At 65.5% G+C, this 56,873-nt stretch carries 45 protein-coding genes and 3 pseudogenes; 20 read left to right on the top strand and 28 right to left on the bottom strand.

Translation table 11 applies throughout. The features are described from left to right. The first annotated feature begins 572 nt into the window (after positions 1 to 572). The 4 genes from NTV05_16370 (at position 573) to NTV05_16355 (ending at position 3,017) form a co-directional block, all read left to right on the top strand. The gene (locus NTV05_16370) at positions 573 to 1,784 is read left to right on the top strand and encodes a tetratricopeptide repeat protein (GenBank protein MCX6545971.1); all 1,212 of its coding nucleotides are present in this window, start codon (positions 573 to 575) and stop codon (positions 1,782 to 1,784) included. 4 nt (positions 1,785 to 1,788) lie between these two features. Next, on the top strand, positions 1,789 to 2,055 hold the full coding sequence (locus NTV05_16365; protein ID MCX6545970.1) for a hypothetical protein: 267 nt from the start codon (positions 1,789 to 1,791) through the stop codon (positions 2,053 to 2,055). Between the two features lie 246 nt (positions 2,056 to 2,301). Then, positions 2,302 to 2,589, top strand: a complete 288-nt coding sequence (locus NTV05_16360; protein ID MCX6545969.1) for a hypothetical protein — start codon at positions 2,302 to 2,304, stop codon at positions 2,587 to 2,589. A gap of 5 nt (positions 2,590 to 2,594) precedes the next feature. Next, a complete protein-coding gene (locus NTV05_16355) occupies positions 2,595 to 3,017 on the top strand; it encodes a putative toxin-antitoxin system toxin component, PIN family (GenBank protein ID MCX6545968.1) in 423 nt (140 codons plus the stop codon). A 67-nt stretch (positions 3,018 to 3,084) separates the two neighbouring features. Here the strand turns inward: NTV05_16355 and NTV05_16350 are convergent, their stop codons facing one another. Beyond that, complete coding sequence (locus NTV05_16350; protein MCX6545967.1) at positions 3,085 to 3,519, bottom strand: hypothetical protein; 435 nt, start codon at positions 3,517 to 3,519, stop codon at positions 3,085 to 3,087. A 275-nt stretch (positions 3,520 to 3,794) separates the two neighbouring features. Here NTV05_16350 and NTV05_16345 point away from each other — a divergent pair, with 275 nt between their 5' ends. From NTV05_16345 to NTV05_16335, 3 genes and pseudogenes are all read left to right on the top strand, one after another. Then, positions 3,795 to 4,973, top strand: coding sequence for an ATP-binding protein (locus NTV05_16345; protein ID MCX6545966.1), 1,179 nt, complete (start codon positions 3,795 to 3,797; stop codon positions 4,971 to 4,973). Positions 4,974 to 5,036: 63 nt separating this feature from the next. Beyond that, positions 5,037 to 5,189, top strand: a pseudogene (locus NTV05_16340) (serine/threonine protein kinase). Positions 5,190 to 5,527: 338 nt separating this feature from the next. Further along, positions 5,528 to 5,944 (top strand): SgcJ/EcaC family oxidoreductase, encoded by a 417-nt coding sequence (locus NTV05_16335; protein ID MCX6545965.1) that lies wholly within the window; start codon positions 5,528 to 5,530, stop codon positions 5,942 to 5,944. Between the two features lie 26 nt (positions 5,945 to 5,970). Here the strand turns inward: NTV05_16335 and NTV05_16330 are convergent. Continuing rightward, positions 5,971 to 6,588: pseudogene (locus NTV05_16330) on the bottom strand (class I SAM-dependent methyltransferase). 251 nt (positions 6,589 to 6,839) lie between these two features. Between NTV05_16330 and NTV05_16325 the strand changes: the two are divergent. Then, positions 6,840 to 7,337 (top strand): hypothetical protein, encoded by a 498-nt coding sequence (locus tag NTV05_16325; GenBank protein ID MCX6545964.1) that lies wholly within the window; start codon positions 6,840 to 6,842, stop codon positions 7,335 to 7,337. Between the two features lie 118 nt (positions 7,338 to 7,455). On the opposite strand, the gene NTV05_16320 is transcribed toward NTV05_16325, so the two are convergent. The 3 genes from NTV05_16320 to NTV05_16310 all read right to left on the bottom strand — a co-directional run bounded on the left by NTV05_16320 (position 7,456) and on the right by NTV05_16310 (position 10,925). Then, positions 7,456 to 8,514 carry an AI-2E family transporter gene (locus NTV05_16320; protein MCX6545963.1) on the bottom strand — a complete coding sequence of 353 codons (1,059 nt, stop codon included), beginning with the start codon at positions 8,512 to 8,514 and terminating at the stop codon, positions 7,456 to 7,458. Positions 8,515 to 8,526: 12 nt separating this feature from the next. Further along, complete coding sequence (locus NTV05_16315; protein MCX6545962.1) at positions 8,527 to 9,276, bottom strand: thioredoxin domain-containing protein; 750 nt, start codon at positions 9,274 to 9,276, stop codon at positions 8,527 to 8,529. A gap of 281 nt (positions 9,277 to 9,557) precedes the next feature. Next, positions 9,558 to 10,925, bottom strand: coding sequence for a sigma-54 dependent transcriptional regulator (locus NTV05_16310; protein MCX6545961.1), 1,368 nt, complete (start codon positions 10,923 to 10,925; stop codon positions 9,558 to 9,560). Positions 10,926 to 12,746: 1,821 nt separating this feature from the next. On the opposite strand from NTV05_16310, the gene NTV05_16305 reads away from it, so the two are divergent. Further along, positions 12,747 to 13,229: a hypothetical protein gene (locus tag NTV05_16305; protein ID MCX6545960.1), complete on the top strand. Its 483-nt coding sequence runs from the start codon at positions 12,747 to 12,749 to the stop codon at positions 13,227 to 13,229. Between the two features lies 1 nt (position 13,230). On the opposite strand, the gene NTV05_16300 is transcribed toward NTV05_16305, so the two are convergent. Further along, positions 13,231 to 15,000 carry a S8 family serine peptidase gene (locus NTV05_16300; protein ID MCX6545959.1) on the bottom strand — a complete coding sequence of 590 codons (1,770 nt, stop codon included), beginning with the start codon at positions 14,998 to 15,000 and terminating at the stop codon, positions 13,231 to 13,233. Between the two features lie 93 nt (positions 15,001 to 15,093). Continuing rightward, complete coding sequence (locus NTV05_16295; GenBank protein ID MCX6545958.1) at positions 15,094 to 15,303, bottom strand: hypothetical protein; 210 nt, start codon at positions 15,301 to 15,303, stop codon at positions 15,094 to 15,096. Between the two features lie 631 nt (positions 15,304 to 15,934). Here NTV05_16295 and NTV05_16290 point away from each other — a divergent pair. The 4 genes from NTV05_16290 to NTV05_16275 all read left to right on the top strand — a co-directional run bounded on the left by NTV05_16290 (position 15,935) and on the right by NTV05_16275 (position 19,304). Beyond that, a complete protein-coding gene (locus NTV05_16290) occupies positions 15,935 to 16,528 on the top strand; it encodes a hypothetical protein (GenBank protein ID MCX6545957.1) in 594 nt (197 codons plus the stop codon). A 102-nt stretch (positions 16,529 to 16,630) separates the two neighbouring features. Beyond that, positions 16,631 to 17,803 (top strand): L,D-transpeptidase family protein, encoded by a 1,173-nt coding sequence (locus NTV05_16285; GenBank protein ID MCX6545956.1) that lies wholly within the window; start codon positions 16,631 to 16,633, stop codon positions 17,801 to 17,803. Continuing rightward, the gene (locus tag NTV05_16280) at positions 17,742 to 18,536 is read left to right on the top strand and encodes a L,D-transpeptidase family protein (protein ID MCX6545955.1); all 795 of its coding nucleotides are present in this window, start codon (positions 17,742 to 17,744) and stop codon (positions 18,534 to 18,536) included. The genes NTV05_16285 and NTV05_16280 overlap by 62 nt, the downstream gene beginning before the upstream one ends. Before the next feature lie 6 nt (positions 18,537 to 18,542). After that, the gene (locus NTV05_16275; GenBank protein ID MCX6545954.1) at positions 18,543 to 19,304 is read left to right on the top strand and encodes a hypothetical protein; all 762 of its coding nucleotides are present in this window, start codon (positions 18,543 to 18,545) and stop codon (positions 19,302 to 19,304) included. 30 nt (positions 19,305 to 19,334) lie between these two features. Here the strand turns inward: NTV05_16275 and NTV05_16270 are convergent, their stop codons facing one another. Beyond that, positions 19,335 to 20,627: a M20/M25/M40 family metallo-hydrolase gene (locus NTV05_16270; protein MCX6545953.1), complete on the bottom strand. Its 1,293-nt coding sequence runs from the start codon at positions 20,625 to 20,627 to the stop codon at positions 19,335 to 19,337. A gap of 101 nt (positions 20,628 to 20,728) precedes the next feature. On the opposite strand from NTV05_16270, the gene NTV05_16265 reads away from it, so the two are divergent. Further along, positions 20,729 to 20,929, top strand: a complete 201-nt coding sequence (locus NTV05_16265; GenBank protein ID MCX6545952.1) for a hypothetical protein — start codon at positions 20,729 to 20,731, stop codon at positions 20,927 to 20,929. Here NTV05_16265 and NTV05_16260 read toward each other — a convergent pair. The 3 genes from NTV05_16260 to NTV05_16250 all read right to left on the bottom strand — a co-directional run bounded on the left by NTV05_16260 (position 20,919) and on the right by NTV05_16250 (position 25,978). Continuing rightward, positions 20,919 to 22,136 carry an adenosine deaminase family protein gene (locus NTV05_16260; GenBank protein MCX6545951.1) on the bottom strand — a complete coding sequence of 406 codons (1,218 nt, stop codon included), beginning with the start codon at positions 22,134 to 22,136 and terminating at the stop codon, positions 20,919 to 20,921. The two genes, NTV05_16265 and NTV05_16260, sit on opposite strands and share 11 nt — an antisense overlap. A 142-nt stretch (positions 22,137 to 22,278) precedes the next feature. Beyond that, a complete protein-coding gene (locus tag NTV05_16255) occupies positions 22,279 to 25,326 on the bottom strand; it encodes a protein kinase (GenBank protein MCX6545950.1) in 3,048 nt (1,015 codons plus the stop codon). Positions 25,327 to 25,366: 40 nt separating this feature from the next. Continuing rightward, positions 25,367 to 25,978 carry an ECF-type sigma factor gene (locus NTV05_16250; GenBank protein MCX6545949.1) on the bottom strand — a complete coding sequence of 204 codons (612 nt, stop codon included), beginning with the start codon at positions 25,976 to 25,978 and terminating at the stop codon, positions 25,367 to 25,369. Positions 25,979 to 26,125: 147 nt separating this feature from the next. On the opposite strand from NTV05_16250, the gene NTV05_16245 reads away from it, so the two are divergent. The 3 genes from NTV05_16245 (at position 26,126) to NTV05_16235 (ending at position 30,126) form a co-directional block, all read left to right on the top strand. Then, a complete protein-coding gene (locus tag NTV05_16245) occupies positions 26,126 to 27,436 on the top strand; it encodes a hypothetical protein (GenBank protein ID MCX6545948.1) in 1,311 nt (436 codons plus the stop codon). 97 nt (positions 27,437 to 27,533) lie between these two features. Beyond that, positions 27,534 to 28,697 (top strand): hypothetical protein, encoded by a 1,164-nt coding sequence (locus NTV05_16240; protein MCX6545947.1) that lies wholly within the window; start codon positions 27,534 to 27,536, stop codon positions 28,695 to 28,697. A gap of 379 nt (positions 28,698 to 29,076) precedes the next feature. After that, positions 29,077 to 30,126 (top strand): NAD(P)-dependent alcohol dehydrogenase, encoded by a 1,050-nt coding sequence (locus tag NTV05_16235; protein MCX6545946.1) that lies wholly within the window; start codon positions 29,077 to 29,079, stop codon positions 30,124 to 30,126. A 229-nt stretch (positions 30,127 to 30,355) separates the two neighbouring features. Here NTV05_16235 and NTV05_16230 read toward each other — a convergent pair whose 3' ends face one another. Continuing rightward, the gene (locus NTV05_16230; protein ID MCX6545945.1) at positions 30,356 to 31,573 is read right to left on the bottom strand and encodes an adenosine deaminase family protein; all 1,218 of its coding nucleotides are present in this window, start codon (positions 31,571 to 31,573) and stop codon (positions 30,356 to 30,358) included. Positions 31,574 to 31,722: 149 nt separating this feature from the next. Here NTV05_16230 and NTV05_16225 point away from each other — a divergent pair, with 149 nt between their 5' ends. Then, a complete protein-coding gene (locus NTV05_16225; protein ID MCX6545944.1) occupies positions 31,723 to 33,159 on the top strand; it encodes an amidohydrolase in 1,437 nt (478 codons plus the stop codon). A 37-nt stretch (positions 33,160 to 33,196) separates the two neighbouring features. Here the strand turns inward: NTV05_16225 and NTV05_16220 are convergent, their stop codons facing one another. Further along, positions 33,197 to 34,894, bottom strand: coding sequence for an alpha/beta hydrolase-fold protein (locus NTV05_16220; GenBank protein MCX6545943.1), 1,698 nt, complete (start codon positions 34,892 to 34,894; stop codon positions 33,197 to 33,199). Positions 34,895 to 35,027: 133 nt separating this feature from the next. Further along, positions 35,028 to 35,345: a TusE/DsrC/DsvC family sulfur relay protein gene (locus tag NTV05_16215; protein ID MCX6545942.1), complete on the bottom strand. Its 318-nt coding sequence runs from the start codon at positions 35,343 to 35,345 to the stop codon at positions 35,028 to 35,030. Positions 35,346 to 35,559: 214 nt separating this feature from the next. Here NTV05_16215 and NTV05_16210 point away from each other — a divergent pair, with 214 nt between their 5' ends. Further along, positions 35,560 to 36,747, top strand: coding sequence for an aminotransferase class V-fold PLP-dependent enzyme (locus NTV05_16210; GenBank protein ID MCX6545941.1), 1,188 nt, complete (start codon positions 35,560 to 35,562; stop codon positions 36,745 to 36,747). 285 nt (positions 36,748 to 37,032) lie between these two features. Here the strand turns inward: NTV05_16210 and NTV05_16205 are convergent, their stop codons facing one another. From NTV05_16205 to NTV05_16145, 13 genes and pseudogenes are all read right to left on the bottom strand, one after another. Beyond that, entirely contained in the window at positions 37,033 to 37,410 is a 378-nt protein-coding gene (locus NTV05_16205; GenBank protein MCX6545940.1) for a nuclear transport factor 2 family protein, read from the bottom strand. A 161-nt stretch (positions 37,411 to 37,571) separates the two neighbouring features. Next, entirely contained in the window at positions 37,572 to 37,910 is a 339-nt protein-coding gene (locus NTV05_16200) for a type II toxin-antitoxin system PemK/MazF family toxin (protein ID MCX6545939.1), read from the bottom strand. Continuing rightward, positions 37,897 to 38,157 carry a hypothetical protein gene (locus NTV05_16195; protein MCX6545938.1) on the bottom strand — a complete coding sequence of 87 codons (261 nt, stop codon included), beginning with the start codon at positions 38,155 to 38,157 and terminating at the stop codon, positions 37,897 to 37,899. The genes NTV05_16200 and NTV05_16195 overlap by 14 nt, the downstream gene beginning before the upstream one ends. Positions 38,158 to 38,855: 698 nt before the next feature. Beyond that, entirely contained in the window at positions 38,856 to 39,149 is a 294-nt protein-coding gene (locus NTV05_16190; protein MCX6545937.1) for a hypothetical protein, read from the bottom strand. Positions 39,150 to 39,415: 266 nt separating this feature from the next. Next, complete coding sequence (locus NTV05_16185) at positions 39,416 to 40,255, bottom strand: DUF1028 domain-containing protein (protein ID MCX6545936.1); 840 nt, start codon at positions 40,253 to 40,255, stop codon at positions 39,416 to 39,418. Positions 40,256 to 40,351: 96 nt separating this feature from the next. Then, positions 40,352 to 43,162, bottom strand: a complete 2,811-nt coding sequence (locus tag NTV05_16180; GenBank protein ID MCX6545935.1) for a hypothetical protein — start codon at positions 43,160 to 43,162, stop codon at positions 40,352 to 40,354. A 75-nt stretch (positions 43,163 to 43,237) separates the two neighbouring features. Continuing rightward, complete coding sequence (locus NTV05_16175; GenBank protein MCX6545934.1) at positions 43,238 to 44,905, bottom strand: FAD-dependent oxidoreductase; 1,668 nt, start codon at positions 44,903 to 44,905, stop codon at positions 43,238 to 43,240. Between the two features lie 177 nt (positions 44,906 to 45,082). Continuing rightward, positions 45,083 to 45,400, bottom strand: a pseudogene (locus tag NTV05_16170) (hydrogenase iron-sulfur subunit). Positions 45,401 to 45,748: 348 nt separating this feature from the next. Continuing rightward, the gene (locus NTV05_16165; protein MCX6545933.1) at positions 45,749 to 48,805 is read right to left on the bottom strand and encodes a CoB--CoM heterodisulfide reductase iron-sulfur subunit A family protein; all 3,057 of its coding nucleotides are present in this window, start codon (positions 48,803 to 48,805) and stop codon (positions 45,749 to 45,751) included. Further along, positions 48,802 to 49,971 carry a (Fe-S)-binding protein gene (locus NTV05_16160; GenBank protein MCX6545932.1) on the bottom strand — a complete coding sequence of 390 codons (1,170 nt, stop codon included), beginning with the start codon at positions 49,969 to 49,971 and terminating at the stop codon, positions 48,802 to 48,804. The genes NTV05_16165 and NTV05_16160 overlap by 4 nt, the downstream gene beginning before the upstream one ends. Before the next feature lie 118 nt (positions 49,972 to 50,089). Then, positions 50,090 to 50,632, bottom strand: coding sequence for a (4Fe-4S)-binding protein (locus NTV05_16155; protein MCX6545931.1), 543 nt, complete (start codon positions 50,630 to 50,632; stop codon positions 50,090 to 50,092). Beyond that, entirely contained in the window at positions 50,629 to 52,653 is a 2,025-nt protein-coding gene (locus NTV05_16150) for an aldehyde dehydrogenase (GenBank protein ID MCX6545930.1), read from the bottom strand. The genes NTV05_16155 and NTV05_16150 overlap by 4 nt, the downstream gene beginning before the upstream one ends. Further along, entirely contained in the window at positions 52,650 to 53,288 is a 639-nt protein-coding gene (locus NTV05_16145) for a TetR/AcrR family transcriptional regulator (protein MCX6545929.1), read from the bottom strand. The genes NTV05_16150 and NTV05_16145 overlap by 4 nt, the downstream gene beginning before the upstream one ends. Before the next feature lie 240 nt (positions 53,289 to 53,528). Here NTV05_16145 and NTV05_16140 point away from each other — a divergent pair, with 240 nt between their 5' ends. Beyond that, a complete protein-coding gene (locus NTV05_16140) occupies positions 53,529 to 55,439 on the top strand; it encodes a CocE/NonD family hydrolase (GenBank protein MCX6545928.1) in 1,911 nt (636 codons plus the stop codon). 146 nt (positions 55,440 to 55,585) lie between these two features. Here NTV05_16140 and NTV05_16135 read toward each other — a convergent pair. Beyond that, positions 55,586 to 56,873: PEGA domain-containing protein (locus tag NTV05_16135; protein ID MCX6545927.1), on the bottom strand; the 1,288-nt coding region annotated here is incomplete at its 5' end.

The raw sequence follows: 56,873 nt of genomic DNA, 5'->3' as shown, positions 1-56,873 counted from the left end.
TTTCACCGAGCGGCGCAACTGCTCCGCCCGGCTGGCACCGCAGTGCTACGATTAACCGACAATCCCGCGACGCGGACCGCCTTCACTCGAATCGAACAGGCCCTCGCGCGCGCGGCGTAGTTATTGACGCATCAAGGCTAATGCTTGCTATTGTCAAGCCTCGATCGAACCGCGCTGCCGAAGTGCCCCCGACCGAAGAGCAGCGAGGCCCCCTTTTCCCATGATCCGTTGAGCGGGATCCTGGCCAGGAGGCACGGCATGACATGCGTGTTCAAATCCTCGATGCGGTGCGCAGCACTCTCGGCGGCGCTCGTCAGCGCTGGAGGCGGTCCCCGCACCGCCGCGCGGGCCACACCGTCCGCCGCCGCGCACCCTCCACTGGCCCTCGCGCTCCCCCCGCCGCGTCGAATGCCCGCGGCTCTGGTTGGTCAGATTACCCTTTCTGGACGTGGATGGGCTGCCGGACATGGTAGATTCTGCAGCACGTCGATGGCGGCCTCCGCCATTCGGATACGGAGCGATCCGGAGCGTCGGAAGATCAGCCGGTGTCCAATCGTGCGAGGAGGGACCGCATGCGCACTTTCCTTTTCATCGGCATCGTCGTCGGCCTGCTTTGCGCCGCTCCCGCAGCCGCACAACGGCCCGTCACCACCGATGCGGATCGCAAGACCGCACTCGACCTGTTCGACCAGCACAAAGTGATTGAGGCGCTGCCGCTGCTCGAGAAGCTCGCGGCCGATCGGCCCGACGACATCGTTGTCCAGGAACGCCTGGGCGTGTGCTTGGCCGGCCTGATCAGTGGCCTGAAAGATCCCGAAGAGCGAAAACAGGCAGCGTTGCGCGCCCGCGCGGTCCTGCTCCGCGCCAAGGCCCTCGGCGACAACAGCGAACTGCTCCAGACGATCCTCTCATCGATTCCGGAGGACGGCGTGCTGCCTGGCTTCTCGTCGAAGGGCGAGGTGGAGGAGGTGATGACGGCCGCCGAGGCCGATTTCGCGAAGGGCAATCTGGACCGGGCCCGCGAACAGTACGCCAAGGCGCTCCAACTGGACCCCACGCTCTACCACGCGGCGCTCTTCGCCGGCGATGCGTGTTACAAGCAGAACAAGCACGCCGACGCCGGAGCGTGGTTCGCGAAGGCGATTCAAATCGATCCGAACCGGGAAACCGCCTATCGCTACTGGGGAGACTCGCTGATGGCCTCAGGCCAGATGACCGAGGCGCGCGCGAAGTTCATCGAGGCGGTGATCGCTCAACCGTACGACCGCACGGCGCGGACGGGTCTCACCCAGTGGGCCAGCCGCAACCGTGTCCAGTTTCGCGTGGTTCAGCTCAAACAACTCGCGACCGTCAAGACCGAGGGCAACCAGAGCACGATTACGATCGACCCCACCAACCTCGGGAAGCCCGGAATCTCCATCGCGGCGGCCTCCATCGTCTACGGCGGCACGCGCATCGGCTGGCAGCGGGACAAGTTCAAGCAGATGTACCCGGACGAGCCGACGTACCGGCACAGCCTGAAGGAAGAGGCGGAGGCGCTCGACGCGGTGGCGGCGTGGGTGAAGAGCCAGCGCGCGTCGGACAAGACCAGCACCGAGCCGGCGGTGGATCCCGAACTGGCCGAACTCGTGGGCATTCGGGACGCGGGGCTTCTCGAGGCGTACATTTTGCTGTTCCGCCCGACTGCCGGCATTGTGCAGGACTACGCCGCCTATCGCGCCACCAACAGGGAGAAGCTGATCCGCTTCATGGACGAGTTCGTGGTGCCGCGACTCCGACAATAGTCGCATGGAGGAGCACGATTCTGACGCGTACCATGCTAGCGGCACATCGCCGTCGCGCATGGTCCTGATCTCGAATCGTGGTTCCCTATCCAGCTATCTCGTCTCAGCGTCCGCCGTCGTGAGCGTGAACGTCACCGTCACCGCCATCAAGACGGGATACCGCACGCCGCTTGGCGCGGAAGGTTCGGGACCGGTTTCCGCCCTGATCTCGGCCGGTGCAGCGACGGGCGCGGCGGCCGGGTTCTCGACGACGGGAGCAACTGGCTGCTGAACGTCGCTCGCCGGAAGTGGAGGCGGAGGTCGTGGAGCGGGGACCGCCACGACCGGGGTCACAAACGCCAGCATGGCGGGGCGGGGTGGGGAGCACGTCGCCGGCCGTCATGGCTGTGCCCGGGCGAGCGTCTGCCCGGGCGGCGTTTGAGAAAGAACCCGAAGTGCGCGATGTCGAGCGCAGGGTCGACCAATCTGGCACTTGCTGTTCCTGCTAGAGCAACTATAATAGTTGCGAGAGGTGCACATGACGGCCAAGGTTTCTACCATCGACGTGCGGCAGCGGCTTGGCGACATGCTCAATCGGGTGGCGCTGCGGAACGACGAGTTCATCATCGAACGCAAGGGGAAGGCGCTCGCCGCCCTGGTACCGGTCGAGCGATTGGCACAGATGCGACGCTTCGCGCGCCGGCACGCCCTGGACTTCCTCGCGCAGCAGGGCGGCGCACTGACCGACAAGCAGGCGTCCGAGCTGGCCCTGGAGGCGCAGCGCTGGGCCCGCAGGTCTGCCAAACTGCGCGCGAAGTCGGCGTAACGACCGTGTTCCGGGCTGTCCTTGATGCCAACGTGTTCGTGAGCGCGGCTATCCATCCGGACGGACCGCCGGGCCGCATCATCGAACACTTTCTCCGTACAGATGCGTTTACGCTGGTCCTGTCTGAGGCCATCGTCGAGGAGGTGATGCGGGCCCTCGCATACCCCAAAGTCCGCCGGTACGTGCGCCGGGGCCTCGACCCCGGACTCTGGATGGAGGACTTGGTCGTCCTGGCTGATTTCGTTCTGGATCCGGTTCAGGTGCCTGGCGTGAGCAAGGACCCGGATGATGACAAGTATCTGGCCGCAGCCATCGCTGGCCGCGCCCCGCTCGTCGTGACTGGCGATCCTCACCTCTTGACGGTCGGGGAGTACGAAGGTGTCCGCATCGTGACGCCCCGAGCGTTCCTGAACCTCTTGAGCGCGTGAGCACCCGGCGCGGGGAGCCGGAGCCGCGTCCTGCAAGCGACGACCTCTCGGCCAACCGGCCGCGCCGTCAGCGCTTCGCCGTCTCCTCGAACACGTACTCGTGCTGCGCGTCGCGCGTGATCAATCGGCGCTTCCCGTCCTTGTCCGCCACGACGAATTCCATGCCGGCGAGCGTCGGGTCAATGGTGATGAAGGAGATCGTCCCGTCGTCGTTCTTCCGTGAGGCCACGGCGCTCTTCCACTCGCCCGCGTCGAAGAGAATCGCCGCCCCTTCCTTGATCACCGTCACCTCGCCGAGCGCGGCGTTCACGTAGCGCGGGGCCAGCTTCGCGGCGGCGGCCGGGTCGGCCGGGACGACGGAGTAGTTCAGGTCCATCCGCGCGCGGGTCACCTTGCCGTCTACGTCGTCGCCGTGGGGCTGGGCGACGTCCCCCTTCAGGGCCTTGGCGAAGTCGAAGGTGGTCGTCGTCATTCCCAGCGGCTCGAAGACCCTCGTCCGCATCGCGCGTCATTCTACCCGATCAACCGGTCCGCCCGCCTCCGCTCTTCGCGCTCTCCTTACTGCGCCTGAGTGGTGTCCAAGAAACAGGGAGATCACATTTCTCGGACCGCTGTCAGGGGCCAAAGTGGCCGCACTCTGAGGTTGGCTTTCATCAAAGGCTTGAGGCCAGTTCTGCGCCAGGGCGGCGGCGTGTCCGTGCAGCCGTTGGTGACAACTATTTTTGCTAATAAGCAAATAAAGTTGCGACTTTTTGTGCGAGGGAGCATAATCCGCTCATGACCGTCGTGCGATCGCTTCAGCCTGCGGTACTGGCCGATCTGCCCCGGAAGATGGTGTTCGTCGTCGGCCCCCGGCAGGTCGGCAAGACCACGCTGGGACGGCAGTGCCTCGACCTGGTCCCGGGCGTGTATCTGAATTGGGACAACCGTGACGATCGACGCGAACTCCGTGCCCCGCGCTGGCCCGGCGGTCGTGCCCTGGTCGTGCTGGACGAACTGCACAAGTCGCGCAGTTGGAAAAGCTGGCTCAAAGGCGAATACGACACGCACCATCCGCGCCTCCAGTTCCTCGTGACCGGATCGGCCAGGCTCGACACGTACCGGCGCGGGGGCGACTCGCTGCAGGGACGCTACCATGCCTACCGGCTTCATCCGTTCTCCGTGGCCGAATTGGTGTCACCAGGCGTGATCCCGGATGTGGCCCCGGGACGGGAACTGATCCTGCCCCCACCGACGAAGACTGCCGCCGCACACCTGGCCGCGCTCTTCGAATTCGGGGGATTTCCCGAGCCGCTGCTGGCGCAATCGGCGCGGACCCTTCGGCGATGGCAGCGCGATCGGATCGACCGGTTCTTTCGCGAGGATGTGCGAGACCTCGAGTCGATCCGCGACCTGTCACTCGTCGAACAACTCGCAGATGCGATTCCGGAACATGTCGGTTCGCTGCTCTCGTTGAACGCCTTGCGTGAGGATCTGGAAGTGAGCCATCGCGCCGTGACGCACTGGATCGGCGTGCTCGAACGCCTCTACCACGTCGTGCTGCTCCGCCCGTTCGTCAGTCGCCGGATCACGGCCCTCAAGAAGATGCCGAAGGCCTACCTCTGGGATTGGAGTCTGGTCACCGATCCGGCGGGGCGGTTCGAGAACATGCTCGCGCTGCATCTGCTGAAGTTCTGCCACATGCTGCGGGATCGGGACGGCTACGATGTCGAACTCTGGTACCTGCGCGATCGCGCCGGGCACGAGGTCGACTTTCTCGTCACGCTCGATCGAAAGCCGTGGTTTGCCGCCGAGGCCAAGCTCGCCGAAACCGCCATTGATCCCGCGCTGCGGTACTTCAGGGATCGCCTGCGCGTCCCGTGGGTCTATCAGGTGGTCAAGGACTGTACGCGCGATGTGGTCGACGATGGCGTCAGGTGTGTGCCGGCGTCCACGTTTCTCGCCGCGCTGGCCTGACGAGCGAGGGCGGCGTCGCTGCGGCAGGGGCGGCGCGGCGTATAATGCGCCGCAGGAGCGACCATGTCCCTGGCTGCGGGCACGCGGCTGGGCCCCTACGAGGTCCTCGGGCTGATTGGCGCCGGGGGCATGGGCGAGGTCTACAAAGCCCGGGACACGCGCCTCGACCGCACGGTCGCCATCAAGCTCCTCCCGCCTGAACTGAGTGCCGATCCCGCCCCTTCGATCGGGTCAGGGTCGGCCCGAGCACAGTCTGCATACGGCATCCGGTGCCACGACGTCGCGCCCGACGGCCAGCGGTTCTACGTGGTTCAGTCTCGGACTTCGCTTGCCCCACCGGTGGTTATGCACATCAGCCTCATCCAGAACTGGTTCGAGGAGTTAAAAGCGAAGGTGCCGGGCGGACAAGCGAGGTAGGCAGACAGGCGGCGGTCCTGTTCCCGCCGCTGGAATACGGGGATCACCGTCTGAGCAGGGACATCGCGTTCACCGGAGGGACGCGGCTCGCCCTGGCACGGTGCATGTGACGCCGGTATTCGAAAGGGAGGCTTCCTATGGATGCGTACGCAGACGACGCCACGACCATTCGTGAGCTTGAGCGTCAGGGGAGGGAGGCAGCCGAAAAGAAGAACCTGGATCGATATGTGTCTTTCTATGCCGACGATGCCGTCTTGTTCTGGCCAGGAGTCCCGATGGTCACTGGCCGGACGGCGATCCGGACATTCATGCAAGGGTTCCTTGCGATGCCCGCGTTCTCGCTGAGCTTTGAAACGGCGAAGGTGGACGTCTCCCGAGCCGGTGATTTCGCTTACTCCTACGGCACCAACAAGGTGACGCTGGTGGACCCGAACGGCAACAAGTTCAGAGATAGCGGCAAGTACGTGACCGTCTACCGGAAGCAGCCTGACGGCACGTGGAAGGTTGTCGCGGATATCGGCAATTCCGATCTGCCGGCGCCGGTCCCGGCGTAGTCAAAACTTCCGCCGCGACCTCGCGGCTACAGGTCGCGGACGAACCGGCTGTAATTGAAGGACTGCACCGTGCCGGACGGCGTGCGGTGCGCATCCGCCACGGTTTCGACCGGCGTGAATCCTCCACCAAGTTCCGCGCTGATCCCGGCCTCGTCGTACCGGCACACCGGCAGGCCGCTGCAACGCTCGGGGCCGTCAGGCGCGAAGGTCGCGATGATCACCGATCCGCCGGGTTTCACGACATCCCGCAGGTGTGCGACGTACCGCACCCGATCCTCAGCGTCGGTCAGGAAGTGGAAGACGGCGCGGTCGTGCCAGATATCCACCTGGGGAACCGTCCACGGCCCCGTGATGTCAGCCTCGATCCATCTCACGCGATCGGCCTGTTCACCCAGCCGGGCCCGTGCCCGCGCGAGCGCGGCCGCCGAGACATCCAGCACCGTCACGCAGCCGACGCCGCGCGCGACCAGGGCGTCCACGAGGCGGGAATCCCCGCCCCCGATGTCGATCACTCACGTGCCGCCTGTCAGCCCCGCTCTCTCCAGCAATTGAAGGGATACCGCCGGCTCAGGCTGGAACCAGCTCACCTCATGTGAGGCTTTCGTGGTGTAGACACGTTCCCAGTGCGCTTTGCGATCCATCATACGGAGCATGTTCCTTCCGCTTCGATCATCTCATATCCTGTCGCGGAGAGCCTGACGATCGCCGGCGGAAGGTCCAGGCGCGCGCTGTTGTTGACAGGTCCGGGCGCGCAGGTCCGGGCGCGCGCTTGCCTCTTGCCCGGGTTTCCCGGACAATGCGCACGAAGCGAACGACCGAACCGCAGGGGTTAAAGTTGTCCGCGCCGGCGGGTGCGGGCAACCGTCAGGCGGGGGAGGCCCGTTGCGTGCATGACATGGCGGCCATCATGGGCGAGATCCTCCGAACATACGCGCTGCCCGTACGCGGCGACCACGGCGTCGTGCACTGGGCGCGGGTGCTGGAGAACGGACTCCGCGTCGCCGACACCAACGGGGCCGACCGCGAGGTGATCGCGTTGTTCGCCTTGTTCCACGACTCGCGGCGGATCAACCAGTTCCGCGACGACGGCCACGGGCTGCGAGGCGGGGAGTTCGCGCGGTCGCTGCGGGGCACACTGGTGCATCTGGATGATGGCAGGTTCGACCTGCTGTTCCAGGCGTGCGGCCTGCACACGGACGGTCTCACCGAGGGCGGCCCGACGCTGCAGGCCTGCTGGGACGCGGACTGTCTGGATCTGGCGCGGGTCGGGATCAGGCCCAGGCCTCGCCGCCTGTGCACGGACGTCGCGCGAGAGCTGGTGGGCTGGGCGAACGCGCGGGCGGTCAGCAGGCACGAACCCGCTTCGGTGTTAGCGTCATGGGGCCTCGGATAGGGCCCGCCTGACCCGCAGCTGTCGACTCTGCGTGGGAGTCCGGCCGTTCTACCGGTTCAGCCCGCTGCCGACTCGCTTGAAGCCCTCGACTGGAGCAAGGGTTGATGCTCCGGCGCGGCTACTCCTCGCGCCCTCCCTCTTCAGGAGCTTCATGCCCGGGCCGATCGGGCTGCTGTGTTGCCGCATCGCGCGCGCTCGTGCGCACGAGCCGCTCGATGTCGCGGTACTCGCGCCAGTGTCGAGCGCTCACGGAAAGCAATCCGGCCACCGGGACCGCGATGATCACGCCGCCCGCGCCGGCCATCGCCGCGCCGGCCCAACTCGTGAGGATGACCGCCGGCGTCGACAGGTGCATCCCGCGCCCCACGAGGCGCGGGTAGATCACGTAGTCCTGCACGATTCGCAGCACGCCAAGAAACACGACGACCGGCAGCACGCCGCCCGCCGCCTGGGTGATCGCGATCAACAGCGCGACGAGCGGGCCGATGACCGGCACCAGTTCGAGAATGCCTGCCGCCACTCCCATCGACACCGCCGACGGCACGCCGAGCATCGCGAACCCGCCGACACACGCGATGCCGACGATCACTCCTGCCGCCGCCTGGGCGCGCACGTAACCGGCCAAGGCGCTGTTGACGTCCTGCAGGTATTCGCCGCCCCGCCACTGCAGATGCCCGCGCGGCAGCACGCGGAGCGTCGATTGCCAGAACCTCGGCACAAGCGTCAGCAGCAGAAACGCCAGCACCGCCGCGACGACGAGCCAACGGGCGTACGCCGCCGCGTCAATCAGCGTGTCGAGGGTGGTACGGGCTTGGCGCAGGATGTAAGCGATGGCGCCATCCGCACCCCGCTTGAGCACCGGACGCGCGGCCGGCGGCACCGGCGCCTCAGCGATCAGATGGTCGATGGCCTCGAGATCACCGCCGCCGAAGAGGCGGTCAACGGCTGCCGGCGCGGTCACGCGCACCCACTGTTCGACGCGATCGCTCGAGGCGCGCCACGCCAGGGCTCCCGGGATGAACAGGATCAGATAGATCAGGATGATTGCGGCCGGCCGTGACAGCGGACGGCCCCGTCGCCCGACGCGGACGCGGCTGCTCATCTCCGCGACTGCCGGGGCCAGCAGGTACGCGAAGAACATCGAGAGCAGCAGCAGGACCGCGCCGCCCTGGATCACACTACACTCCTGTCACTTTACCGGCTGGCCGGCCGGCGCGAGCAGTGCCTTGATCCTGGTGTCGAACGCGTCGAAGGGCAGGGAGCCGATGATGAGGACGCCGTCGAGCGTGTCGCCCGTGGTGCGGCCGAGCAGAAACGTGGGTGTGCCTTCGATGCCGAGGCTGCGGCCCGCCGCCATGTCCGCTTCAATCTCGGCGTCGTGGAGGGTGCTGCTGGCGCAGGCGGCAAAGGCCCTCATGTCCAGCTTGAGCTCCGTGGCCGCCGTGGTGATGAAGGCCGGGCTCAGTCTGGATGCGTTGCGAAGGAGCGACATCCGCATCTCCCAGAACTTGCCCTGGTCGGCGGCGCAGCGCGCGGCGCGGGCGGCGGGCATGGCCTGCGGGTGGAAGTCGAGGGGGAAGTCGCGGCTCACGAAGCGCACCAGCCCCGTGTCGATGTACTGCTTCTTGATCTGCTCGAATGTCGTGGTGGTGAACCGGTTGCAGTAGGGGCACTGCAGGTCGGTGAACTCGACCAGTGTGAGGGGCGCGTCGGGCTTACCCATCACCGGGCCGAGGACCGGCGTCAGTTTCCCGTGCTGGTCGGCGGGCGGGGCTTTGGGTGCCGGTTCGGGCTGGGTGAGGCGTTCGAGTGCCTGCCGGATGCGGCGGAGTTCCTTGAGCATCTCCTCGCCCTGCTGCTGCGTGATGCCCTGCTGCTGGGGGACGCCCTGCTGCTGGGTGATGCCCTGTGCGGTCGCCGGGGTCTTCGTCTGCGCCATGCCAGGCGCCGGCATTGCCGCGAAACACCCTGCTACAACCATTAGCAAAATCACCCTTCGTCGCACGGCGCACTCCCTTCGAATCAGATCGGGCCCGAGGCTTCTGGGCAGAGTAGCACAGCAGGGAGAGGCGTCGCTGTTCTGCCCTTGAGCAAGGCCGCACTGGCCGAGATTGTGACGGAAGGGATGACCGGAGTTTCCACGAGCCTGGCCCTCGGATGAATGCAAGGCGCGCCGGACGCGCCAGCGGGGACCAACCGCTGATTCGCCGTCTGTGCGGGTCACAACCCGAGTCGGCGGCGCTTCAGGTAAAGGCCCTTTCGGGAAAGGCCGAGACGTGTGGCGGCCTCTTCCGTCCGTCCCTCCGTTGCCGTCAGAGCGTACGTAATGGCTGCCCGCTCGAGTTCCTGCACGAGATCAGGCAACGGCCGGTCCACGCGAAGCCACAGGGACGACGATGGTTGATCTGTCACGGTTGGCTGTTGCGCTGGGTCGGCGGCGAGCACTTCCGGCGACAGAGCATGAGCCGGAATCACCGATCCCGATTCCGCCAGCGCCACGACTCTCCGGAGCTCGTGCTTGAGTTGACGCAGATTGCCAGGCCAGCGACCCAACATAAGATGCTCGACTGCCTCGTCCGACATCCGGATGCCGATCTTATCGAATTCCCGGCACGACTGCTCAAGAAAACTCGCTACGAGATCGGGGATTTCTTCGCGGCGTTCCCTGAGGGGCGGCAAACGAAATCTGAACACGTTCAGGCGGTAGTAGAGATCCTCTCGAAACCGCCCCTCGGCCACCAGTTGCTCCAAGTTTGCGTTCGTCGCCGCTATGACCCTCACGTCGATACGTTGTGGCTTCGACTCTCCTAGCGGATGCACCTCCATCGCATCGAGGAATCTCAGCAACTTGGGTTGGACTTCCAGCGGAAGTTCCCCGATTTCGTCAAGAAAGAGCGTGCCCAGAGCTGCCGCTTTGACTATTCCCTCGAATGACTCGCTCGCCCCGGTGAAGGCCCCTCGTCGATAGCCGAACAACTGGCTGTCGACCAGTTCTCTTGGCAGGCTCGCACAATTGAATGGCACGAAGGGCCCAGACGACCGGCGGGATGCGCCATGAATAATGCGCGCCACCACCTCCTTCCCGGTTCCACTTTCGCCTGTCAGTAACACTGTGACGTCAACCGTAGCAATTCGCCGGGCTGTCCCGACAAGTTCCACCATAGCGCGCGAACGAAAGACGCCATTTCCATTCACCTCTCTCTCGGAAGTGGCCGCGGGTTGACTACTGGCCAGGGCGTCTGGAGCCGGTCCTATTCTCGCTCTCGAGTTCTCTATCACGCGTCCGAAAAAGGCGCAGTTCGTCTGCGATCTTGCGTCAGCAGAAGGGTGAATATTCAGCGTGACAGATTGTCCCGAATCCGCGCCTACGAGGATTCGGATCAGACCAATTCCGTCTGCCCGCGTCGGCTCACTTGATTCGAAACGACGCCGTTGGCGGTAGGAGGTCCACACGGTGCCTCTTCTTCCATCCAACGATGACACCTCTACGTAGCCATCACGAATCCACCCAAGACGCGACATGATCCGCAGAGCTTCCTCGGCGATGAGATGCGGTCGTGTCAGTAGTTCGGGAAGTGTCGCAACCAATGACAGAAGCTCTGAACAGTCAACAGGAGCGCCGGCCAGGTAAGGTGATGCTGCCTCCAGGTGGCAGAAGATCCTAAGAGGTCGTCGGAGAGCGTGCGCGTCTGGCGAGAAGGATATCGAGTTCGCTTCACTGAGACGGCATCCAAGATCGCCAAGACACTGATCGACGGCATCGACATGGGCTCCATTCTCCGCACCAGACGCCAAGACCCTCAACGCCCTCGCGTGGAATGGTTCAGCCTCCGCTATTCCAACCACTCTTGAGACGAACGCACCGAGAATACTGTTGATTTGCCCTAGAGACAGTAGAGACCTGTCATCGCATTCTGACACCAGCGCCGCAAGGGAGTCGGACGTCCTACCGATCTCCCCGCTGTTGAGAAGTGCGCGTGCCTTCAGAGCAGACAGTTGGCGATCGCCGAAAGAACGTTGTCGGTTGGACGGATGGCCTGGAGCACGTTCCAAGAGTCTCACTACTTCACTCAACCGACCGCGCTGGACTAGTAGGCGCAGTTCAGTGCGCGTGTTCCACGTGCGGTACCAGTCTGAGCGCACCTGGAGTAGCGCTGCAGCCCGTACCTGAGCTTCGTCTAGAAGCGATTGGCAGCTCTCAAAGTCCCTCTCCGATAACCTAATCTCCGCGAGTGTCTCCGTTAGAAGTCCGTAAGCTTGATCGCTTGGATCTGCACACGCTAAGGCTGAGCCGATGCACTGGCTCGCTCGGGTCAACTGGCCCAGGGCCAGGTACGAAGCCGCGAGATCTGCGAGAGCTACGACCTTTGTATCGTAGTCCCCTGACTGTTTCGACGTCTCAACCGCACGGACAGCAAACTTCAGAGCCTCGGGGTACGCTCCGGCGAGGTAGTGCAAGCATGAGTACTGGATGTCGAGGAGACCACGCAGCCAAACGTTTGGAGATCGGGTGAGTAGGGATTCGGCGAGAGCGCTGTGTCGACGCGACTCTGCAATATCGCCTCTCTTCGCCTGAGACTCTGCCGAATACACGTGGTACGCGACAGATACCTGAGGTGAACCCAAACGGGCGACATTTCGGCGGAGGTCGTCCTGGATGTAGCTAGTAGATCCTGATCCGGACGCCTCAGATACCACCTTCGCAAGTCGAAGTTGAGCCCAACAGACTTGCTCAAGGCTGTCAGCCCTTTCCGCTTGCGCGCAAGCCAAACGGAAGGCCTTCTCCGCATCTTTCAGATGACCTCTTCTTCTTGCAAGGCGTCCTTCGACGATCGAACAGCGCGCGCGAAGGTAGTCCGACAGAGATTTCGCTCCCGTCAGAATCGACAAGATTGCCTGGGCCCGTTCCGCACGACCGGTGCGTTCCAGCAACTCGGCGTGCAATACGGACCACTCATGCGGGGGCTCTCCGTTGCGCTGCGGCGTTAGTCTACTGAGTTTCGATAGGGCTTCTCCAAATCGTCCTTCTCGCGCCGCTTCCACGACCGCTTGATCTACGACGAAGTGTCTTCCCATCTGAAGCTCGGACGGTTGATATGTTGATTGATTGCCAGAGGCTACTAAGGAATCACTTTGTCAGGCTCTCTACTGTCCGAGTGAATGTGCGAGGAATCGCTCCTAAGATCACCAAACAGGCCGTTGGGTCTGACAAGTCGGCAGGCGAAGCTCGATCGACCAGCCATTCAGCGCCTGCGGCGGCTACCAGTGCAGTACTAACTGCACCCTGATTCACCGAGCAGTTCAGCGCAGGGGCGGGCTGAGCGGTGGAGGCTCTCAACCCCGGCCGGCCCCCCGGGACGGCCGAAGTCGAGGAGGACGGCATTCGTTCTGGCCACGAGGTCCATCGCGATGCTGACGAACTCCATGCCATGGAACCTCCAAACCCAGCGATCACCATGGAACGAGCGCAACTCCAGAATGGGGCTGCCGAGACTCGTTCCAAAGCACCGCGCTAACCAGGACGCCACCGCGGTCGTGACAGGGCTACGATTCGATCCGAGGGAAGGAGCAGTGCTGTGGAGCGCCGAGACGAATCGGGAAGAACTTGCTGAACCGGTGAACGCGTGGGAAGAACGCCAACTTGAAATGATCAAGCGCGCCTACTGTTTCTTCAATCACTCCCATGCCTTCGAATCTCTCACGCGTCAGCCGCGCCGGAAGAAGTTCCTTAACGAACCGAGTGCGGCGACTCCGCAACTCCGCCTCTGCGAGGGCGGAGGCGCGGGCGACCGACGGCATCGTTGGGCGTTCACGAAAGCCCAAAAAGCCCGCGCAGAAGAAGATCCAACCTGCTGCCGTGCGTTGACCTCTTACAAACCGGAATCATGCTGACTCAATCCCCCCAGATGATCCGGTCGCCCCAGATGATCCGGTCGCCCCAGATGATCCGGTCGCCCCAGATGATGCGGTCGCCCCAGATGATCCGGTCGCCCCAGATGATGCGGTCGCCCCAGATGATCCGGTCGCCCCAGATGATCCGGTCGCCCCAGATGATCCGGTCGCCCCAGATGATGCGGTCGCCCCAGATGATGCGGTCGCCCCAGATGATCCGGTCGCCCCAGATAATCCGGTCGCCCCAGATGATGCGGTCGCCCCAGATGATGCGGTCGCCCCAGATGATCCGGTCACCCCAGATAATCCGGTCGCCCCAGATGATCCGGCTGAGGTCGTTGCCCTCGCCGCCCCAATAGACAATGCCCGCACCCACCAGCTTCTCGCCGCCGTCATAGAGCGTCAGCGCCGGCACCTTCGGGCTGGGACCATTCGCCGCCATCCACACGGCCCCGGCCGCATTGAGCGCCCCGGATCCGGCCGCAAAATACCCGTCAGGAACAAACGTCGCCGACAATTGCAGCGCCAGCTTCACATGCTCAGGATGCAGACTCGGATTCGCATCCAGCATCAACGCGGCCGCACCAGCCACCACGGCGGTCGATACGCTCGCCCCGCTCATCGTCATATACGCGGCGCCGTCACCCGACTGCGTGAACGTGGCGCTCCCAAGCGTGTGGCTCTCGGTGTCAATCGTGCTGCCCAGCACGTCGGCCGACATGATCTTGTTGCCCGGCGCCACCAGATCGGGCTTCATCACGAAGTCGATGCTGGTCGGCCCGCGCGAACTGTAGGTGGAAACGTACCAATCCTTCGAGCTCAGACTGTTCCTGGTCGTGAGCGAGCCCACGGTAATCGCAGCCGGCAGGTTGCCAGGCGACGAGATGCCGCCAAGCAGCGTCACGTCCTTCTTGTTGATCTGGACCTTGCCGTAGTTGCCAGCCGACGCCACCACCACCATGCCGGCGTCAATCGCCCGCTGCACAGCCTGGCAAAGCGGGTCGGTCTTGTACGACTCGAACACGGGGTGCCCAAGCGCGATGGTGATGATGCGGATGCCGTACTTGCCCTGGTTCTCAACCGCCCAGTCGAGCGCCGCAATCACGTCGCTGGTGTCGCCGCTGCCATCAGCGCCGAGCACCTTGAGCGAAAGAAGACGCGCACCAGGCGCCACGCCGCCGTAGGTCTGACCAGTGGCATCGGCCCCGAGATCCTTGCCCGCAATCAGATTCGCCAGGTGCGTGCCGTGGCCAAACTGGTCGTCGGTGCTGGTGCCGGTGAAGTCCACCGAACCAACAAGCCGGCCCTTGAGCGCCTTGAACGGAGCCACGCCGCTGTCAATCATCGCCACGACGATGTTGTGACCATCGACGCCAGCAACACCGCCAAAACCGTTCCACGCCTGGGGCGCGCCAACCGTCTGCGCCAGCAGGGAAGCGTCGGCCTTGACCGCGTTGTCGCCGGAAATCTGCGCGACGTCGGGATCGTTGGCCAGCGCGTCGAGCTGCCCGGGGGTGCCTTCGAGCACCACACCGTGCTCAAGCTGCTTCCTGACGCGCAGACCGTACCGCGCCGCCAGTTCGTCAGCCTTCGCCACGCTCTCGACAATCACCTGCATCGAGATGCGCGAAGGAGCCGCCAGCTCGTCGGCCACGTCCTTGGCCAGCCGCGCCCGGTGCTGCGCCGCACCCGGTGCCGCCAGACCCAGCACCAGCAATGCCGCCAGTGCCGCCGTCAGTGTCCATCGATTGAATTTGCGCCCGCCGTTCATATCGCCTCCGTGGGTGATTCCCACCTGTCCTGCCGCATTAGCCGCGCTGTATAAGTCCGCCTACCCTTCGACTCAGTCTGCCGAGCTCAGGGCCTAGAACCGTTCCAACCAGTTCGCCTTGACCGATTCCATCAACACCCGCTGCGAACCCATCGGCGTGCGCACCGTGTGCACACGCCCGTCGCGAATCCAGTAGTAAAGTGTGCGACGCGAAATCCCCAGAATCTGACCGGCCTGCACCATCGAAAGGCTTCGGGCGGTGCCAGGCACCACGTAGTCAAAATCGTCGCCGAGAATGGGCATCTCCCTTCCTCCAATCTCTTCTCGTAGCGAGATTGATGCCACATCAGGGCCCGGGCGCAGATTTAGTGCAGATTTGTGGAACTGTATGAAAATGAGGCAGTTAGCGGGGTGCGATTTCTCGAACAAAAACCCGGCTAACCCGGCCGCCGGCCAATCAATTGGCCTGTCGGCCAGCCGGTTGGCCCACGGTTCGCCATGTCGCCTCGTGGCAATTTGTGACACCGCGCTCGCCCGGAGCGGCCGGATTGTCACAGGAATCCGCCCTGGAGATGTGCTGATCGGTTCCAACCGCGCACACCCCGGCGCACAGGGAGACGACAATACCGTCGCTCCGCCCTCGGATCCGTCATCCGGTTCCGGTGCGCTAAATGCGCCGGATTGACGCGGCCCAACCCCTCGCGAGACGCCGCGCAGACGCCTGCCGAAGACGAAGATTCGCCATCAACGAAGGGCCGCAAACCAAGAGTGTCGTGTGCGCCGATCGCATCGACACGATTCCAGATCTATCGATGCCGCGCGCGGCATCTCTGACGTTCGGTTGCTCCATCACGCGCTGACGGGGGTATGATTCTAAGAGCGCCTCCGAGGCCAGTGGGGCTTCGGGAGGCAGCCGATCATAAGGAGACAGACTATGCGTGTGCGTGTTGGATTCCTCATCCTGGCTCTGGGCCTTGCCGTCGCGGTGACCGCTTGCGGCACGCCGCCCGCCGCTGATATCGATGCCGCGAAGGCCGCAGTCACCGCCGCTGGCACGGCTGGCGCAAGTGAATACGCCGCCCCGTCGTTGACGGCCGCGCAGGACGCCCAGGCCGCGCTCGACGCCGAACTGAAGGCCCAGGAGGGCAACTGGGTCAAGTCGTTCGACAAGGCCAAGCAGCTTGCCGCCGCCGCGAAGGCCGCTGGCGAGAAGGCGGCCGCCGACGCCGCAGCCGGGAAGGCAAAGGCCAAGGAGGACGCCACCAAGGCGATCGCCGACACCAAGACGATGCTCGCCGATACCGAAGCCTTGCTCGCGAAGGCGCCGAAGGGGAAGGGCTCGGCCGCCGATATCGCCGCGATGAAGACCGACCTCACCACCGCCGGGACCACGCTCACCGAGGCCGAGACGGCTCTGGCCAGCGAGAAGTTCCTCGATGCCAAGACCAAGGCGGATTCGGCCATGAACGCGGTCATGACGGTCAAGACGGCTGTCGAGACAGCCAAAGCAGCCATGATGAAGAAGTAGCACTCGCCTTGAGGGACCCGGTGCAGAGGCGTGAATCAACTGCGCCTCTCCCGGGGCTCCCGATTCCCCTGAGATTTGCGACGGCGGACGGAAGAGAGCTCCATGCGACGCGTTGACCCCCACGTGCACCGCAGGCTGGCCGTGGTGGTGGTCGGCGTCCTGCTCCTCGGCGGGGCGTGGCTCGCCCCGCGAACGGTGGCCTCACGCCGGACAGCGGCTATGCAGACGGCGGCCGGCGCCGCGCAGGCCGCCGTGCAGGCGGCCCGCGCCGATGACGCGCTGCACTGGGCCCCGGACGAACTGAAGGCGGCCGAGCGCGCGTTGCGAGACGCGCTGACGCGCCACCGCGTCGAGCAAGTACGCATCTGGCCAATCCCCGACTCGTCGTCTGTGATTGATGCGTGGTCCGCCGCCGAGCGCGCGGCCCGCACGGCGGCGGCTCTCGCGCGCAGCCGCCGCGCCGACGCCACCCGCTCTGCCACCGCCCAGATCGACAAGGCTCAAGCGGACGTCGCGGCCGGCGAGAGGACGGCGGCCACGATTCATCTCGGCCCCAACCGGTGGATGCTGGCCGCGGCCAAGATTGTGCTCGACCAGGCCCGCGCGTACCAGCGCGCTGGCGCGGTCGAGGCCGCCATCGCGCGAGCCAGGGATGCCGAATCGCTGGCCGAGCGCGTGGGCACCCACGCGGCGGGCATCGCGGCACGGTACGCCGATGCCGACACGATCGCCCGGTGGCAGCGCTGGAAGAGCGAGGCGATCAACTGGTCGCGGCGCGAGGGACGCGCGGCCATCGTTGTGGTGAAGGACGCGCACCTGATGACGCTCTTTGTCGGCGGCGAACCGGTCAGAAGCTACACGGTTGAACTCGGGTTCAACTGGATCGCCGACAAACGCCAGGAGGGAGACGGAGCCACGCCCGAGGGCCGGTACCGCATCGTCAAGCGCATGGACCACCTCTCCTCCGACTACTACAAGGCGTTGCTCATCGACTATCCCAACGCCGAGAATCGGGTGGCGTTCGCCCGCGCGCGCCGCACCGGCGAGGTTCCCACGGCAGCGCGGATCGGCGGGCTGATCGAGATTCATGGCGGCGGCGGCCGCCAGTACGACTGGACCAACGGCTGCGTGGCCGTGACTAACCCGGACATCGATCACCTGTTCGGCCGCGTTGCGGTCGGCACACCGGTGACCATCGTCGGGAGCGATACCTATGGACCCATCGCCGAGTTTGCCAACCGGTACGGACGAGACGCCGCCAGCCGCCGGCCCTGACCGCGGTCTGGCGGCTGAGCCGCCTCGGCAGGCAACGCCGAGCGCGCGGGCGGCCTGGCGCCTGCCCAGGATCCGATTCGACCGGCGCATGGTCGTCGCGGTGGCGATTGGCTTGCTGGTTGTTGGCGTGGCGTGGGCCGGCACGGGCTACCGCTATCAGCCTTACATCGACCGGCCCACGGCCCTCTGGGGGAAGATGCCGGCCGGCGACGTGGAACTGAAGCAGTTGACCGCGCGCCTCGATCGCCGATCCCGCGAGCTGACATCGGCCGTTCGCGCGGCGGCCCCTCGCGGCGTGTACATCGTGATCGACCAGACCCAGAACCGGCTGTACCTGAAACGAGACGATGAAACGCTGCTCGAGGCGAAGTGCTCGGCTGGATCAGGAATGGTGCTCAAGGAGACCGTCGGCAAGAAGCGCCAGTGGGTCTTCGATTCGCCGCGCGGGCAGTTCGAAGTGTTGTCGCTGCTGCGCAATCCTGTCTGGGCGAAACCCGACTGGGCGTTTGTCGAAGACGGGGAGCCGATTCCGAAGAACCCGGCGGATCGGCTCGAGTCGGGATCGCTCGGCGAGTACGCGCTCTATTTCGGCAACGGGTTCATGATCCATGGGACGCTCTACGAACGGCTGCTCGGCAGAGCCGTGTCGCACGGCTGCATCCGCGTCGGCCGTGACGACCTTCGGAAAGTCTGGGCGAATGCGCGCGTCGGCATGCGCATCTACATTTACTGACACCTGATGACAAACCACCACTGGTTGACGCGAATCTGCCTGGCGTTGATCGTCGCGGGAGCGGCGGGCCTCGGGGCGGCCGCGTGCGCGAAGGACCAGACCACCTCGCCGCCGTTGTCGGACGCCCAGGCGCGGGTGGCGAGACTCCAGCGCGTCAACAGCCTGCTGCAGCGGAAGGTCGAGCTGGCCGGCAGCAAGCAGTTCTATCTCGTGCTCGATCCGGGCGCCTCCGACATCACGTTGATGCTGCGCGGCGCGGAGCTCCAGCGGTATCCGGTGATCGGGTTGCAGGTGGGCCAGCCGCGGGTCGCGTGGTTTGCGCGGCGCGATCCGAAGCCGTGGCAGGACGCCATCTGGATGCACGGCGAGCTCGATCCGCCCCGGGCGATCGATCGGTTCGTGATCGAGGCCGCTCCGCCGGGCAAGGACACCGCCGAGCCGGAGACCCCGCCCGTGCCTCCCACGCCAGAGGAGTTGTATCCGGTGCCGTCGCGGTACCAGGTGCGCTTCGCCGACGGGCGGTCCATCGAGGTGCGCCCGCTCGACGCGGACGTCCAGGCCGGCCGGCTGGCGCGGCTGCGCGCGTCGTGGAGCGCGAAGTGGCACGATGCCGCCGCCGCGGTGGCGGGCGCGGAGCGCGATGCGGTCCGGTTGCGCATCGTGCTGAATCCGAAAGACGGGGCGTCGCTCTATCGATCCCTGCCGCCAGACGTGCGCCTGGTCATCCTCGGGCAGGAGCGCGCACCCGCGCCCGCGCCGGCGCGTTGAGGCTCGCCGCACCGATCGCCCGCGCCGATGTCATCGCTGTTGGCGTGCGGCGGGCCGAGGCGCCCACAGCACTCGATCAAGCAGCAGCGCGGCGCGCCTGGTGAGCACCGTCATCTCCTCGAGGTTGGTGTACTCGCCCGGGGCGTGTTCCTGAGCGCCCAGGCCCCCGAGGCCATCGAGTCCGGACACCAGCGTGGACACAAATGAGATGTCGCCCGCGCCCCGCTTGGACGGATCGTGCGGGGTGATGGGACCAGTACCGAGATCGCGCGACACCTGATCGAGCGTCGCGAGCAGCGCGCGATTGCCGTCGGTCGGTTCCATCGACGGCATGCCGTCGTCGAACGTGATTGTCGCCGACGTCTTCGGCAGATTCGCTGCGACGATGGCCCGCATCTTTCCGCGGGCGCGCTCCAGTTGATCGCGCGACAGGAAGCGCAGGTCGCCCTCGACGACCACCAACCGGGGCACCACGTTGTTCTTGCCGGTGGCCGTGCCGGTGAACGTCGTCGAGTCGTACTTGACGTCGGTGCCGCCGACGATCACGCTTGGGTTGTAGGTGAGATTCGGCTCGCGCAACTGCGCGTCGAAGGCGCCGAGAATGCGCGCGGCTTCGAAGATGGCGCCGCTGCCGCGGTCGTCGCCGAAAATCGTTGACGAGTGTCCCTGGGACCCCGTGACCTCGAGCCGCCACGAACTAAACCCCCGGCGTCCGACCACTGCGGTTCCGGGTTCATAGCCCTCGAAGGCCAGCGCGACATCGCTGCGGGTTGCCGCCTCGACGAGCGCCTTCCGGCTCGATTCGTACGGTGTGCCCGTGTCCTCCTCGTCGCCCGTGAGCACGACGATCACCTGGCGGTCGGCCAGGCGCCCGGCGGCGTGAAGCGCGCGAAGCGCCTCGATCAGGATCGCGTTCCCGGACTTCATGTCATTCGAGCCGCTGCCATAGCCGCGCCCGCCGTCGCGCCGGAACGCCTCTCCCTGCAGCACCGTGTCGAGATGGCCGATCAACAGCACCCGCGTGCCCTTGGTTCCCCGGTGCTCCGCGACCAGATGGCCCGCCCGCCCGACCTCCTTCTGATCCACCCACGTCGTGTCGAAGCCGAGCGTCTTCAGTTCCGCGGCGTACAGGTCGCCCACGCGCTTGACGCCCTCGTGATTTTCGGTGGCGCTTCGGATGTTCACAGAACGCGCCAGCAGGTCGATGGCGGCATCGCGGCGCTGATCGATGGACGCGAGAATCTGCTGCTCGGCCGGCGGGAGTTGCCTGGCGGAGAGAGGCACGCTCACAACCAGACCGACCAGAATGAGAAGACGACGCATGGTCACAGTGGGTCCTTTCGTGGTGCCGTGCCGCGCGGGGCGCCCGCACAGCAATCAGCTCGCGTCAGCTTCTCACAACAGGCCGGGCAGGCGGAAGTCTCTTGATCTGGCCAGCGCACCGCGATTTCGTGATTGCCAGGGTGCTGCAATCCGGGGGAACCGATGCCATCGCGTGGCTCAGGCATGCCGTGCCCGACGTCGAACTGGCCGCGGTCACGTGGTCGAACGTGCGGAGCGGCATCGCTGACGCGCTTCGCGCCGTGCTGCGACGAGGTGCTCCTCCGCGCCGCGTTACGGCCTGACGCTGGCGTTGTCGTCGATAACGGAGTCGGCGAAGTCGATCATCTCGCGGACGTAGGCGCGCTTCTCCAGGTACGTCCCCGGGAAGAAGCTGCGCTTGAAACCGTAGACGAGGATGTCGCGCACCTCACGGTCGGTGAGGGCGAAGGCTTCTGCCGCACGCTGGATCTCGTCGGTCACAGTCGTGTTCGAGACGAGGCGGTTGTCGGTGCAGAACGTAGTCGAGAGCCGGCGCTTCCGCATCTCGGCAAACGGGTGCCGGCTCAGATCCTGTCCCAGTTCCGGAACAGTCTGCTGGTTGGACGTCAGGCACACCTCGATCGTGATCCGCTTGTCGGCGACAAACTGCGCCAGGCGCTCGACGTACGCCTTGCGATCGGTGACGCGCTTGCCCGTGATCTTCGATTCGTCGAACAGCCACGTCCCGTGCCCAATCCGGTCGGCGTGCAGGTTGCCGATCGCCTGGAAGATCGACTCGGGGCCGTAGTCCTCGCCCGCGTGGACGGTCTTGCCGAGAAACGCTTCGTGCGCCACCTGGTAGGCGGCGCGATGATCCTCGGCCGGATAACCCTTTTCCTGTCCCGCCAGATCGATGCCGACCACCAGCAAGCCTTCGTCGTGCTTGAGCCGCGCCGCCGCCCGCGCCACCTGCACACTGGCGGCCGAGTGCAATTCGTGCGGCGGTGCCTCGGGCAGCGCCTCGAAGAATCGTCTGTATCCTTCCGAAAGAGCCGGAGTGAAATGGCGCAGCGCGCACAGGATGATCCCGGCGGCGAAGCGAGGCTCCAGGCCGGACGCCACCTCGGACCGGGAGTTGAAGGCGGTCGAGGCCCGGCGGATGCCGGAGTCCACGGCCCGCACGACGTCCGTGAACTCGAACTCCCGGCGCACGTGAAGCTGGGGCGCGAAGCGGATCTCAACGTATCGCACGCCCTCGGCCTGGCAGTCCTCGCACAACTCGAACGCCGCCCGCTCGATCGCTTCGCGATCCTGAAGCACCGCCACCGTGTAGCGAAATCCCTCGAGATACTCGATGAGAGTGGCGTACCGAGGACGAAAGACCGTCTCCCGTAGGCCATCCTCGGTATACGACGGCAGTTCGATGCCGCGCTCGCGGGCCAGTTCGATGAGCGTCGGCAGGCGCAACGACCCATCGAGATGAACGTGCAGATCGGTCTTCGGCAGGCGGCGAATCACGTCACGTGTCATCGCGTCTCCCTCACCACTATACTCGCGCGATGACGCATTGGAACGGGGCGGACGGCAGGTCCAGTGCGGGGTCACCGGCTTCAATGCTCGCGACCAGCTGGCCGCTCATGTCATAACTGGGTACGGTTCACCTCACGCGGGTCTACCGGCGGTCCCGCAGCCGAGCCCTGTTGGTGTCGCACGGGCGAAGCGCCGGTATCAGGGCGCTGCGCAGCTCAGCCGCCGAGGGAAAGCGCTCGTGAGGCGCCACCGCCAGGCAGCGCCGTAGCACCGCATTCAACTCGGCGTCGTTGGGAACCCCTGGCGGCAGGTGGTAATCAGGACGGATGTCCGCGCCGTCGGCGAAGGGCCTGGCTCGTGTCAGCATCTCGACCAGAATCACGCCGGCCGAATAGACATCGGCGCGGGCGTTCACCTCCTGTCCGCGGAGTTGCTCGGGCGCCATGTAGGCCAGGGTCCCCATCACGACACCCGACTCGCTGAGGCTCGCCGAGGTCGGCGCCGCGGAGGGCAGGGGACGGATCTTTGCCAGCCCGAAGTCCACGATCTTCACCGCCAGAGGAGCGCCAGCCCGGCCGACGCCCAGGATATTCTCGGGTTTGAGGTCTCGGTGGACAACGCCCTGCTCGTGGGCAGCGGCAAGGCCGTCCAGCATCTGCTCGAACCAGTCTGCCGTTTCGCCTGGCGCGAACGCGCCTGCCCGCTTCATTTCCGCGCGCAACGTGGCGCCGTGAAGTCGCTCCATGACGAGGTACGCTCCGCCGCCTTCGAGTTCGCCAAAATCATACAGGGCGACCACATTCGGGTGGTTCAGGCGCGCCACGGCCTGAGCCTCCCGCCGAAACCGGCGCAGCGCGCTCTGGTGGCCGAACGCTCCCCCGAGCATGACCTTGACCGCGACTTCGCGCCCGAGCCGCAGGTCGCGCGCCTCATAGACTGCACCCATTCCTCCCCGGCCGATGAGCCGGTCCAGGCGGTACTTGCCGTCCAGCGTGCGGGCCACCGGCAAGGTGAGGGTCAACACGCTCCCGTCGCGGTCGCACGCCCTGGCGCCGCGATCGAAACACGCGCCGCACACGGGGCACTCCTGCATCACGCTCACAAGACTGCCGTCGAGCTTGGCGAGCACGTCGCGCCTGATCCGCTGCTCATCGGTCACCTGCCCCTTGAGGCGCAGGTTGTCGAGCATCACCGACGTCGCCTGGATCATCACCCGCACCAGTTGGATGTCGCTTGCGCCGTACGGTTGCTCGGACTGTTTCTCGCCAAGCAGCAGCACACCGTCGACCCGCCCCGTGCCTGCCACGGGCACGATGATCCGCACGCCCTGCTCTTCGAGCCACCGGGAGTCGCTGCCTGATGCGCCGCTTCCCGTTGGCAGCGGCATCTGGGCGACGCTTCCCAGGCGCTTCAGATCTTCCAGCAGGCTCTCGCTGATCGGAAATGGAGTGCTCGCGAGCGACGGATCCGAGCTGTGTGCCAGCGTCATGACGCTGCTCGTGCGCCACCAGAGGTGCATCGACTTCGGGTGGAGAGAGCGCTCCAGTTGCCGGCAGACGAAGCCGGAGATCGCTTCCTCCGAGTCGAATCGGGCCAGTTGGTCTACCAGCCCGAGGACCACTTGCCCGCTGTCGTACTGTTCGTGGAAGAACTTCTGATCGAGCCATCGGAGAAGCGGCGCGCGAAACCGCAGGCTCAGGCCGAGGGCCAGGATCCAATAGAGATACGCCGTCGTGCCAGTGACCAGTTCCGCGATGGTTCGCTGGCGGTAGCTCACCACCGTGTAGAGCAGGGCGCCGATCGGCAGAGCCAGCAGAGCCTGAAGCGCGCGGCGGGCGAGCAGGTACTGAATGCCGAGCCGGATCGCGACCTTGACGCCGAACACCCCGTGCTTGACGACCGCATACGCAACGCTCAACGGGATCGCAACACTGAACCCGCACGTGACCATATCGAACACGGTCCAGGCGTATCCCGGCAGAAGCCACCGGGCGATGTCGGGGTTCGCGCGGACAAGACCCACCACGCCCAGCACCGCTGGCGGCGCCAGGCCCACGACCCCGCCGAGGGTGATCCAATGGAAGCGGCGGCGCTGATCGGGATCGGTGAGCGCACGATACTTGTGGACGGCAACCACGATCGCGCCGAACATCGCCAGCAGGCCCGTGACATTAAGTACCCATGTCATCAGTGTGCCCACGGGGCCCGCAAGCCACGGCGTCACTGCCTGCGGACCCTGCACGAACCCCACCCATGTGAGATACTCCGCAGGGACCGCGAACGTCGCCGTCCCCAGGTACAGCAACCAGAGCAGCGTCCTCCATCCTCTTGCCCGGGGCGGGTTGCCGGGAAACAGATAGAAGAAGTGGTAGCCGAGGACCACGTGCAGCGGTTGCAGGGCGTAGAGGGCCGTCAACTGACTGGTCTGCAGGAAGACCAAGCCAGTCAGGACAGCCGCCGCGAACGCCAGCCGGGCCATTTCTTCCTGCGGCCGGGCAAAGCCGATGAACAGCCCTATCGCACACCAGGCCAGGCTGAGCAGAAAGAAGAACAGCCGATACGTCAGGTCCGGGCGGGCGCCAACCGTGGGCAGCACGTACTCCCGCGCCGCACCGGCCCGGCTGACCTGAATCCGGTAGTGCTCTCCGATGCCCAGAAAGTCGCGGTAGGGCGAGGTGCCGACCTGGGCGACGTGAGCGTCGCCGTTCAGACTGAGTAGAACATCACCCGGCTGAAGCGCGTTTGCGGCGGGGCTTTCGGGCCTGATGCTGGCAACTTGCCACCGCGCGCCTCGCTGCGCCTCAGACCATCCGAAGACCGCGACGGCTCGCGGCATTGTCCAGGCCGCGTAGCCGAACGTCACGACAACCCCAGCGAGCATCAGCCAGACAACAGACAGAAACGCGCGCCGGCGGACGGGGAAGTCTCCCGTCTGGGGCCCCGCAGGATGCTCGTTCTCAGTCGCGGGTTCAGGGAGGCCGGACCGATCGCCAGCGGGTTCGGCCGCCTGCCAGGCGGGCTGCTCAAGGAACGAGTCGTCGCTTGCCTCAGCGAGCAGCGATTCGACCTCTCTCAAGATCTCGGGGTCGTCCTTGCAGGCCTTCTCGAGGAAGGCTGCCCGCTCATCGGGATCGCGGTCGAGCGCCGCATGATAGACGTCCTTCACCCGCTCCCATTTGCCGAGATGCATAGGTTCGAGACCCCGCCACTAGCACTCTGTCGTCGGTTGGTTATCCGTGCTTCGAGTCGTCCGCGCCCCGGCGAATCTCCCGTCGGAGCCAGGCCTTGGCGAGCTTCCAGTCCCGCATGACGCTCTGCGGAGAGATCTTCAGCACGGCGGCGGTCTCATCGACGGTGAGGCCGACGAAGAAGCGCATCTCGACCACCTGCGCCTGGCGCGGGTCCATCGTTGCCAGATGCTCCAGGGCCTCGTGGATGGCCAGGATCTCCCGGGCGCGTCCGGAACCCATGTCCGGAACCTGATCGAGGTCGATGTCGGGGGACACGCCGGCGCGCCTCGACAGCCCACCTCGCTTCTGAGCGCACCGGGCACGGGCGGCGTCCACCAGGATTCCCCGCATGATGCGAGCCGACACGGCATAGAAATGGGCCCGGTCCGCCCACTTGACGTCGCTCATGGCCACGAGCCTGAGGTAGGCCTCGTGAACGAGCGCCGTCGTCTGCAGGGTCTCGCCATCCCTCCCGCGCATGTGCCGCCGCGCCAGCCGTTTCAACTCCCGGTACACGACGGGGGTCAGGTCGTCGAGAGCCGTGGCCTGCCCCTTCTCCCAGGCCCTCAACAAGGCGGTGATCTCGTGCGTCGGGGCGCCGGGCATCGGCATGGCAGGGGATTCCTCGCCGCCCATTGTAGTTTCTGCCAGCCGTTTTCGGTACCCCAATTGAGGGCCACTGATATCGAAACCGGTCTTCTGCGCCGACGCGGGCTCTTCCCGCCCCGGCCCGAACAACTCTCCTGAAGGAGCTTCGACATGAAGGTGTTTACACGCTGGATGCTCGCCGTCGCACTGAGCCTGGTGTCAGCGTCTGTCGCGCCGGCACAGGGCCGGGAAGGTCTTCCTGGCGTCCGGAACCTGCCCTCCGACGTGGCGATTGGGGTCCCGCAGCGGACTGTCCTGTACCAGAACATCGTCTACTACAGCTGGACGGTTCGCGTCGGCCCGGGCGAGCACGACGTGATAGGGCTTCACCGGGTCGTCAAGGAACGGCGCTCCCACCAACCGGCAGATCCGGCCCAGGCGGTCATGTTCTTCCCCGGGGCACCGACCTACTTCAAGGGGCTCTACCTTGAGCCGCTGATTTCAGACGTCCCCGCGCGAGATCGCGCCATTGCGATCTACCTGGCGGCCAACGATATCGATGTCTGGGGGATGGACTACAGGTGGGCGCTCGTCCCCGAGTCCACCACCGATTTCCTCTTTATGAAGGACTGGGGCATTTTGCGGGACGTCGAGGACGCGCAGATCGCGCTCACGATCGCCCGCCAGATGCGGGGCAGCACGTCCGATCCTGCGGGGCCGCTCTTTGTGTCGGGGCTCAGCTACGGCGCGCAAATCAGTTACGCCGTCGCCGCCAACGACACCCAGCGTCCGCGCGAACTCCGGAACGTGAGGGGGCTCATTCCGCTCGACTACGGCGTGAAGTTCGAGGGCGCGGACTACCAGGCACAGTCCTGCGCGAAGCTGAAGGAGCTTCGGCAGGTGATCAAGAGCGGCACGTACAACTGGGATAACCGGGACATGTTGGCGATGGGCCGACTTGCCATCGACCAGCCGTTGGAGGTTTCGCCCTATGACCCCGGATTCGACAACTATCACTTCGCGCTGGGTGTCGCAGGATGGCCCGAAGACGCCGTGATCCCCTGGCACTTTGCCGGGAGCTTGCTCGATGCGAATGGGAACCCTGATGCCCTGCGATTCACCGAGCCCAGGCTGTGGTTCGATCTGCTCGGCAACAACGAATCGCCTTACAGCCCGAACCGGATCGACGTGGAAGACGCCACCGTCAACTGCGGGAGGCGCCACCCCGGAGTCACGTACGCCGACCATGTGGGTGACATCACGGTCCCTCTCTTCTACGTGGGAGCGGCCGGAGGCTTCGGACACTTCGGGGACTATTCGACGACCCTCGTGGCGAGCCACGATGTCACGATCCTGATCGTCCAACTGCTGCCGGACGACCAGCGGGCCGAGGACTTCGGGCACGTCGACCTGCTCACCGCCGTCGATGCTGAAACCCTGGTGTGGCAGCCGATTCTGAACTGGATCAAGGCGCACAAGTAGGTGGCAAAAGAACTCTCCTCTGACACTCACAAGGGCGGCCATCACCATGTCGGTGGAAACCAAATCGCGAATCTCAATTTCAATTTCGAGGTGAAGTATGCCGAAACTCAGGAACGCTTTGTTTCTCGCGCTGCTGCTTCTGGTTGGCAGCGCCCAAACGGGATGGGGTCAAACACCACGCGATCTGGGCCATGCCCCGAATGGAACCTGGGCCGCACTAAATGCAGTGAATGATTCCGGAATGGCAGTGGGCTGGGGTGACGTTGCCGGAGATACCAGGATGTTGGGGTTGAAGCTGAGTCCGGATTCCGACTTGACCTGGATTGTAAACGGCATGAGCAGCAACGAGATGTGGGCTTCGGAGGGGATGGGAATCTCCAGCGCGGGAATCGTTGCCGGACATATCAGGTCAGAGAACGGTGAAGCAAGGGCCTATGCCTGGAACGTTGACGACAAGACAGGCGTCGATCTTGGAACCCTCCCGGGCGACGATGGCAGCGCAGCCATCGCAATTAACAGTTCGGGAACTCTCATCGTCGGCAACAGCTACCATTGGCTCAATGCCAGAAGCATCTGGGCGACAGCTGTCGTCTGGAGATTGGAGCAGGTGTGGAACCACGGCCAGCCGACCGAGAGGTGGGTGATTCATGTCCTTCCGACCGGAGGGCTGGAACAGCACAACGCCGTGTTCAGAGGCGATACTCTCAACAACTGGTCCGGCTGGGGAGTCAATGATCTGGGTCAGATCGTTGGTGATGCCTGGACCAACAAGTATGACGAGATCGCCGTGGTCTGGAATCCGGACCGTAACGGTGGCTGGACAGTCCAGCGGTTGCCGAACGTGAGCACTTCCAGCGGCAAGACGTATGGTTACACCGAGGCACTTTCCATCAACAACCAGGGCGAGATTGTCGGCGACATGAGCGCTGATGCCTGGAACACAACTACCCCCGCGTATTGGATGGTGAGCCCGCCTCCCAAGCACCACGTCTGGAACCTGACAGAGCTTGGGTATAACCAGGTGGCAATCGCGTGGTGCATCAACGATGTTGGCGACATCGTGGGGATGAATTACGATTCCGCTTCCCACATAAGAGCGGCGCGTTGGGTTACAACCGATCCAGGCAACGCGATCCAACTTGTGGTTCCGGGGGACTACAGTCGCGCTCTCGGAGTGAACAACCACGGTGTGGTGGTAGGGCGTTATCGACTTGACACCACAGGCCCGCTCCAGGCGTTTGCCGCCACGATCATCCGTTGATTCGTGGGCTTCAACATTGACGTTTCATTGAGGAGCCGCCAGAGGTATCGGACGGCTTCTTGCTCCCGATCGCGCCCTGGCGGCCTCGCAACCCCGCCCCAGCGCGATCAGGCGAACCCGATCGCTTTCGAACCATCAAGGGCCACCATCGCGGTGGCCCTTCGCGTGTAGGGGAGCCGCCTGACGAGGGACCAAGACCGGCATGCTGTCATCCATTCACGTACCATCGGTGCGGCGACAGCGGCTCGCCCGTCCGGACGCCAGGACTCGACGTACCCGGTGCCATCCGCCGACGTTGCGCACGCCCGGCGATGTCAGTCAGAATCAGCTTGAGCCGGCTCGCCGGTGGGCATGGCAACGACAACGCGAGGGATCCATGATGAACACGACGATCGGATACGCGGCGCACAGCGCGACGACGCCGCTCGAATCATTTCCGTTCGAACGCCGCGAACCTGGACCGAGCGATGTGGAGATCGAGATCCAGTACTGCGGAGTGTGCCACTCCGACCTGCACACGGCACGCAACGAGTGGATGAACACGGTGTACCCGGTGGTCCCGGGTCACGAGATCGTGGGCCGGATTAGCCGCGTCGGCGGCAGCGTGACGCGCTTGGCGAAGGGCGATCTGGCCGGCGTGGGCTGCATGGTGGATTCCTGCGGGACCTGCCCGGACTGCCGCGACGGCCTGGAACAGTACTGCCAGAGCGGATCGATCTTCACCTACAACAGCCCCGACACGCACACCGGGACGATGACCTACGGCGGCTACTCGACGCGCATTGTCGTCGACGAGCGGTTCGTGTTGCGCGTGCCGTCGTCGTTGAGCCTTCCCGGTGTGGCGCCGCTCCTGTGCGCGGGGATCACGACCTACTCACCCTTGCGTCACTGGGGAGTGGACCGGGGACAAAAGGTCGGAATCGTGGGACTCGGCGGGCTTGGCCACATGGGGCTGAAGTTCGGGCGCGCCTTCGGCGCCCACGTCGTGCTGTTCACGACCTCTCCCGGCAAGATCGCGGACGCGCGCCGGCTCGGCGCGGACGACGTGGTGATTTCGACGGACCGGGACGGCATGAAGAAGCACGCCGGCAGCTTCGATTTCATCCTGGACACCGTCGCCGCCCCGCACGATCTGGACGCGCTCACCGCGCTGCTCAAGCGCGACGCGACGCTGTGCCTGGTGGGGGCGCCGGCCCAGCCGCATCCGTCCCCGGCCGTCTTCAATCTGATCTTCCGGAGGCGACGGATCGCGGGCTCGCTCATTGGCGGCATCCGCGAGACCCAGGAGATGCTCGACTTCTGCGCGGAACACGGCCTCACGTCGGACATCGAGATGATCCGGATGCAGGACATCAACATCGCGTACGAGCGCATGCTGAGAAGTGACGTGAAGTACCGTTTCGTGATCGATCTCGCGTCGCTGCGCTAGTCAGGCCGTCGGCGCGCCATCGTCGTCACCCTCGGCCAGGCCGACCGCCTGGTCGAAGACGACGTGCAGATTGAGGTTGTGCCGGCTTGGCGCTGGCGTGCGCAGTAGGGTCGCGCCGGCGCAACCGAAACCGCAGCGCGATCCGACGCGGTCACGTGGTCGAACGTACGGGACGGCATCACTGGGGCGCTTCGCGCCGTGCTGCGATGACTTGCTCCTCCGCGCCGCGTCACGACCTGACGCTGGCGTCGTGGTCGAGAACGGAGTCGGCGAAGTCGATCACCTGGCGGACGTAGGCGCGCTTCTCCAGATAGGTGCCGGGGAAGAAGCTGCGCTTGAAACCGTAGACGAGGATGTCGCGCACCTCACGGTCGGTGAGGGCGAAGGCGTCCGCCGCACGCTGGATCTCGTCGGTCACGGTGGTGTTTGACACGAGCCGGTTGTCGGTACAGAACGTGGTTGAGAGCCGGCGCTTCCGCATCTCGGCAAACGGGTGCCGGCTCAGATCCTGCCCCAGTTCCGGAACGGTCTGCTGGTTGGACGTCAGGCACACCTCGATCGTGATCCGCTTGTCGGCGACGAACTGCGCCAGGCGCTCGACGTACGCCTTGCGATCGGTGACGCGCCTGCCCGTGATTTTCGATTCGTCGAACAGCCACGTCCCGTGGCCAATCCGGTCGGCGTGCAGGTTCCCGATGGCCTGGAAGATCGACTCGGGCCCGTAGTCCTCGCCCGCATGGACCGTCTTGCCGAGAAACGCCTCGTGCGCCACCTGGTAGGCCGCTCGATGGTCCTCGGCCGGATAGCCCTTTTCCTGTCCCGCCAGGTCGATGCCGACCACCAGCAATCCCTCGTCGTGCTTGAGCCGCGCCGCCGCCCGCGCCACCTGCACACTGGCCGCCGAGTGCAATTCGTGTGGCGGTGCCTCCGGCAGCGCCTCGAAGAAGCGCCTGTATCCTTCCGAAAGAGCCGGCGTGAAGTAGCGCAGCGCGCACAGAATGATCCCGGCAGCGAAGCGGGGCTCCAGGCCGGCCGCCACCTCGGGCCGGGAGTTGAACGCGTCCGAGGCCAGGCGAATTCCGGCGTCCACCGCCCGCACGACGTCCGAGAACTCAAACTCGCGGCGGACGTGAAGCTGGGGCGCGAAGCGAATCTCGACGTACCGCACGCCCTCCGCCTGGCAGTCCTCGCACAACTCGAACGCCGCCCGCTCGAGCGCTTCGCGATCCTGCAGCACCGCCACGGTGTAGCGAAATCCCTCGAGATATTCTCCGAGGCTGGCGTACCGAGGACGAAAGACCGTCTCCCGAAGCCCGTCCTCGGTCAGCGACGGCAGTTCGAGGCCGCGCTCGCGGGCCAGCTCGATGAGCGTTGGCAGGCGCAGCGACCCATCGAGGTGGACGTGCAGATCGGTCTTCGGCAGGCGGCGAATCACGTCACGTGTCATCGCGTCTCCCTCACCACTATACTCGCGCCGCGCCGGGAGAAGAGGACCGAGATGTCGGGCCGGGGTTTCGAGTAGACTTGGCACGCGTTGGTCGACACCACGCGTCGGCCCTTCCCGTTCCTGCTGGCCGGTCTCTGGAGGATCGCCATATGCTGCGTCGCGTCTTGACGGTGTTCTGTTCGGTCGCATTCGTATCGATCGCGTTTGCTCAGGCCCCGCCGGCGTCACAGAAATCGGCAGTCGTCGCCGCGATCGACGCGCGCGCCGCCGAGCTCGCGCGCCTCAGCGATCAGGTCTGGGCGTTTGCCGAGACGGCGCTCCTGGAAACGAAATCAGCCGAGGCCCTCGCCTCGTATGCCGAAGCGCAGGGATTCCGCGTCCGCCGAGGCGTCGCCGAGATGCCCACGGCGTTCGTCGCCGAGTACGGACAGGGTGCGCCCGTGATCGGCGTGCTCGGCGAATACGATGCGCTTCCGGGGCTCTCGCAGAAAGCCGAGCCGGCGCAGTCTCCGCTCGAGGCCGGTGCCCCCGGCCACGGATGCGGCCACAATCTCCTGGGCGTCGGCGCCCTCGGGGCGGCCGTGGCGATCAAGGAACAGATCGCGGCAGGGAAGATCGCCGGCACGATCCGCTTCTACGGCACGCCCGCCGAGGAGAGCGTGGGCGGCAAGCTCTACATGCTGCGCGCAGGGCTCTTCAAAGATGTCGACATCGTGCTCTCGTGGCACCCAGGCGACGAGAACAACGCCGACACGCGGAGCAGCCAGGCCATGGTCGACTTCATCGTGGAGTTTCACGGCAAAACCGCACACGCGGCCTTAGACCCGTGGAATGGGCGCAGCGCGGTCGACGGGCTGGAGATCTTCACGCACTCGGTCAACTACCTGCGCGAGCACGTCAAGCCCACCGTCAGGATGCACTACTCCATCGTCGATGGCGGCCAGGTGCCCAACGTGGTTCCCGCCTACGCGAAACTCTGGTGCTGGGTCCGCGATTCTGATCGTGACGGCGTCGAGGACGTGATGACGCGGATTCGGAAGATCGTCACCGGATCGGCGCTCGCCGCAGACGTCGAAGCGAAGCTGACGGTGCAGAGCGGCTCCTACAACATGCTGGTCAACATGGCGGGCCAGCGCCTGGTCTTCGACAACCTCAAGTGGCTGGGACCGCCGGCGTTCACGCCGGCCGAGCAGGCCTTCGCCCGCGAGATTCAGAAGGCCGCGGCGATCGAACCGGCCGGCCTCGACGCGACCATCAAGCCGTTCCTGGACAACCCGGGGCCGCCCGAGGGCGGATCGACCGACGTCGCGGACGTCAGCTGGAATGTTCCGACGCTCCAGCTCACCGTGACGACGGCGCCGAAAGACGCCCCGTGGCATGCCTGGCCGGTCGTCGCGTGCGGCGGCATGTCGATCGGCCACGCGGGCATGACGTACGCGGCGAAAGCGCTGGCCTCGACGATGGTCGATCTGTTTGCGGATCCGGCGAAGCGGGCGGCGATCCGGAAGGAGTTCGAAGCGAAAGTGGCCGGAAAGCCGTTCCAGAGTTACCTGCCGGCCGGGCCGCCGCTCGTTCCGAAACGCTAAGGCCGCAGGCGGCGCCTCGCCCCCGGCCGAGCCTCGTCTACCGCGGCCACCACGACGCGGTGGCCCAGTCGGGCTTGTGCGCCATGATGTGCTGCGCCATGTCCTTCAAGCGCTCGCCCTGGTTGACCGGTCCGCTCCAGCAGTGCGGCTTTCCGTCGCCGTAGAGGAAGAACCCCTCGTAGTGCGGGTTGGCCGTCGTCTTCATCCAGTCCTGCAGCTCGCGCGTGGAGTTGTTGAGGAAGTAGGTGTCGGCCGTCCCGGTGTAGACGTGAATCTTGTCCACGAGCTTCGGCCCGACCGCCGCCCAGTTCCGCTGGAGGTAGGCGAGCAGGTCGTAGTTGTCCTTCCAGTATTGCGCCACCTTCGGATCAATCTCGCCCGTCCGCTTGTTGAACAGCGGCTGGAAGTAGCCGTCGGCGCCGAGGGGGCCGTAGACCGCCGACCAGATATCGAGTTGTTCTCCCGACCGGCCCTTCGTTCCATTCACCAGCTCGAAGCGATTGCGCTGCTCGGAGGTCTGGCGCACCTGGCCGTTCACTTCGCGGCTGTTGATCGTGGGCACCTTCAGCCAGCCGTTGGCATTCGTCTTGTAAAACGCGTTCGTGTCCTTGTAGATGTTGATGCCCTCGACATCCGTGAACGTGACCGAGTCGGGGCAGGACGACCACGTGCCGCCGAAGAAATCAGGATGGAAGATCTGCAGGGCGAGCGACTCCCATCCGCCTGTCGAGCCGCCCGAGAGCACGCGCGCGTAGGGCTCGCGCATCACGCGGAACCGCTTCTCGACCTCCGGGATGAGTTCCTGCATGATCGCGTCGCCGTACGGGCCGAGGTTCACGGAGTTCACCGCGTACGAGTCGTCGAAGTACGGTGCAGGGTGCTGGAACGTCACGACGACCATCTTCGGGAAGTCGAGTTTCATCCAGTCCATCGAGATGTTGTAGGCCTGGCGTTCGCTCGGCTTGAACTCGGTATCGAATCGGAGCGGCGCGCCTGCTGAGAAGTGGCCCTGGTCGTACAGCACCGGGTAGCTGGTGGTTTCGCGGTCGTATTCGCGCGGAAGCAGTACCGTCGCCCCGAGATAGACGGGCCGCCCCCAGAACTTCGTGAGCATCTGGCTCTGGAACTTGAACCGCTTCACAAACGGCGTGTCGGCTGGAGGGGCGATCGGCGGAATGACCTTGTCGGCGGCCAGCTTCACGACGCCGCCCGCGGCCGGGTCGAGGCGTACCGTCGTCGGTGCGCTGTAGAGGTTGCCCGGCGACACGGTCCATCGCTGGCCTTCCCACTGGTCGTCGTGCATCCACACCACGTGGCCGTCGGCGCGTTTGAACTCCGAGTAGACATTCACCATCGCCTGAACGACGTAGTCGCCGGCGGGAATGTCGCGGAGGCTGTCGATCGGCGTGCCGAGATCAGTCTCGTCGATGACGGCCGGCGTGCCCGGCGCCAGCTTCTCGACGTCGCGGCCGAAGAGCGGCGTACCCGTGCGGCCGATCTGCTGGCGCGGCTCGCGGTCGCCGGTCCGGGCGATCATCACGTAGACGCGGCCGGTCACCGGGGCCGCGTGTGCGGCCGCCGGGAACGTGATTTCGAAACGCAGGGCCGGCGGCCTCTTTGCCGCCTTCTGCGGCGAAGCGGCGGCAACCGTGACAGACATCGCGAGCGCGGCAAGGCCGAGCAACATCTTCGAGAACAGGCGAATGGCCCCGCGGGCCTGGCAAGCGCGCATCATGCCTCCAGTGGTGTTACGAAGTGGACATTGTAGACCACTCGCGCGCAGCCGAACTCGCGGGAATCTCGGGCAGACGCACGCGGTGGGAGCGGAGCAGCGGCGGGCGCCCGTGCGCTCTCCGCCGGCACCGCCTTCACACACACCCCTTCGCACTCGGCAGACCGGCGACCTTGCACGCCCCCTTGGCCGGGCCGCCCGGGAAGAGCTCGTAGATCTCCTTGAGTGGAATACCTGTCTGCCTGCAGAGCTTGCGGACAAGCGGCGGCACGTGGAACTCGACGTAGTGTCCGCGAACGTAGCGCACGATCTTCCAGTGCTTCGCCGTCAACTGCCCGACGCCGTCCGCGGCGGCGAGCGCGGCGGCGACCTCGTCGTTCCAGCGATCCGGCTCCAGGATGAACCCGTCTTCGTTCACCTCGAGCGTCATGTCGCCAACCGTCAGCTGCGGCATCGTTCTCACCTCGTGTACACCGTTTCTACCACGACACACGAGGTCAGATCCAAAATGCAGCATTCTCAGGCTCCTTGGATCGCGGGACAGGGCAGTCGCTCATCGAGCGTCGACCGATCCACTCCGGTGGACAAATGCTGCCTCTGGTGTTTGACTCGACGGGCAGTCGCACGGAGCGCCAAGTCGGCCTTCGGCCTGTGTTATCGTGTCGCGCATGGAGATCGGCCTCCGCGAGGGCCTGCACTATCTCGACAACGCGGCGACGGTGTTCCCGAAGCCGGCGCCGGTCCTGCAGGCCATGGTCGATTTTGCCGCTTCCGCCGGCGTCGCGCCGGGCAGGTCCACTTTCGACCTCGCCATGGTGGCGGAGTCGATGATCGAGGACTGCCGCCGGGCGATCTGCGAGCTGTTTCACGGCCCCCACCCGGACCGGGTCGTCTTTGCGCACAACGCCACCGACGCGCTGAACCTGGTGATCTTCGGCCTGCTCCGCCACGGCGGCCACGTGGTCTCGACGCGGCTCGAGCACAACTCAGTGCTGCGGCCCATTGCTCACTGCGTTGACGACTGCGGCGCCCGCGCGACGCTCGTACCGTTTGATGGCCGCGGCTATGTCGACCCGGACGACGTGAAGCACGCGATCGGGCAGGACACCCGCCTCGTCGTTATCAACCACGCGTCCAATGTGCTCGGGACCGTGCAGCCGATCGCGGAGATTGGCGCAGTCTGCCGGGCGGCTGGTGTGCCGCTCTGCGTCGACGCCTCCCAGTCCGCTGGCATCGTGCCGATCGACATGCAGGCGATGCACGTCGACATCGTCGCCTTCACCGGGCACAAGTCGCTGCTCGGCCCTACCGGCACTGGCGGTCTCGCGGTCGGTGAGGGCGTCGAGATCCCGCACACGCGCGCCGGCGGCACCGGCGCGAATTCTGCCTCGCGACGGCACCTCGAGGAGTATCCCTTCCGTCTCGAATATGGGACCCCCAACGCGATGGGGATCGCGGGCCTTCGGCGCGGCCTCGCCTTTATCACGGAGCAGGGCGGCGGCGCGGCGATGTGGGCCCGGGAGATGGCGCTCGCACACTTGTTGTCGCAGGCGATCGCCGAGACGACGGGCGTGACGACGCATTGCGCCCCCGGGTCCATCGACAATCGCACGCCGGTCGTGTCGTTCAACATCGACGGCATGGACCCCGCGGAGGCGGGCACCCGCCTCGACGTTGATTTCAACGTCGCGTGCCGGACGGGTCTGCACTGCGCCCCGCTGGTGCACGAGTCGCTCGGCACGGCGCCGGCCGGATCGGTGCGCTTCAGCATCGGGCCGTTCACCAGCCCGGCCGACGTCGAGGCCGGAGCAGAGGCGGTCCGGGCGCTGGCCGCCGAGGTTCGCGGCCGCCAGTGAGCACGGGCGAGCGCGCCGGTCAGGACGTGGGCAGAATTTGGCGATCCACACGGAGGTTCTCACCGATCGGCAGGTTGACGTGCTCGACGCCATCGCGTCCGTCGCGTTTCCGCCTCTGATTGCGGCCGCGTTCGGCCGCAGCTGAATTGCGTCACCCGTGTAGAACGCCAGCGGACTGCGGATCGCCTCGATCCAGCAAGTCCGTCAGGGTCTCACAGGGTCACCTTCCAAGCGGCGAGTGGATCAGTTTCCGAGCGGCGAGACTACCAGGCCCAGACCGTACGATCAGAACATCCCGTTCTTATTGACAATGTTCTTCGGTACGGCCTGACCAATATCCCAGAATTCTGCAATCCGATCGTGTTCGAATCGAAAGATGTGAACGACTGCCATATCGAGATTGCTCGCGGCGCGTCGGAGCCTCGAATGAACGGCAACATAGTCACCGTCTTGAAGGGCCGCTTGAACGGTCAGCGTCTTGCCCGGGTTTCTTGATTCGTCTTCTTCCATGCCTTCCCTGAGCGACACGGCATCACCAGGAAAGAACGGATTGTGGTGGCGAAAGCTTCTCCCCACCTGCCGTCGGTATGCCGCCCGAACGTCACCGGAGACTACGAGAGTCAGGAACTCGACTGCGGCGTCCTTATGAGATTGCTTCGCCATCGCAGAACTCCCTGGTCCAGCTCACCTCCAATCGACAGCAAGCGGGCTGTCACGGCTTGCTGGGCACGGGCTTGCCTGCGACGCGCGCGTCGAGGGTCCCGGCCGGCCGCCCCGCCTCGCGGCGGAGGATTGCAGATCACACGCAATGATCGGGACCCGGCTCAGAGCGCCAGGATCTGGCGAAGCCGGTCCTCGACCGCATGAAGCTCTGACGCAGGCAGTTCGCCCATTTTGGAGGCGATCATGTCGTGTTTGATCGTTCTGACGATGCCCGTGACGATCGACGGGTACAGCAGGCCGGATTCTCGCCAGGCCTTGACCTTGTAGTCTCCCACCAGGAGCCGGCCGACGTTGCTCGTGATGGCGGCCAGGATCATCTCACGCCGACCCTGATGATAGCGGTCGGTGCTGACAATGAGCCCGGGCCGCTGTTTGGCGCCTTTCTCGTCGGCAAAGACGAACCTGACCAGCACAACGTCGCCTCGACTAAAGCTCGTCATACGCGGCGTCCTTCGGGTTGTTCCACAGATCTGCCAACACCGGATCAGCGCCTTCGTTGAGGGCGACCAGATCGGCGAGCGACAACTCGTCGGCAAGATCGTGCCTCAATCGCGCCTCGACGGCCTGCCAGACGTAGTCCCGAATGGATTGATCGCGTCGTGCCGCTGCGATGTGAATGCGACGCCGCGCTTCGCGTGGGACGTCAATGCTGAGTCGCGCTCGGCGCGGCTGGTTCGCTGTCGGCATGTGTTTCACCCTCGACCCACATTGGCACAAATACGTAAATGTGTCAACGGCCCGCAGACGTCAACCGGCGAAGCCGATCCGTGATCAGGTACGAGTTGACGAAGTCTGCACCCTTGGAGACGATGGCCCGCGCTTCTCGATCGGCCAGAGCAATGATGTCCCGGTTTGGCGAAGGTTACGACTCCCGCCACGTCCGGGGGCGCCAACGCGCGCACCAACGTACGGGCGCTTGTCGCGACATCGTCGCGCTCGAGTTGCTGGAGCGGCTCGCCGTGATCACGCTACGTCCCAGCCGAATTCCCGCGTGCAATCTCGATTCCCCGCGCGATTATCAGCCCTGTGTCAGAGTCGGCGCGTACCCTGGGAGCGTCAGATAAGGGGCCTTATCTTCATCTCGCCCGGGGGGACGCTTTGGGCGTCGCTCATGCTTCCTATCGTCTGTCAGCGGTGACTGATCGCCAGTAACCCATCATGAAACAAATGACCAACGTTGTGGAGGCAGTGACCGCGCGTCGCGATGAGCTTCGAGCGGAATTGGATCGGGTTGAACAGGCGATGGCGGTGCTGTCAGAAACTGACGCCGGCCCGGCCCGGACGTCGTCCAGGTCCAGAAAAGGGCAGTTGGTGCCGTGCGGGGCGGATAACTCCCCGCGGCCAAAGCCGACGCGAACCATCAGTGAGGAGACCCAGTGGAATCTTCAGTTCCGTTGGGCGCAGCCGTCGAAATCCAGGTCACAACGCAGGCAGCGGCCGGCCTCGCGGCGGGCGGCTTCCTCCGTGACGACCTGCTCCACCTCGACCAAGTCGGCTCGTCGCTCGTCGGCGAGCACATGAGGTATGGCGAGGCGTTGGGTGCGCCCGGCGCCGACCGAGCCCTGTCGTGCCGGAGCAGGATCCACGTACCTTTCCGACCGGGCAGCGTCGACCGCCGAGTTGCCTCCGCCAATCACACCTACTCTGCCCTTCGCTGCCATCACGCGCGCTCGACGCATCGTCGACTTCCGAAATCAACTCACCCACGAGTATCCGACCGTCGACGACACCGTTGTGTGGGCGATAGCGGACCGCGACGTGCCCGTGCTGCGAGACGAATGCTCGGCGTTCATGAACAGCATCCTCGCTGATGGCGAAGCGGACCAGGCTGGATTCCCACGCTAGCTGACGCCCTTGTGGTTGGCGCACCGCTCACGGCTCTGGGCCCTCGGCCTGCCTTGAAGCGCGTCTTGCCGTCAGGCTACGAGTGGCCAAGCGCCAGCCGCTAGCGCTGCGAACCGCCGCGCCCGCGCGCACCCCGGCCTGCAGGTGACTTCTCGACCAGTCGCCGCAGTTCCTTGATCGGTTCGGGGTTGTCGTCCACCTGCAAGCGCAGCACGACGTCGTTGTGCAACCACACGCCGGCGTCTTTCTTAACGACGATGAGCGCGGCGGATTGCTGGCCGCGATTGTCACCGCCAGCCGCCTGTCCCGCTTCGAGCGCGGCGACCAGTCGCAATGAGATGTGACGGCGGTTGCCGTTCGCATCCTTCTCGCTGTTCTCGAATCCCGCGACCATCGCGGCCGGCACGTTGCTGGGTTTGATGCCGTCAGCCGGCGGCCACTTCCCGTCCGGGCGCCCGAGCGTGTTGCCTTGCGCGGTGCAGAACTTCCCCTGTGCGTCTCCGAACTCTGCAGGCGCGCCAGGCCCGGAGTACGCCGCGACTTCGCCCTTCGCGTTGATCACGGCAAACTGGCGGCCGGCTTTCGGCCAGGCCTGCCGGCCATAGCCGGGGTCGGGATCGCTGTCGAGAACCGCGGTGATGATGGCCTTCGGTGTAGTCCCTGCGCGCAGGAGTGCGAGTCCCTTCGGCCCGTACCCGACGTCCACGATCGCCTGCGTCGCGACCGCGCCCACACCAGCCTCGGCCCAGAGGACGCCGTTGCCGACAGAAAACACCCTCGACTGGACAGCGGCGCCGATCTCCTGCGTCTCTGGGTCATAACCAAGGATCGAAAACGTGCCGGGAGGCTCGATGCCAGGCGCCTGCCGGCCGGCTGGTTGCTGCGTCGTCGTGACGATCAGCGCAAGAGTTATCACAGTGGTCGCAAGTGGCGTCTTCATAAGCATGGGCATTTGACCCCAGACGTCGGTGGCATGTTATGCCTTCTTCGCGCATTGGCGCGCATCCAGTCTGCGGAGAGGGACCGTCCCACCTGGCTATCGTGATTCCGGCCAGATTCGTTCCCGCACCTTGCCGATTGTCGTCTGCTTGTCGGCCCCGATCTCGAGCGTGACGAGGTAGTCGCCCGGCGGCACAAGAGCGCCGCCACCACCACGACCGCCACCGCCGCCCGCGCGAGCTCCTCGACCGGGTGCGCCACCGGCGGGCGCCGCCGCCGTCTCATTCATGCCCCACCGCAAGCGATTGAGGCCGGCACGCACCGGAGTCGGCGGGAGCTGTGCGACCAGCCTGCCCGAGATGTCTGTGATCGTGATCGTGGCCGGCGCGGTTGACGCTTCTTTCGCCCAGAAGTTGATCGTCATCGCGTCGGGCTCGTTCGGCACTTCGATGTACCGGTCGCCGAAGAGGCGATAGTTCATGCCCTGGCTGCCAAAGCCGTAGTGTGCCCTGGGCTCGATGTCGAACAGATGCACGCTTTGCGCGAGTGTGGCCGGCGTCAGATCCTGCAGCGGCGAGATGTCTCCCGTCCAGAATCCGCGGCCGTAGGTGCCCAGCACGAGGTCGTGTTCGCGCGGATGAATGAGCAGGTCGTGCACCGCGACCGTCGGCAGGTTCGACGTGAACCTAATCCAGGTGGCCGCGCCGTCTATCGAGACGAACACGCCGATGTCGGTGCCGACGAACAGCAGGTTCCTGTTCTTGCGATCCTGGACGATGACGTTCACGGCGCCGGTGGGGAGATTGGCCGAAATCGCCGTCCAGGTGTGTCCATAGTCGGTCGTCTTGTAGAGGTACGGCATGAAGTCGTCATTGCGGAAGCCGTTCTTCGCGACAAACGCCGTGCCCGCGTCGTGCGGTGATGCAAGAACGCGGCTGACCCAGCGATCGGCTGGCGCGCCGGCGGCGGTCAGCGCCGGCGTCAGATCCGCCCACGTCCCGCCGTGGTTCCTCGTGACGTGTACCCTGCCGTCGTCGGTCCCGACCCAGATGAGGCCGGCCGCAATCGGCGACTCGGAAATCGACGTGAGCGTGCAGAACGGGACGTTGTTGCTGATCTTCGTGGGATCGTTGGTTGTCAGATCGGGGCTGATCGTCTCCCAGTGATCGCCGCGGTCGAGCGAGCGGTGCAGAAACTGCGAGCCGGCATAGATGACGCGCGGGTTAAACGGCGACATCGCGATCGGCGCGATCCAGTTATAACGCAGCGGCGGAGTGCCCGAGCCCGCTCGACCCGGACTGATGTTGGTGCGGATGCCGGTCTTCTGGTCCATCCGGCCCATCGCGTTCAGTTCGCGCGTGTTGTAGACCCAGCGGCTGTCGGTCGGATCGACGATGTTGTACATGCCGTCGCCGGGGCCGACGGTGACCCAGTCGTCGAGCGAGATGCTTCCCATCCTGCCGTTGCTCGGACCCTTCCACGAATCGTGATCCTGCAAGCCTCCGTACACGTTGTACGGATCGTCCATGTCCACGCCAACCGCGTAGACCTCGCCAACCAGCAGGTTGGGTGCGTAGTCGCTGGTCCGGCCGCCGTCGTTTGACAACTGCACGCCGCCGTCGCTGCCGAGAATGATGCGCTGCTCGTCCTGTTCGTCCCACCACATGCACCGGAAGTCGCCAAACGCGCGTCCGAAGAACCGCTCCCCGGTCCACGTCCGGCCGCCGTCGCGGGTGACGTACATGCTGTCGCTGGTGACGATGACGACCTGGTCGTTGTGCGGATTGATCTTGATCTGATTGAACGAGTAGGGGGCTTTGCCACCGGCGACGTTGACGTCAGACGTCTTGTGCCACGTCTTGCCGCCGTCATCGGTGCGGTACAACTCGTTGCCGATGATGCCCTGCGCTAATGGCGCGAGGGCGGTTACTTGTCCGGTTCCGCCGTTCGCGCCCGCACCTGCCGTGGCTGCGGCTCCGAATCCAGCCGCGCCCGCGCGGCCCCCGCGAGCCGGCGGCGGGGCGGTCCGAGGATTCTGGTTCTCGACCAGCGCGTACAGAATCAGCGGGTTCTTCTGATAGATGTCGATGCCGATGCGCCCGATCTTGCCAGTCGGAAGCCCGCCACCGAGTGGCGTCCATGTGTCGCCGGCGTCATCAGTGCGATAGAGGCCGCTTTTCGGCCCGCTTTCGATGATGTACCACGGCTTCCGGTCTTTGTCGTACATCGCCGCGAAGAGCTGCGTCGGCTTCTTGCGGTTGACGACCAGGTCGACGGCGCCGACGCCATCGTCAATGTAGAGCACCTTCTGCCATGTCTTCCCGCCGTCCAACGTCCGGAAGACGCCGCGCTCGGCGTTCGTCGAGAAGAGATGGCCGAGGGCTGCGACATAGACGATGGCCGGGTTGGTTGGGTGAATGACGATGCGCGCGATGTGATGCGAATCGGGGAGCCCCATTGACTGCCAGGTCTTGCCGGCGTCGGTGGACTTGAACACGCCCTTGCCCGAGATCGAGCTGCGGGCGTTGGCCTGGTCGCCGCCGCCGACCCAGACCGTGTTCGGGTCGGATGGCGCGAGCGCGACCGCGCCGGTAGCCTCGAGGCCGACGCTGTCAGTGATGTTGTTCCACGTGATGCCCCCGTTGACCGTCTTCCACACGCCGCCGCTGCGGCTGGCGGCGTAGATCGTGTAGAGATGTTCGTGCGCGGGCCGCGTGGGGACGTCGATCGCCGTGACCCAGGCGCCGGTCCGAAATGGTCCGATGTTGCGCATGGGCAGCGCATTGATGACGTCCTCGAGCGCCGCCTGTGTTCGGGTGGGCGCCGTCGCGGGCGCAGGCTGCTGCGCGGCGGCCGGCAGGCCGGTCCACGCCAACACGAGGATGAGTGCGATTCGCTTCAGGTTCATCGGGCACCCCACTTCGATGCGACAGGCGCCAGGCCGCATGCCTGGCACGTCACGCCCATGCAATGTGCCGTCATTCTAGTTCAGCGCCGCGTTGCGCCGCCCGCCACTGTCACTGGCGGCCGCGGACGAAACGACTCCGTCGAAGTCCAGGTCGCAGCGCAGGCAACGAGCGGCCTCGCGGCGGGCGATCGCTTCGGTGACGACCTGTTCCACTTCGGCAAAGCTGGCTCGTCGCTCGTCGGCGAGCACATGAGGTATGGCGAGGCGTTCAGCGCGCCCGGCGCCGACCGAGCCCTGTCTCGCTGGCGCAGGATCGACGTACCGGCCCGAGCGGGCAGCGTCGCCGGGTTGCCGTTGCTCCTCACCCGACAGGTAGCGATCGATCATCACGGCGGCCTTCTTACCGGCGGCGATCGCGTCGATGACGGTGTTGGGGCCCGTCACGACGTCTCCACCCGCAAACAATCCCTTGCGGCTGGTCGCCAGCGTGCGCGCGTCGGCCGCAATCGACCCCCAATCAGTCGTCTTGATGTCGACTCCCTCGGACGTCGCCGAGCGGATGCGCTCGACCTCGGGTTTCTCGCCCACGGCCACGATCAGCGTGTCGAGCGGCAGCACGTGCTCTGAACCGGCGATGGGCACCGGCCGCCGGCGTCCGCTGCTGTCGCACGGGCCGAGCTCATTCTTCACGCACGTCAGGCCGACGATGGATCCACCGTCGGTCTGAACGCTCACCGGCGACAGCAGGCACTTGAGGATGGCGCCTTCGTCGATGGCGGCGTCGATCTCGTCCGAAAACGCCGGCATCTCCTCCCGGGTCCGTCGATAGATGATCGTGACCTGCTCCACGCCCTCCTGTCGCAGCGCGATGCGGGCGGCGTCGATCGCCGAGTTGCCTCCGCCAATCACACCCACTTTGCCCTTCGCCAGACTCACGCCCCGCAGGTTGAACTCGCTCAGGAATTGAAGCGAAGGATAGACGCCGCGCGCCTGCTCCCCATCGACGCGCAACGGCAGGCTCTTCATCGACCCGAGCGCGAGGAACACCGCGTCGAAACCGTCGTTGAACAGCGAGTCGATCGTGACTTGGTTGGCCGAGTGCTTCGACTCGCCAGTCTGGGCGCGCTCTCCTTCGAGGCGATTCGCTGAAGACGCTCGCTCAGCACTTGGTCCTGACGGACCAAGCGACACGCCCATCTTCAGGGTGATGTTGTCATCCAGCAGGGCCGCGATTTCCCGGTCGATCACTTCCCGCGGCAATCGGTACGCCGGGATGCCAAGTCGCAGCATGCCTCCCGGCTTGTCGCTCGCGTCGAAGACCGTGACCTTGTAGCCGCGCAGCGACAAGAGGTGCGCGGCCGTGAGCCCCGCGGGGCCGGCGCCGACGATGGCCACCTTTTCCGCCTTCGCAACTTCCGCGCGAACTGGTTTGTACACACTGGGGTCCGTGTTATCCGTGATGAACCGCTTGAGCGTGCGAATCGCGACGGGCGCTTCTCCCGCAACCGCGAGCCGGCAGCTCTTCTCGCATCGGTGATCGCAGACGCGCGCGCAGACCGAGGGAAAAGGATTCGCCTCGCGGATGGCCACATAGGCCTGCTCGTACTCCCCGCGCTCGATGTGCGCGACGTAACGCCACGCCTGCGTGCCAATCGGACAGGCCAATTGGCAGGGCGACGCGAGGGGCTGCGTAAACGCGGGGCCGGGCAGCAGCTTGTCGGCAATCAGCCCGTCAAACACCATCGCGGCTTCGTCACTGGCGAAGAACGCATTGATCTCGTCTTCGTTGCGCGTCGGAGGGAGCAGCTTTTCCCGCTGTACAAGCTTGATGTACGGGATGAGCTTCGTCACGGCGTCCAGCCTGAGCGTCATGGCCGCCCGGTCGATGCCCGCGGCGCGTCCCAGAGGTCCAACCTCTCTCATTTGCCGCGAGAAGTCGGTCATGATTTCGGCGAAGCGGGCACCCTCTGACGCCGCGATCCATTCGATCCTGAGCCGCTCGGGCTCGAGGCCAATGCCGGCGAGCAGCTTCTTGCCCAGGTGCACGTTGCACAAGGCGTCGTAGTTGCCCTCGGTCACATAGTGGCACTCGCCAGGCCAGCAGCCCCCGATGATCACCCCGTCCGCGCCTCTGGCGTACGCGCGGATGATGTGGGACAGATCGACCCTGCCCGTGCACATCACGCGGATGATGCGGACCTCGGGAGCGTAGCTTTGTCTGGACACGCCAGACAGGTCTGATGCCGAGTACGCTCACCAGTGGCAGAGGAACGCGATGATCCTCGGCTTATGCTCGAAGCTCGCCATCGATCCTCCTACACGAGAGTCCACGATTCGGAGTCGTCGGGGGAGCCGGCGCATCCGCTCCCGAGCCGGACTCCGCAGTCCGGGAACCCTCCTCGCTTTGCCTCGGGTTCCGGATCTCCCCGCCGGCTTGCGCTACCCGCGCCCGCTTGACCGCTACGCGCGGCGCCGGGGAACCCTCCGCACGCTTGTCGGGTTCCGGCCATCGAGCGCGGACTGCTCCGTACGGCTCGTCCGCCGATGCGCCCGCCCTTCTTCTGGTCTGCACGGCGTCAGTCCGGGTCATGAGCTCCACTCCTCTGACAACGCCGCATCGATCTGGTGCTCAATCGCCTCGTTGGTGAAGTGCTGGAGCACGATGGCGTCGGTCGGGCACTTGGAGCAGCACAGCCCATCGCCCTTGCACAGGGCAGGGTTCACCACGGCCTTGTTGCCCTCGAGAGTCTCGTTCCAACTGATGGCGCCGTAGCGGCAGGCCGCGATGCAGGCCCCGCAGGCGACGCACTCATGCTCCTCGACATTGCAGATGGCGCCTGACGCGGTGACCGAGTCCTGCGACAGGACACACCCGGCCCGACCGGCCGCGCCGAGCGCCTGCGCAATGGTTTCCGACAGGTGCTTGGGGTAGTGCGCCGCACCGCAGATGAACACGCCGTCGCCCGCGGCGTCGACCGGACGCAGCTTGACGTGCGCCTCCTGGAAGAAGCCATCGGGATTCATCGCGACCTTGAACAGGCGCGCGGCATCATGGCTGCCGGCCGACGGCACGACCGCCGCCGACAGCACGACCAGGTCCACGTCGAGAGCCAGCTTCTGGCCGAGGATCGGATCGGGAACAGTGACCCGCAGAACAGATCGCCCCTCCTCGTCTTCGGCGGGCTCGACCACAGGGCCGTCCGCCGGCTCGAAGCGCACGAACCGCACGCCGTTGTCAGCCGCCTCGCGGTAGCTGTCCTCCATCAGTCCGTACGTGCGCATGTCGCGGAAGAGGATGTAGATCTCGAGGTCTGGCCGCAACTGCTTCAGGCGGAGCGCGTTCTTGACAGCCTGACTGCAGCACACGCGGGCGCAGTAGTTGCGGTCTTCGGTCCGGCAACCGACACACTGGATCATGGCCACGGCGCGGGCGCCGTCGAGATTCCCGCTGGCGAGGCGCTCCTCCAGCTCGAGCTGTGTCAGCACGCGGAGGTCTTGTCCGTAGAGGTGCTCGGTCGGCCGGTACTCGTCGGCCCCGGTGGCGAGGATGATGACGCCGTGGCGGATGGTCCTGGTCCGCCCCTCGGAGCTCACCGTGGTGACGAAGTTGCCGACGTAGCCCGAGGTGTCGTTGATGGTCGCGGCGTGCGACACGTGAACGAGCGGATGCCGATAGACCTTGCGCACCAGGTCGCGCACGTACGCTTGCACGTCGAGCCCTTCGAGAGTCGTCCGGATCCTCCGCGCCATCCCGCCGAGTTCCGTGTTCTTCTCCACCAGCTCGACCTCGAAGCCCTGGTCGGCGAGGCTCAGCGCGCACGTCATCCCGGCGACGCCCCCGCCGACCACAAGTGCGACGTGGGTGACCGGGAGCTGTGATTCCTGCAGGGGCTCCAGCTGGACGGCGCGCGCCACGGACATGCGGACGATGTCCTTGGCCTTCCGGGTGGCCTCTTCCTTCTCCTTGGAGTGCACCCAGGAGCAGTGCTCCCGGATGTTGGCCATGTCGAAGAAATACTGGTTGATCCCGCCCTCGCGCAGCGTGTCGCGGAACAGCGGCTCGTGCGTGCGCGGCGTGCAGGCCGCGACCACCACGCGATTCAGCCCCTTCTCCCGGATGGTCGTCGAGATCCTGGCCGCCGCGTCGGTGGAGCAGACGAACAGGCCCTCTTCGGCGTGAGCCACGTGGTCGAGCCCCCTGGCGTACTCAACCAGCGACGGCACGTTGACGACGCGTCCGATGTTGGCGCCGCAGTGGCAGGCGAAGACGCCCACCCTGACCTCTTCTTCCGAGACGTCGCGCTCCACCGGGTAGACGCGGTCGCGCGCCAGCTTGCCGCGGCGCGAGTGGAGGAGCGCGCTCGACATGGCGCCGGCGCCGCTGGCGGTCACGACCGCCTCGGGGATGTCCATCGGGCCCGTGAAGGCCCCGGAGACGAAGACGCCGGGCCTGGTGGTCGCGATGGGATTGCCGGGATCGGTCTTGCAGAAGCCGTGCGCGTTCAACTCGACGCCGAACTGCTGCGCGAGCAGCTTCGCGTCGGCAGGCGGCTCGAGGCCGATGCCGAGCACGACCAGGTCGAACTCTTCCTCCTTTACCGTTCCGCCGCTGGAGTAGCGGATGGTGACGTTGTTCGTCTCGGGGATCTCGCGGCCGATCGAGACGTAGCTGCGCTCGAAGCGCACGCCGGGAAGGTTCTTCGCCCGCTCGTAGAAGCGCTCGAAGTCCTTCCCGTAGGAGCGGATGTCGTTGTGGAAGATCACCGCCTCGGCGTCCGCATCGTGATCCTTGGCCAGGATGACCTGTTTCTGCACGTAGGTGCAGCACACCGCCGAGCAGTAGCTGTGGCCGCCCGCCTGCACCTGGCGCGAGCCGACACAGTGGATCCAGGCGATCTTGTGCGGGTGCTTCTTGTCGGACGGCCGCAGGATCTCGCCCTCGTGCGGTCCCGTGGCGCACAGCAGCCGCTCGAAGTCGAGGCTGGTCACGACGTTCTGAATTGTCCCGTATCCGTAGTCGCCGCGCGGCCGCGGATCGAAGGCGCCGTAGCCCGGACTGAGAACGATCGCCCCCACCTTGATGACCTCTTCTCTGGGCTGCTGGTGGAGGTCGATCGCGTGGTTCTTGCAGACGCTCTCGCAGATCGTGCACTTGCCATCGTCGAGGTAGCGGCAGCGCTCGTCGATGTAGGGCACGAGCGGCACGGCCTGGGCGAAGTAGATGTGGATCGCCTTGGTGGCGGACATCTCCTGGTTGAACGGATCGGGGATCGGGATCGGGCAGTACTCGTTGCAGGTAGTGCAGCCGGTGCACAGGTCCTCGTTGACGTAGCGCGGCTTCCTGGTGAGCGTGACCGTGAAGCTGCCCGCCTCGCCGGCGACGTGCTTTACCTCGGTGTGAGTCAGGATCTCGATGTTGGGATGCCGATCGCACTCGATGAACTTCGGCGACTCGATGCACATCGAGCAGTCGTTGGTCGGGAAGGTCTTGTCGAACTGCGCCATCTTGCCGCCGACGGTCGGCGCCTTCTCGACCAGAAACACTCGGTAGCCCGCCGTGGCGAGATCGAGCGCGGCCTGGATGCCGCTGATCCCGGCGCCCAGGACCATCACGTCGCCGAAGCCGTTGGCCGCGGCTGTCATGACGCCTCGACTCCGTCGAGCGAATCGGCGACGACCTCGGCGAGGTCTTTGATCTCCAGCGCGTCGCCACCCGCGATGCCCAGGCGGCTGTCTTCGAAGTTGCTGATGCAGTAAGGACAGGAGGTGACCAGTATGCTGGCGCCGGTACTTCTCGCCTGGGCGATTCTCAGGTCGGCGAACCGCTCGCCCTTGGGCGTGTCCATCCAGATCCTGCCGCCGCCGCCACCGCAGCACAGGCTGTTTTGATGGTGGTCTGGCATCTCGACCAGTTCGAGGTCGGGCACCTTGCCGAGCACGGTGCGGGGCTGGTCGTAGATCCCGTTGTGGCGCCCGAGGTAGCACGGGTCGTGGTAGGTGACCCTCCTGCCGAGCGGGCGGACGAGCTTCAGCCGCCCATCGGCCACTAACTCCGCCAGGAGCTCGGAGAGGTGGACCACCTCGAAGTGCACCATGAACTCGGCGTAGTCACGCTTGAACGCGTGATAGCAGTGAGGCGAGGCGACGAGGATGCGCTTCACCCCGCGATCGATGAAGGCCTTGATGTTCGCCTTCGCCAGCGCGCGGAAGACCTCCTCGTTGCCGGCCTTGCGGATGCTCTCGCCGCAGCAGTTCTCGTCGTTGCCGAGAATCCCGAAGTCCACGCCGGCGCGCTGGAGGATCTTCGCGATGGCCACCGACACCTTGCGCACGCGCGGGTCGAAGCTGCCATAGCAGCCGACGAAGAACAGCAGTTCCATCCCTTCGGCAAACGGCTTCACGCCCAGGCCGTTCGCCCAGGCGTCACGCCTGCTCCTGTCCTGGCTCAGGGGATTGCCAACGCTCGCGAGACTCGCCCCGGCGGCGCGGACCTTTCGCGCCGAGCCGGCGAATTCGCCGTAGCTCGTGGCGACGCGACGGACGGCGACGCTGACCTCGATCTGCCCGACTCCGCGAGGGCACTGCGACGGGCAGGTGCCACACGTCGTGCAGCGCCAGATGTCGTCGAGGCCGATTTCGGAGAGGCCGAGGCTGGCCTCGCGGACGACCTTGCGGATGCTGAAGTTCCGCACCCGGTTCCACGGGCAGACGACGTCACACTTGCCGCACTGATAGCACAGCCGGCTGGACTGCCCGCCCGCCTGGCTGACGGCCGCGACGATCTCCGCAAAGGGGGCGACGGTCTCCAAACTGCGTACCTCGTTGGTTCGGGCGCGATAAATCGCGCCCCTACACGGCAATCCATCGGGATGTCCCGCAGGGGCGCAATTCATTGCGCCCGCCGCGGGCGACCCGGTGGGGCGGCTTCTACTTGTTCCCGCCCATGCGGCCGGCGGCGTCCATCACCTTCGGCCAGCCGTGCACGTCGGCCAGCGCTTTCAGACCGATGTCGACGTCGTCGACCGCGGCCAGCTTCTCGACGGCCACTTCCCGCTCTTCGTAGACCAGGGCATGCGAGAGGCACCACTGCACGCACAGCGGCTCGGTGACGGTCGGATCCGATTCGCACATGTCGCACTTGAGCGGCAGGTCCGAATCCGGCTCCTTGAAGAAGTCACGGGACGGGCACGACGCCCGGCAGAAGGCGCACTCCTCGTATTCCCTGTCGTTGATGATGTACTTGTCGCGGCCGGCGCACTCGGCGGCGGTGTACTCGCCGGCGTACACTGGCAGGTAGATGTCCGCGACCGGATCGCGGATCACCCGGATGCGCGACCTCGCGGGATTGGTGCTGCTGTACACCGGCTTCGCGTGAAACGCGGCGCAAATCACCTCGCACGCCCGGCAGCCGTTGCACTTGGCGATGTCGATCGTGATCGTCTTGACGGTCCTGGCGTTCGAGCGTTTCATGGCGTGCCTCCCGCGCTCGCGGGGCTCGGTACCGTGGTGGGCGCGGCGTCCTCCTCGTCCTCCTCCTTCAGGATCCCCCGCCGGAGAAACTCGCCGGCGACGTCATCGAGGCCAAGCTCGTGAAGCGTCGCGCGCGTCGGAATCCCGTCGCTCGTCCAGCCCTTGAACTTGTAGTAGGCATCCAGAAGCTTCGTCTCGAGTTCAGGGAGCCGGTGCTTCCAGTGGTCATCAGGCGGCTTCTCATCCGTGCGGCGCAGGCCGCGGCTGATATTGATGGCCCGGACCAGCGTACGGGTCCGCCGGATCACGTGCTTGAGGCCAGCCTCGTCCAGATCGAGGCCGGCCCCGGCCGAGATGATCGACGGCCAGTTGTGGATATGGTACGGCGGCTTGAGCGGGAACGATGACAGCCCGGCGCACACCCCGACGCTGTCGTCAATGTAGTGCATCATCTCCTGCCAGTGCACGATCTCGGAGGTCGCATCGACGGGCGGATAGTGGGGAATCGACTTCTCGCCGCGCAACTCCCAGTCGAGGAACCACTGCTTGAACCGCTCGTCGGGGACGTGCTCCCAATCCTTGACGAAGGCCTCGCGCTCCTCCATCGTCGGGAAGGGCGTCTGGGGGAAGTTCCCTTCGATCTGGGTGATGTTGATCTTCTCGCCGGTCGAGTACATCAGGAAGTAGATGGGATTGAGCATCCCCAGCTTGAGCGGCAGCTGCTCGTGCTTCTTGATGTTGTTGTGGGCGAACGCCTGCGCGCCCTTGCCGATTCGCTCGGCAGCCCAGTACGTGCCGTCGGCCAGCACGTCTCCGATTCCCTCGCGGCGCACGATGTGGTCAAGGAGCCAGTAGAACCGGCCCTCCGGATCGGCAGGCCATCCGGGGAAGTCCGCGTCGGTCAGAATGCCGGCCTCGTAGAGCTCGATGGCGAATGCCAAGGTCTGCGGCGCCGAAAAGGCGTCGACGCCGTGCTCGGTCGCCTTCTGGGCGATCTTGAGGCCGAAGTCCAGGTCGGACATCGCCGCCATGGTGTACGTGAGCTTCGAGAAGCACTTCATCATGTACGAGCAGATCCGGGTATCGACCGAGATCGCCGCGCCGCACTTCAGCGGACAGTTGTGGCAGCTCAGCAGACGCGTCCTCATCGTCTCCATGGTGCTCGTCCACTTCTCGTGAACCTGGTCGGTCCAGAACCCCTTGCGGCGGTGGCGGGCATTGCCCCACATGAAGTTCTCGGTGTGCCACTGCTCATCGTTCTCGCGCATCTCCTGCGGCGAGCCGAGCCCGGCCAGGATCGGCATGACGCCCGGGATCGGATTCCTGTCGCGAACTTCGATGTACTTCAGCGCGTCATTGCAGTGTCTGATGAACGTCGCCGGCCTGGCGATGTTGATATCCTTTCTGCCGCGTACGGCGATCGCCTTGAGGTTCTTGTCTCCCATGACGGCACCGAGGCCCTGTCGGCTGGCGCTCGACCGGCCCTGCTCGATGGAGGCGAAGAAGACCCGGTTCTCGCCGGCCAGGCCGATCGAGGCCACCTGGGCCATCGGCTCGTGCAGCTCCTGCCGGATGAGCTCCGCGGTCTCCAGCGTCCCGAGCCCCCGGAAGTGCGTTGCGTCCCGGAGTTCCACCTTGTCGTCGTTGATCCAGAGATAGACCATCTCGGGGGACTTGCCGCGGATGACGACCTTGTCGTACCCCGCGTGCTTCAACTCAGGTCCCCAGAACCCGCCCATGATCGAGAAGGCGAACAGCCTCGTCTGCGGAGAGATAGCTGAGACGATGGTGCGATTGCAGCCGGGCGCCGGCGTCCCTGCCAGCAGGCCCGTGCCGAACACGAGCAGGTTCTCGGCGGAGAAGGGTTCAACCTCGGGAGGCACGCGGTCCCACATCAGCCGCGCGTTGGTGCCCAAGCCCCCGAGGAGAAACCCGGTGTCGCGGGGGTCGGTGGCGACCCGCTCGATACTGCCGCGGGTCAGGTCCACCTCCAGGTTGAAACCGGTTTCGGCGTACCTCATGCGTGTCCTCGCTTGGCCCGGCGCGTGGGAGCGGCGTACCCGTCAAGAAAGAGCGCCACCTGGTGGTCAGCAAGCTGGTCGAGGCCCGCGCTGGCTTGCCCGGCGTCGTACCATTGGTAGAACCAGTTGATCATCCCGAACAGGTTGGCCGTGGCGAGCCAGGAGTGACGGCGGGACCTGGTCCTCGGCCGAAGCTGCTTGACGATGTCGTGCATGGCGTCGAAGTAGGCGCGGCGCAATCCGTGGACGTCGCGGTAAGCCTTGCCCTCGAGCGCCTGCAGTTCGCGGGCGCACACCTTGAGCGCATCCATGTTGTCGCCGAAATGACGGACGTGGCTGCCGACCGCCGCCCTCAGGCGCTCGCGCGGGTCGGCGACGTTCTCGGCGCATTCACGGAGGCCGCGGAGCAACGAGTCGAAGGCGTGGAACTGGATGTCGTAGAGGAGTTCCTGCTTGCTGGCGCAGTAGTGATAGATGCCGGCCAGGCTCATTCCGGCTTCCGCGGCGATCCGCCGCATGGACGTCTTGTCGTAGCCTTCTGCGGCAAACACCCGCGCCGCCACGCTCAGGAGGGTGAGCAGCTTGGCGTCGAAGCTCGGGGTCCGTTGCTGTCTCAGTGTCTTGTTACGTGGCATGGGGCACCCGTTCGAACGTTCGTTCGAAAGTATACCCGGTTTCACGCCCGGCGGGAGTGTCCAATGTGATCTACGGCGTCGCAAGCCGAAGAATGCAGGATACTCTATGACACCGCCGGTTCGGCGGCCGTAGTGTCAGATCGATCCATTTCAGTAACCGCGTGCGGGCAAACCGGACTTGCGGGGGAAGAGACTATGAACGGTATACGACGTGGATACGTGGGCGCCCTGGTCGTCCTGATGGCCGCCTCGACGGTGGCCATACAGAGCCAGCAGGCGCCGGGGTTCGATGTCCGCGCGCACTACACCAAGTACGAAGCGCGCATCCCGATGCGCGACGGCAAGCGCCTGTTCACGTCCATCTACGTCCCGAAGGACGCGTCCAGGGCGTATCCCTTCCTGATGACGCGCACGCCGTACACGGTCGGGCCGTACGGCGCGGACAGCTACAAGCCTCGGCTCGGGCCGTCGGAGTCGTTCGACCGCGCCGGGTACATCTTCGTGTTCCAGGACGTCCGCGGGCGGTACATGTCGGAAGGCGCGTTCGTCGAGATGCGTCCCCACATTGACGCCCCCGGCGGGAACCAGGACGTGGACGAGAGCACCGACACGTACGACACGGTGGAGTGGCTGCTGAAGAACGTGCCGAACAACAACGGCAAGGTGGGGATCTGGGGTATCTCGTATCCGGGGTTCTTCACGGCCGCCAGCATCATCGACTCGCATCCGGCCATCCGAGCCGCCTCGCCCGAAGCGCCGATGACAGACCTGTTCTTCACCGACGATGGGTACCACGGAGGCGCGTTTCAGCTGGCCGCGAACTTCGGGTTCTATACGTCGTTCCGGCCGCGCGACCCGGTGCCATGCAGCATGCCCCCCTGCAGGAGTGCGGGCGGCGAGCCCACGCTTCCGCCCAAGGCCAACACGCCGTTCGACTACGGGACAACCGACGGATACCGGTTCTTCCTCGATCACGCCGTGCCGCTGTCAAAGCTCGATGCGCTCTTCGCGCCTCCCAACTGGCTCTTCCAGGATCAGGTGCATCATTCGACCTACGATGCGTACTGGCAGGCCCGTAACCTGTCGCGCCACATGCACGGCGTGAAGTGCGCGGTGCTGACCGTCGGGGGATGGTTCGACGCGGAAGATCTGAGCGGGCCTTTCAAGACGTACCGCGCCATCGAACAGCAGAGCCCAGGCATCTTCAACGCGCTCGTCGTCGGCCCGTGGGTCCACGGCGGGTGGGCGCGCTGGCCTGGCGCCAGCCTGGGGCGCGTGCCGTTCGCCTCGAACACGGGCGAGTTCTGGCGCGAGCAGATCATCTATCCGTTCTTCGAGCAGTACCTGAAGGGCAACGGCGACGCGCGGCTGCCGGAGGCCTACATGTTCGAGACCGGAACCAACGTGTGGCGGCAGTTCGCCGAATGGCCGCCGAAGCACGTGCAGGCGAAGCAGCTCTACTTCCACCCCAACGGGAAGCTGTCGTTCGACCCGCCCGGCGAGGCGCAGGGGTCGTTCGACGAGTACGTGAGCGACCCGGCGCACCCGGTGCCGTTCATTCCGTACACCAGCGTGGGCCGCACCGAGCAGGAGTACATGGTCGCCGACCAGCGCTCCTTTGCGCGGCGCCCGGATGTCCTGGTGTACCAGACCGAGCCGCTCGATGAGGACGTGACGATTGCCGGGCCCATCTCGGCGAAGCTTCGCGTCTCGACGTCGGGCACCGACTCGGATTTCGTCGTCAAGCTCGTCGACGTCTTCCCGGACGACTATCCCGAGCCCGAGGCGTCTGCCGCGCGTCCGACGGACGTCGCGGTACCGACGGAGCGGATGGCGGGCTACCAGATGCTGGTGCGCGGCGAACCGATGCGCGCGAAGTTCCGCAACAGCTGGGAGAAGCCCGAAGCCATGACGCCGGGCAAGGTGGAGGCGGTGAACGTGGACATGCCCGACGTGCTGCACACGTTCCGCCGCGGGCACCGCATCATGGTTCAGGTGCAGAGCTCGTGGTTTCCGCTCGCCGACCTGAATCCGCAGACCTTCGTCGATATTCCGAACGCGAAGGCCTCGGATTTCAAGAAGGCGACCGAGCGCGTGTATCACGACAAGGCCGAGCCGTCGGCGGTGGTGCTGGGGATCCTCGGGAAGTAGAGACGGCGGGGCGGCAAACAGTTGCAGGCGTGGCTACGGAGAAACACGCGTAACAACGGCGACGCAATAGCGCAACAGGAGCGAAAGCAGCTTCATCGCGGCGCGGGTGTGGCCGCGCCACATGGGGAACTTGCCTGGCGGAGTCATCAACTGGGCGACGCAAAGACGACCCGATTCGGCGTGCCGTACGTGACCGTCGTTGTTTGTCGCTGCTCACCAAGCACCGGGTGCCGCATCATCACATCACGTGTGCCGACGGCCACGGACTGGGGCTGAAGGGGAGCGGCGCCAATCAGCAGCCCGTCGACCCAGATCTCGGAGCCTTGCGGGGCGACGATCTCGAGCGGCGCGGGTGGCAGTGCGACGTTCAACGCCGCCACCTCACCGGGCTTCACTTCGATCGTGCGTGTGGTCCGGAACCCGAGCCGCGCGCTCACGAGCTCCACGGTGTGGTAACCCGGCCTGACGAAGAAGCGCCCACTTTCCGTTGTCCCGATGACGGCGCCCCCCTCGAGAATCTGCAGTTCGACTGACGCAAAGACGGCGAGCCACCCGGGGTAGATGGGGACCAGGAGATCGGCTGACTCGCCCTGTCCCACGCGGACCGTCGTGCGAACCGATCCAGAGGCATGGCGGAGAACGACGGTGTGGATGCCTTGCTTGATGTGATCGAGCGCCAGAGGGGTTTCGCCCTTCAGCACGCCATCGATCCAGACCTGCGCTCCAGTCGGCTCGGACTGAACACGGAGCGCAGTCGGGCGGGGCGCCACGACGTTGGAAACCTTCGCCAGACGGTGCTTCCCTGCAGCCGACTCAACATCCTCGATCCAGAGCTGAAGCAGTCCACGCCCCTGCGGGGTGGCGAGCAACATTCCGGGCCACACCGCGATCACGAGCAAGGCGGCGAACACAAGTTGCCCGCCGACGAGTGGGTGCCGAGCCTGCCGAACCAGAAATGTCGCGGAGCCGATCCCGTACGTCGCGCGCGCCGTGTCCCGCGCCGCACGCACCGTCCCTCGCGCCGCGCGCACCGTCCCTCGCGCCACTCGTGTCAGGCCGCCGAGTGTCGCCCTGCCGACTGTGCCGCCCGTGCGCCCGATCGCGCGCAACACCCACACCGGCCCGTGGAGTGCCGCCGCACCGATCACGAGCGGCACGGGCGCCGTGTCCTGCGCCACGAGCACCGTGTCCTGCGGCACGGGCGCCGTGTCCTGCGCCACGAGCACCGTCTCCCGCGCCACGAGCACCGTGTCCCGCGCCACGAGTACCGTGTCCCGCGCCACGAGCACCGTGTCCAGCGCTAGGAGTACCGCGTCCTGCGCCACTCGCGTCAGCCCGCCGAGTGTCGCCCGGCCGACCGTGCTTCCCGTGCGCCCGATCGCGCGCAACGCCCACACCGGCCCGTGCAGTGCCGCCGCACCGATCACGAGCGCC

This window comes from Acidobacteriota bacterium, assembly GCA_026393755.1.
In the GTDB taxonomy this organism is placed as follows: Bacteria; Acidobacteriota; Vicinamibacteria; order Vicinamibacterales; family JAKQTR01; genus JBAXOX01.
Note: the sequence above shows the minus strand (reverse complement) of the source record. Positions and strands in the feature narration are given on the sequence as shown.

What these genes read in the sequence shown, in the direction of transcription:
- NTV05_16240 (MCX6545947.1), top strand. Translation starts at nt 27,534, where the DNA reads ATGCCGAAACTCAGGAACGCTTTGTTTCTCGCGCTGCTGCTTCTGGTT.
- NTV05_16290 (MCX6545957.1), top strand. Translation starts at nt 15,935, where the DNA reads ATGCGTGTGCGTGTTGGATTCCTCATCCTGGCTCTGGGCCTTGCCGTC.
- NTV05_16360 (MCX6545969.1), top strand. Translation starts at nt 2,302, where the DNA reads ATGACGGCCAAGGTTTCTACCATCGACGTGCGGCAGCGGCTTGGCGAC.
- NTV05_16370 (MCX6545971.1), top strand. Translation starts at nt 573, where the DNA reads ATGCGCACTTTCCTTTTCATCGGCATCGTCGTCGGCCTGCTTTGCGCC.
- NTV05_16185 (MCX6545936.1), bottom strand. Translation starts at nt 40,255, where the DNA reads ATGAAGACGCCACTTGCGACCACTGTGATAACTCTTGCGCTGATCGTC.
- NTV05_16180 (MCX6545935.1), bottom strand. Translation starts at nt 43,162, where the DNA reads ATGAACCTGAAGCGAATCGCACTCATCCTCGTGTTGGCGTGGACCGGC.
- NTV05_16205 (MCX6545940.1), bottom strand. Translation starts at nt 37,410, where the DNA reads ATGGCGAAGCAATCTCATAAGGACGCCGCAGTCGAGTTCCTGACTCTC.
- NTV05_16250 (MCX6545949.1), bottom strand. Translation starts at nt 25,978, where the DNA reads ATGCCGATGCCCGGCGCCCCGACGCACGAGATCACCGCCTTGTTGAGG.
- NTV05_16215 (MCX6545942.1), bottom strand. Translation starts at nt 35,345, where the DNA reads ATGCCGCAGCTGACGGTTGGCGACATGACGCTCGAGGTGAACGAAGAC.
- NTV05_16165 (MCX6545933.1), bottom strand. Translation starts at nt 48,805, where the DNA reads ATGACAGCCGCGGCCAACGGCTTCGGCGACGTGATGGTCCTGGGCGCC.
- NTV05_16195 (MCX6545938.1), bottom strand. Translation starts at nt 38,157, where the DNA reads ATGCCGACAGCGAACCAGCCGCGCCGAGCGCGACTCAGCATTGACGTC.
- NTV05_16280 (MCX6545955.1), top strand. Translation starts at nt 17,742, where the DNA reads ATGGACCCATCGCCGAGTTTGCCAACCGGTACGGACGAGACGCCGCCA.
- NTV05_16285 (MCX6545956.1), top strand. Translation starts at nt 16,631, where the DNA reads ATGCGACGCGTTGACCCCCACGTGCACCGCAGGCTGGCCGTGGTGGTG.
- NTV05_16200 (MCX6545939.1), bottom strand. Translation starts at nt 37,910, where the DNA reads ATGACGAGCTTTAGTCGAGGCGACGTTGTGCTGGTCAGGTTCGTCTTT.
- NTV05_16155 (MCX6545931.1), bottom strand. Translation starts at nt 50,632, where the DNA reads ATGAAACGCTCGAACGCCAGGACCGTCAAGACGATCACGATCGACATC.
- NTV05_16305 (MCX6545960.1), top strand. Translation starts at nt 12,747, where the DNA reads ATGCTGACGAACTCCATGCCATGGAACCTCCAAACCCAGCGATCACCA.
- NTV05_16325 (MCX6545964.1), top strand. Translation starts at nt 6,840, where the DNA reads ATGGCGGCCATCATGGGCGAGATCCTCCGAACATACGCGCTGCCCGTA.
- NTV05_16315 (MCX6545962.1), bottom strand. Translation starts at nt 9,276, where the DNA reads ATGGCGCAGACGAAGACCCCGGCGACCGCACAGGGCATCACCCAGCAG.
- NTV05_16365 (MCX6545970.1), top strand. Translation starts at nt 1,789, where the DNA reads ATGGAGGAGCACGATTCTGACGCGTACCATGCTAGCGGCACATCGCCG.
- NTV05_16255 (MCX6545950.1), bottom strand. Translation starts at nt 25,326, where the DNA reads ATGCATCTCGGCAAATGGGAGCGGGTGAAGGACGTCTATCATGCGGCG.
- NTV05_16175 (MCX6545934.1), bottom strand. Translation starts at nt 44,905, where the DNA reads ATGGTGTTTGACGGGCTGATTGCCGACAAGCTGCTGCCCGGCCCCGCG.
- NTV05_16245 (MCX6545948.1), top strand. Translation starts at nt 26,126, where the DNA reads ATGAAGGTGTTTACACGCTGGATGCTCGCCGTCGCACTGAGCCTGGTG.
- NTV05_16300 (MCX6545959.1), bottom strand. Translation starts at nt 15,000, where the DNA reads ATGAACGGCGGGCGCAAATTCAATCGATGGACACTGACGGCGGCACTG.
- NTV05_16220 (MCX6545943.1), bottom strand. Translation starts at nt 34,894, where the DNA reads ATGATGCGCGCTTGCCAGGCCCGCGGGGCCATTCGCCTGTTCTCGAAG.
- NTV05_16225 (MCX6545944.1), top strand. Translation starts at nt 31,723, where the DNA reads ATGCTGCGTCGCGTCTTGACGGTGTTCTGTTCGGTCGCATTCGTATCG.
- NTV05_16335 (MCX6545965.1), top strand. Translation starts at nt 5,528, where the DNA reads ATGGATGCGTACGCAGACGACGCCACGACCATTCGTGAGCTTGAGCGT.
- NTV05_16260 (MCX6545951.1), bottom strand. Translation starts at nt 22,136, where the DNA reads ATGACACGTGACGTGATTCGCCGCCTGCCGAAGACCGATCTGCACGTT.
- NTV05_16275 (MCX6545954.1), top strand. Translation starts at nt 18,543, where the DNA reads ATGACAAACCACCACTGGTTGACGCGAATCTGCCTGGCGTTGATCGTC.
- NTV05_16270 (MCX6545953.1), bottom strand. Translation starts at nt 20,627, where the DNA reads ATGCGTCGTCTTCTCATTCTGGTCGGTCTGGTTGTGAGCGTGCCTCTC.
- NTV05_16345 (MCX6545966.1), top strand. Translation starts at nt 3,795, where the DNA reads ATGACCGTCGTGCGATCGCTTCAGCCTGCGGTACTGGCCGATCTGCCC.
- NTV05_16295 (MCX6545958.1), bottom strand. Translation starts at nt 15,303, where the DNA reads ATGCCCATTCTCGGCGACGATTTTGACTACGTGGTGCCTGGCACCGCC.
- NTV05_16190 (MCX6545937.1), bottom strand. Translation starts at nt 39,149, where the DNA reads ATGCGTCGAGCGCGCGTGATGGCAGCGAAGGGCAGAGTAGGTGTGATT.
- NTV05_16145 (MCX6545929.1), bottom strand. Translation starts at nt 53,288, where the DNA reads ATGCCACGTAACAAGACACTGAGACAGCAACGGACCCCGAGCTTCGAC.
- NTV05_16235 (MCX6545946.1), top strand. Translation starts at nt 29,077, where the DNA reads ATGAACACGACGATCGGATACGCGGCGCACAGCGCGACGACGCCGCTC.
- NTV05_16150 (MCX6545930.1), bottom strand. Translation starts at nt 52,653, where the DNA reads ATGAGGTACGCCGAAACCGGTTTCAACCTGGAGGTGGACCTGACCCGC.
- NTV05_16140 (MCX6545928.1), top strand. Translation starts at nt 53,529, where the DNA reads ATGGCCGCCTCGACGGTGGCCATACAGAGCCAGCAGGCGCCGGGGTTC.
- NTV05_16350 (MCX6545967.1), bottom strand. Translation starts at nt 3,519, where the DNA reads ATGCGGACGAGGGTCTTCGAGCCGCTGGGAATGACGACGACCACCTTC.
- NTV05_16230 (MCX6545945.1), bottom strand. Translation starts at nt 31,573, where the DNA reads ATGACACGTGACGTGATTCGCCGCCTGCCGAAGACCGATCTGCACGTC.
- NTV05_16210 (MCX6545941.1), top strand. Translation starts at nt 35,560, where the DNA reads ATGGAGATCGGCCTCCGCGAGGGCCTGCACTATCTCGACAACGCGGCG.